The organism is Pseudonocardia sp. (genome assembly GCF_050246655.1).
In the GTDB taxonomy this organism is placed as follows: domain Bacteria; phylum Actinomycetota; class Actinomycetes; order Mycobacteriales; family Pseudonocardiaceae; genus Pseudonocardia.
The window spans coordinates 1-56739 of sequence record NZ_JBFWVQ010000021.1 but is presented as its reverse complement, the minus strand read 5'-3'; the positions used below and the strand labels follow the sequence as shown (position 1 = coordinate 56739).

The window sequence follows — 56739 nt, the reverse complement described above, 5'->3', positions numbered from 1 at the left end:
GCCCGGCCAGGCCGGAGAGCCGGAACGCGAGGTTCGTGGCGTCCCCGATCACGCTCACCGCGCCGTGCGGCAGCGTCGTCACCGCGGCCGTGCCCCGTACGACCGCCCAGCCCATCCGCAGCGGCGCGCCACCCGGCCCGCGCAGCGGCAACCCGGGCGCCACCTCGCGGACGTGGTCGTCCGCCGCGAGCGCGTAGTCGACCGCCAGCTCGTTCGCGTCCGGGATGTGCTCGAGCTCCCACACCGCGTACAGCGCATCGCCCGCGTAGTGGTTGAGCGTGCCGCGATGGCGGGTGAGCAGCTGCGTGAGGCCGCCGTAGAGATCGCGCAGGCAGGAGGCCACGGTTTCGTCGCCCGCGAACTGCGACGACGTCGAGTAGTTCGTGAGGTCGCCGACGACCATCATCATCTGGGCGAGGTTGATCCGCGCCATCGTGAGCTTGCTGTCCGTGTTGGCGGGGTCGCCGGCGCCCGCGAACCCGTCCGAGCGGAACTCGAACTCCGTGCGGCCCACCCGTACCCGGTCACCGGGGCGCAGCGCGCGCGGCGCGGACCGCGCGATCCGCAGCCCGTTGACGTGGGTGCCGTTGGTGCTGGAGTCGATGATGAACGCCCGGTCGTGGGCGTGGTCCAGGCGGATCTCGAAGTGGGTGCGCGACGCCACCGGATCGCTGATGATCAGCCGCCGCGACTCTTCGATGCCCGCGCACTCGCGGCCGACGAAGATCCGGTCCACGATCGGGGTCGCGTGTTCGGCACCGCCGCCCGGGCCGAGGACGAGCAGCGCCTGCGGGCGGCTGCGCGCCGGGTCGGGCATGGGTTGAACCCTACGCCGGGGCGGCGGGACGGCTCGTCACCCGTCCCGGCGGGGCCGCGCAGATCCGGCCGCTCACGCGGCCCCTCAGCACGTCGCGGTGAACCCGGCGGGGGTCCGTGGCGTGGAGAGGATTGCCACGCCCCCACACGATCGGAGAAACCCGTGAATCGCTTGCGAGACTGCATGATCGGCGGCGGCACGTTGCTTGCGGCTTCGGTCGTCGCGTACCTGTTCACGATGATCCTCTTCTGTGCCGCAGTGGGTGTACTGACCGGCCCCGGCGCACCGGCCGTCGTCGCGGCGTGCCTTCCTGCCCTACTGATCTCGGCCGGCGTCATCCTCGGGGCAGGAGCGGTGTGGGTCGTTGCCGTCTGCCTGGTCCAGGAGCTGCGACGTCGCCGACGAGCCGGGACTCTGGCCGTGGTCGCTGCCGCATCGGTGTCCGGGCCCGCCGATCCGGCTCGCGCGCAGGAGACACCTGTCCTCGCCGACGAGGAGAACTGCGTCTTCTGTCGCGGCAGTCGATCGGTCGTCGTCGTTCTCACGTTCCTCGTGACGGTGGGAACGGCAACTGCCGTGCATGTGACAACCCCGCTGATGATGCATTAGCACCGGTTCGGTGCGGGCGGGATCAGGGGCGTATCGGCGAGCCGCAGCCAGGTGAGGACCGCCAGCACCCGTTTGTCGCCTCCCGGCTGAGGGACTCGGCGAGGCCGAGCTTGACGACGATGCGGCTGGCGTAGACCTCGACCGTGGAGTGGCGTTCTTCGGCAAGGCGGGGGCGGTTGGGCTGAATCCGACCCCCGTCCGTCCCGGCAGCGGGCCGCCCGCGCGGCGCTGCTCGGTGCACCGTCCGCCGTGGTAGGAACGGCGCGTGACCGGCGGGACGGACGTCGATCCGGAGCTGTTGGCCACGGTGCCGCTGCTCACGGGCCTCGGCGCGGCCGACCGGGCGCGGCTGGCCGCCGACGCGGCGGTGCGCTCGTTCGCCGCGGGCGAGTGGGTCTTCCGCCGCGACGATCCCGGCGACTCGGTGTTCCTCGTGCTCTCGGGCCGCGTCGAGATCGTCGACGCCGCGGGTGCGGTCATCCGCGTGCTCGGTGCGTCGAGCGCGGTCGGTGAGCTGGCGCTGCTCACCGGGGCGCCCCGGACCGCGTCCGTGCGGGTACGCCGCGACGCCGAGCTGCTGGAGATCTCGGCCGACCGCTTCGACCAGCTCCTCGCCGACGCGCCCGAGCTGGGCGTGGTCCTCGCCCGCTACCTCGCCCGGCTCCTCCAGCAGGGGCCCGCCTCCGCCGAGCAGCCGCCGCCGCGGCCCCGTGTCGTCGCGATCGCGGGGGACGCGGCGAGGGTGCCGCTGGACCGGTTCGCGGCCGCGGTCGTCACGACCGTCGCGGGCATGGGGGAGCGGGTGGCCCGTCTCGACGCGGACCCGGCCGCGCTGGACGCCGCCGAACGCGACCACGACCTCGTCGTCCTCGTCGCGGACCTGCGCGACACCGCATGGGTCCGGTTCTGCTCCCGGCAGGCCGACCGGACGGTCACCCTGGTCGGCGCCGACGAGCGCGCCGACCGCCACTGCGACCTGGGCGGCGACCTGGGCGGTGACCCGAGTGGTGACGTCGTGGTCGTCGCCGACGGCGCGGCGCGCGGTGTCCCCGCGTGGATCGCGGGACTGCCGCTTCGGGGGCTGCACGCGTGCGACGTCCGCTCGCTGTCGGCCGCGGCGGCCGCGTTGGCCCGCCGGCTCGCCGGACGGTCGGTGGGCCTGGTGCTCTCCGGGGGTGGTGCGCCCGCGCTGGCGCATCTCGGCGTGCTCGACGCCTGCGCGGCCCGCGGCGTGGCCGTGGAACGCATCGGGGGAGTCGGGACCGGGGCGCTGATCGGGGCGCTGGCCGCCACCGGCCGCCCACCAGCGGAGGTCGCGCGGATCTGCCGCACGCTGCTCGTGGACGGGCCGGGCCCGGACCGGACGCTGCCGCTGGTGGCGCTCACCCGGGGCCGGCGGACCCGCTCCGCACTCGAACAGGTGTTCGGCACCGTGCGGATCGAGGACCTCCCGGTCGAGTTCTTCTGCGTGAGCACCGATCTCGTGCGCGGCGAGCCGGTCGTGCACCGGCGGGGCAGGCTCGCCGACGCGGTGCGGTGCAGCTCGGCGCTGCCGGGGGTCGTGCCGCCGATCCCGGCCGGGGGACGGCTGCTCGTCGACGGCGGTCTGCTGGAGGACCTGCCGGTGGCCGCGATGGCCGCCGAGGACGGGCCGGTGGTGGCCGTGGACGCCACGGCGACGCTGCGCTGGCCGCCGCACGTGCCGACGGCCGGGCCGCTCCGGCGGGTCGGTGCGGCCCTGCGGGGGTGGGTCGCCGGGGTGCGGGAGCCGCTGCCGGACGTCGCGGAGGTGCTGAGCAGGGTCGTCGCGGTCGGCGGGGGAGTGGGCCGGGCACGGGCGGACCTGGTGATCCGCCCGGAGCCGGACGGCACGGGCCCGATGGAATGGGCGCGGCTGGACGCCGTGCGGGAACGAGGGCGGATCGCGGCGGAGGCGGCGTTCGACGCGCACGGGCCGCTGGTGCGCTGACCCGGACGGCGTCAGCCGGGATCGGACCCCGGGAGGTCGCGCTGCGGCCAGCCGAGCAGGCGCGCGCCGAGGACGGCGGCGTGCACGGTGAACCGCTGGGCGGGATCGGTCGGGTCGTAGCCGGTCAGCTCGGTGATCCGGGACAGCCGGTAGCTCACCGCACGCACCGACAGCCGCAGCCGCCGCGCCGTCTCGGTGATCACGCACCCGGACGCGAAGTACGCGTCGAGCGTGGCCAGGAGCGGGACGGCCCCGCCGCGGGCCTTCGCGAGCGGCCCGGCCACGGCGTGCACGAGATCGGTGATGGCGGGCTGGTCCCGCAGCAGGACCCGGTAGATCAGCAGGTCCTCGGCCCGCACGACCGGCATGTCCAGCCGCAGGCGGGTGGCCATCCCGAGCGTCTCGCGGGCCTCCTCGTAGGAGCGGGCGATGCCGTACGCGCCCGGGTAGGGCCTGCCGACCGCGATCCGCCACGGCCCGCCGCGCCGGGCCCGGCACAGGTCGGCGTGCATCAGCTCCCCGAGCCCGGCGGGTGCGGGAGCGGTCGACCCGGCCGGGCTGACGGGGGCGACCACGACGATGCTGCCGTCCTTCGTGGCGACGAGCACGTCCCGGTCCCCGATCCCGTGCACCACCGCGCGTTCGAGGCCGCTCAGCGCGGCCTCGGCGTCGGCCAGCCTGCCCGTCGGCGCCGCCAGGGCGACCCGGTGCGGCTGGGCCATGTCCAGGCCGAACGGCTCGGCCCGCTCGACGAGCGCGCCGATGTCGCCGTCCCCGCGCAGCAGGTCCTCGATCAGCTCGCGGCGCAGGGTCTCCTCGCTGCGCATCATGTCCCGGCGGGCGGCGGTGTAGCCCTCGGCGAGGCTCGCGACCGCACGGTCGACCGCCCGCATCACCGCCTCGGCTGCGGTCGCGGTGGCGGCGCTGTCCGGGAACGTGACGACGGTCGGCAGCTCGCGCCACAGCCGCCAGGCCGCCGACAGGTACAGCTGCACGGCGTTGCCCGCCGAGACGCCGAGCTCGGCGGCCCGCCGCCCGTTCAACCCGACCGCGTCGAGCTCGCCGCGGTCCGGACGGCGCCCGGTCGTGGCCGCCTCGACCAGGACCGACAGGAACTCGCCGAGCAGCTCGACCGGGACGCCCCCGGCGCCGCGGCTCGCCTCCGCAGCCACCCGGTGCAGCCACGCGTCGCCCGCGCGCCGGCCCGGCGCCCGCGCCGCGGCCTGCGTCATCGGTGTCCTCCCCACCCGGCGTCGACTGTGTCCACTGTGTCCACTGTGTCCACTGTGTCCACCGCGTCCACGGTGTCCACTGTGTCCACGGTGTCCACTGTGTCCACGGTGTCCACAGGAACCACGCGCCGCCGCCGATGTTGCCGAGGTCCGGCAAGGGGACAGGGTCCCACCTCAGGCCCGTCCGGCGCACCGTCGATAGGGGACCGCGCGCAGCAGCGTGATCCGCATCGGCTGCCCGTCGGGCAGGAGGTACTGCACCGTGTCGCCCTGCCTGCGTCCGGGCAGCGCGCTGCCCAGCGGTGAGTCGGGGGAGCAGGTCATCAGGTCCCCCGCGTACGGACCGTCGTCGTGGTGCGCGAGCAGGAACGTCTCGGTCTCCTGGTCGTCCTCGTAGCGGACGGTGAGCACCATCCCCGGCTCGGCGACCCCGTCGTCGGGCGGCTCCTGCCCCACGATCGGGTTCTGCAGCACTTCCTGCAGCTTCCTGATCCGGTGGTCGCGATCCCGGCGATCGGCCATCAGCTGATGATCGGTGGAGCCGTCGGGCTCGGGGCCCTCCACTGCGTCACTACGCTGCCGGAGCAGCTCGCGCAGCTCGGCCCGGAGCCGCTCGTGCGCGTCGCGCGCCAGCCACACCTGGGTCTCGGTCATAGCGTCACTCCTCGCGACGATCCGGGGGGTGGTCCGCACGGGGCAGGTCCTGCCCGGGTGCAGAAGCACAGGAGCGCGGGCCGGAGGCGACGTCCGCCGGTGATCGCCGAGGCGCGACGTCGCGGCCGGTGACCGCGCGGTCGAGGTGTACCACACGTCTCGGCGACAGCCGCAGTTCTTTCCGGGGCCCGGCAACGACACCGACCGTGAGGTTGCGGGACGCAGACCGTGCCGGGCCGCGGTACCCGGGGCAGGGTGGAGGCATGCGCGACGATCACGTGCCGGCGGATCGGGTCGCGGTGGTCGGGGCCGGGATGATCGGCCTCGCCACCGCGTGGTTCCTGCAGGAGCGCGGCGTCGGCGTCGACGTGTTCGAGCGCGTCCACGTCGGGGCCGGTAGCTCGTGGGGCAACGCCGGATGGCTCACCCCGGCGCTGGTCGCGCCGCTGGCCGAGCCCGCCGTGCTCCGCTACGGCGTGCGGGCAGTGCTCGACCCCGCCTCACCGGTCTACGTCCCCTTCGGCGTGCAGCCACGCCTGTGGCGGTTCCTCGGTTCCTTCGCACGGCACTGCACCGCGCGCCGCTGGCGGCGCGGCGTGCACGCCTACCGCGACGTCAACCGGCAGGCCCTCGACGCGTTCGACCGGCTCGCCGCGGGTGGCGTCGACGCGCCGACCCGCGCCGCCGACCCGTTCCTGGCCTGCTTCGCCACGGCGGCCGCCCGCGACGGCCTGCTGGAGGAGCTGGCCGCGCTGGAGGAGCTCGGCCAGAAGGTCGGCTACGACGTCGTGCCCCCGGCCAGGGCGCGCGAGCTGGCGCCGATCCTGACCGATCACGTCGTGGCCGCGGTGCAGCTGCACGACCAGCGCTTCATCGACCCGCCCCGCTACCTCGCCGCGCTGGCCGACGCCGTCCGCGCCCGCGGTGCCCGCGTCGCCGAGCACACTCCCGTCCTGGACGTCCGCGACGACGGGCGGCACGTCGCCCTGAGCACGCGCGACGACGTCCACCGCTACGACGCCGTCGTCCTCGCCACCGGCGCCTGGCTGCCCGAGCTCGCCTCCCGGGTCGGGGTGCGGGTGCCCGTGCAGGCCGGCCGCGGCTACAGCTTCACGGTGCCCGCGGAGCAGCTGCCTGCTGCACCGATCTACCTGCCCGCGCAACGCGTCGCGTGCACGCCGCTTCGGGAGCGGCTGCGGATCGCCGGGATGATGGAGTTCCGCGGTCCCGACGAGCCGCTGGATCCGCGGCGGATCCGCGCGATCGTCGAGGCCGTGCGACCGTTCCTGCGCGGGGTGGACCTCGCAGACCGCCGCGACGAGTGGGTCGGGTCGCGCCCCTGCACCCCCGACGGGCTGCCACTGATCGGCCCGACCTCCTCACCACGGATCCACGTCGCGGGCGGGCACGGCATGTGGGGCATCGTGCTGGGTCCGCTCACCGGCCGCCTGCTGGCCGAGGCGATCGTCAGCGGTCACCCGCCGCACGAGCTGCGCCCCTTCCGCCCGGACCGGTGACGCGGGATCCACCGCGCCGGACGCGTGGGGGCCGGGCCGGGTGGTGCGACCGGGCCGTGGCACGATCAGCCGGGTGGGCGGGAGGGACGACCAGAACCTGCGCGACCTCGCGCTGCTGCGCCGCGTCCGGGACCGGATCGACCGGGAGTACGCCCAGCCGCTGGACGTCGAGGCCCTCGCGCGGGGCGTCAACATGTCGGCCGGACACCTGTCCCGCCGGTTCCGGCAGGCGTACGGCGAGTCGCCGTACAGCTATCTGATGACGCGGCGCATCGAGCGGGCGATGGCCCTGCTGCGCCGCGGCGACCTGTCCGTCACCGACGTCTGCTTCGCCGTGGGCTGCTCGTCGCTCGGCACCTTCAGCACCCGCTTCACCGAGCTCGTCGGCATGCCCCCGAGCGTCTACCGGCGCCAGGCCGGGAGCCCGACGGACGGCATGCCGCCGTGCGTGGCGAAACGCGTCACCAGACCGGTCAGGAATCGAGAAGCACCGGCCCCCGAGCCGCACCTAGCGTGAGGGCCATGACCAAGACCGACATCACCATCTACCAGACCTACCTCCCGCACGAGGACCCGGACGCCTCCCTGGCCTTCTACCGCGACGTTCTCGGCTTCGAGGTGCGCAACGACGTCGAGTACGGGGGACTGCACTGGATCACGATCGGTCCGTCCGGGCAGCCCGACACGTCGATCGTCCTGCACCCGCCGGCCGCGGACCCCGGCATCACCGAGGACGAGCGCCGCACCATCGCCGAGATGATGGCCAAGGGCACCTACGCGGGCATCAACCTGGCCACCAAGGACCTCGACGGTACGTTCGAGCGGCTGCAGGCCGCCTGCGGTGACAGCGCCGACGTCGTCCAGGAGCCGACCGACCAGCCGTGGGGGGTGCGGGACTGCGCCTTCCGCGACCCGGCGGGCAACATGATCCGCATCTTCGAGGTGCGCTGAGCACGGCGAGGTGTCGACCCTGAGCCACCCGTCGACAGACAGGGAGCCGATGAGCATGGCCACGAGCACGGACACGCAGCCGGTCGGTGGGCCGACCGGGCTGCACGCCGCCGACAGCCACGACCTGATCCGCGTGCACGGGGCCCGCGAGAACAACCTCAAGGACATCCACGTCGAGCTGCCGAAACGCCGGCTCACGGTGTTCACCGGCGTCTCCGGCTCGGGCAAGAGCTCCCTGGTCTTCTCGACGATCGCCGCCGAGTCCCAGCGGTTGATCAACGAGACCTACAGCGCGTTCGTGCAGGGCTTCATGCCCACGCAGGCCCGCCCGGACGTCGACGTCCTCGACGGGCTGACCACGGCGATCATCGTCGACCAGGAGCGGATGGGCGGCGACGTCCGCTCCACGGTCGGCACCGCCACCGACACCGGGGCGCTCCTGCGCATCCTGTTCAGCCGGCTGGGCCAGCCGTACGTGGGGCCGGCCAAGGCCTTCTCGTTCAACGTCGCCACGATCAGCGGGGCGGGCGCGGTCACCATCGAGAAGGGCGGGCGGACCACCAAGGAACGGCGCTCGTTCGAGATCATCGGCGGGGCCTGCCCGCGCTGCGAGGGCCGCGGAACGGTCTCGGACTTCGACCTGACCGCGCTCTACGACGACAGCAAGTCGATCGTCGAGGGCGCGCTCACCATCCCGAACTACAGCGTCGACGGCTGGTACGGCCGGATCTTCGCGAACAGCGGCTTCTTCCCCGGGGACAAGCCGATCCGCGACTTCACGAAACGCGAGTTGAACGCCCTGCTCCACAAGGAGCCGACGCGGATCAAGGTCGAGGGGATCAACGTCACCTTCGAGGGCCTGATCCCGCGGATCGAGAAGTCCTTCCTCGCCAAGGACCGGGAGGCGATGCAGCCGCACATCCGGGCCTTCGTGGACCGCGCGATCGTCTTCCGGACCTGCCCGGACTGCGGCGGCACCCGCCTGACCGAGCTCGCCCGTTCGTCGAAGATCGAGGGGATCAACATCGCGGACGCCTGCGCGATGCAGATCAGCGATCTCGCCGAGTGGGTGCGCGGCCTGGAACGGGCCGGCGGAGACGGAGCCCAGGGGAGCTCGACCCTCAGCGGAGTGGCGCCGCTGCTCGCGTCGCTGCGGCACACCCTGGACTCCTTCGTCGAGATCGGGCTCGGGTACCTCTCGCTGGACCGGCCGTCCGGCACGCTCTCCGGCGGCGAGGCGCAGCGCACCAAGATGATCCGCCACCTCGGGTCGTCGCTCACCGACGTCACCTACGTCTTCGACGAACCCACGATCGGGCTGCACCCCCACGACATCGCGCGGATGAACGACCTGCTCCTGCGCCTGCGGGACAAGGGCAACACCGTGCTCGTCGTCGAGCACAAGCCGGAGACGATCGCCATCGCGGACCACGTCGTCGACCTCGGCCCGGGTGCCGGCACGGCCGGTGGGCAGGTCGTCTTCGAGGGCACCGTCGAGGGGCTGCGGGCCGGCGGCACGCTCACCGGGCGGCACCTGGACGACCGGGCCTCGCTCAAGCCGTCGGTGCGCACCCCGTCGGGGGCCCTCGAGGTGCGCGGCGCGGACACGCACAACCTGCGCGACGTCGACGTCGACATCCCGCTCGGCGTGCTGGTCGTCGTCACCGGGGTGGCGGGGTCGGGCAAGAGCTCGCTGATCCACGGCTCGGTGGCGGGCCGCGAGGGCGTGGTCGTGGTCGACCAGGGCGCGATCAAGGGGTCCCGGCGCAGCAACCCGGCCACCTACACCGGGCTGCTCGAACCGATCCGCAAGGCGTTCGCGAAGGCCAACGGCGTCAAGCCCGCGCTGTTCAGCGCGAACTCCGAGGGCGCCTGCCCGAACTGCAACGGCGCGGGCGTCATCTACACCGACCTCGCGATGATGGCCGGCGTCGCCACGACGTGCGACGTGTGCGAGGGCAAGCGGTTCGACGCGTCGGTGCTGGAATACACGTTCGGCGGCCGTGACATCAGCGAGGTGCTCGCGATGCCGGTGACCGAGGCCGAGGAGTTCTTCGGCGGCGGCCCGGCACACACGCCGGCCGCGCACCGGATCCTGCAGCGGCTGGCGGACGTCGGCCTCGGTTACGTCACCTTGGGCCAGCCCCTCACGACCCTGTCCGGCGGCGAGCGCCAGCGCCTCAAGCTCGCCGTGCACATGGGTGAGAAGGGCAGCGTCTACGTCCTCGACGAGCCGACCACCGGACTGCACCTGGCCGACGTCGAGCAGTTGCTCGGCCTGCTGGACCGGCTCGTCGACTCCGGGAAGTCCGTCATCGTCATCGAGCACCACCAGGCCGTCATGGCGCACGCGGACTGGATCATCGACCTCGGGCCCGGTGCCGGGCACGACGGCGGCCGGGTCGTGTTCGAGGGCCCGCCTGCCGAGCTGATCGCCGGGCGGTCGACGCTCACCGGAGAGCACCTCGCGGACTACGTCAGCCCCGCGCGTTGACGGCCGAGCGCAGCGTCCGGGCCGGGCCGATGATGCGCAGGGCGAGCTCGGCGTCCAGGCGCGTCTCCCGGTCGTTCAGGTCCAGCCCGCCGATCTCGCTGATCCGGCGCAGCCGGTACTGCACCGACTTGAGGTGCAGCCGGATCGCGCGCGCCGTCCGGCTGGCGTTGCACCCGTTGGCGAGGTAGGCGTCCAGCGTCGCGACCAGCTGGGCGTCGTGGCGGGCGTCGTAGTCCACGAGCGGACCGAGCACCCGGCGCGCGTAGTCGTCGAGCTCCAGGGCGCCGCCCGAGCCGAGCAGGAACTGCAGCACGCCGAGATCGTCGAAGAGCACGGCCCCCCGCGCGGACCCGGCCGCCGCCGTGAGCGCGACGCGTGCCTCGCGCAGGCCCTCCGCGAGCAGGTCCGGTTCGGCCTTGCGGCTGCTCACCCCGGCCCGCAGCGACACGGTCGCGAACGGTGAGCACTCCCGCAGCGCCTGGACGAGGGCGTCGGCATCCGGGACGGCCGACGCCGGCACGATCACCGCGACCCGCTCGTCCCGTGAGGCGAGCGGGACGTCCTGGCCCGCGAGGCTGGAGAGCGCCTTCCCGATCCGGCTGGTGAGCAGGGCGCGGTGGTGGTGGTGCTGCTCCGCGGACAGGCGCATGGCCCGGGCCAGCGTGTCCAGCCCGTCCGCGGCGACGAGGACGACGCGTGCGGGGTAGTGCAGCCGCAGGCCGAGCGAGCACGCCCGCCCGGCGTCGTCGCCCGACGGCGACCGGCGGCCCTCGAGGAGATCCCACACGAACTCCGACCGCAGCCGCCCGACCGTGGCGTCGAGCAGGGTCTCGTGCATGAGGAGCACCGCACAGATCGTCGCCGCCTGCTCCAGGGTCACGATGTCGCGCGGCGCGGGCCGGCGGGGGAGGAGGACGTGGATGACGCCCCGCCGGACGCCGGCCGCCTCGACGGGAGCGCCGACCCAGCGCGGCCCGGCGGCGTGCTGGTCGCGCTCGTGCCCGTTGTCGTACTCGTGCTGCCACGGGTCGGGGGCGAGGGTGGGCTCGCCGGGCCGGGCCGGCGGGTACTGCACCGGCGCGCGATCGTTGCTCGGCGCGATGACGACGGGGCCGCCGAGGAACTCGTGCAGCGCCTCGGCCAGCGCGAGCAGGTCCAGGCCTTCCGCGGCGATCTCGGTCAGCGTCCGGTGGATCGCCAGCGCCTCGTCCGACGCCCGCAGCCGCTGCTGCAGCTGTGCACGGGCCCCCTCGACGGCCGCCGTCGCCTGCTGCTGCTGGTGGTAGCGACGGGCGTTGACGATGCCGATCGTGGCCAGTCCGGCCAGCGAGACGAGGAGGTCCTCGTCCTCCTCGGAGTAGACCGACGCCCTGCGCCGCCAGGTGGACAGGACGCCGATGATCGTGCCGTCGGTGTCGCACATCGGGATGCTGAGCCCCGACTGCGTGCCTTCCTGCATGGCGATCGCGAAGTAGTCCTTGGTGATCTCGGTGGTCGTCGCGTACTGGTCCACCCGCTGCGGACGACCGGTGTCGAGCACCTTCCCGGCGATCCCGCGTCCCTTGCGCACGCGCAGGCGTGCGGTCTCCATCGTCCGGTGTCCGACGACGGACTGCATGCGCAGCTCCGGGCCCTCCGGCCCGTCGTGGACGAGGAAGACGCCGGCGATCTCGGAGGAGCTGAGCCGCGCCGCCGCGTTGGAGATCGCCAGCAGCACGCGGTCGACGTCGAGGGTGCGGACGATCTCCGTGGACAGGCGGTGCAGGGCCTCGACCGCGTCCTTACGGCCGACCGAGGGCGTGTGGCGCAGCAGGGTGGCCAGAGCACGGGCGTGCTCGGCGGCCTCGGGACCGAACGGCTCGTCCCAGGGCTCCCGGATGAGCACGAGGTCGCGGTACTCGTCGACGCGGCCGACGGCCAGCGGGTGCCCGGCGAACGCCGCCAGACCCTCGGCGGGCCGCGAGGCGAGGCGCAGGGAGCGCCCGGCCCCGCAGACCGGGCTGGGCCGCTGGTGGACCCACTCGACGAGCTGCGCGCCGACGCAGCCCACGAACGCCAGCGTCGCCTCGAGCAGGCGGACCGCCGACCCGCTGTCCTGGGCGGCCTCGATGCCCAGCACCGTCTCGATGAGCTCGGGCCACCGGCTCCCGCCCGTCACGTCCGACATCGTGGATCTCCTCGATGGCTCGTGACCGCGGCACCACGCTGCCGTACCCCTACATGGAGCAGGCTAGCGGGATATCTCGCCCGCGGAATCTCTCATCATGGACGAAGCCCGCCGCCTCTGGCCGCTCTACCTTCATCTCACCTTGCCGCGCGCTCCGCCGGCACGGGGTGGTCCGAGCACGAGGGAGTGACGGCCGGTGTCTGCGCAGTCGACGTCCCCGCCGGTGTACGAGGGCGACCGGACGTTCATCTGGTTCACGCCCGAACGCCGCAAGCCGAGCGAGTACGAGCTCTATACCGTGGGGCAGCAGTCCGCGCCCGGGCATTGGCTCGACGTCGGCTGGCCCCTTCATTATGACAACGGTGCGCCGCCCTGGTCGGACACGTCCAGCGCCGTCCGCACGACGCTGTGGGCGCAGTACCGCGATCCGAGCCGGACGTGGCAGCGACCCTACGTCTCCACCAGCAACCAGGACGAGCAGGCGCTCGGTCGGCTGCTGCCCGTCCTGGTGAAGGTCTCGGCGTCCACGCTGAGCCCGGCCTGGTCGAAGGAGATCCTCGGGCGCACGTACGCCGCCTGGCCGTTCGTGGAGTACGGGTTGTTCCGCGCGCTGGCGTACGCCGTGCGCGAGGCCCGCGCGGACACCATCGAGTTCGCGACCGTGTTCCAGGCGGTGGACCGCCTGCGCCTGTTGCAGGACGTCGTCCTGCACCTGGACCTGCTCCAGGAGGAGGTGCCCGGGTTCACCGACGCGGACGCCCGCGAGGCCTGGATGACCGACCCGTCGCTGGTCGCGGTCCGGGAGGTCGTGGAGCACCTGGCGACGGGCACCGACTGGGTCGAGATCCTGCTGGTGACGGCGCTCGTGTTCGAGCCCGTCGTCGGGCGCCTGGCGAAGGTCGAGCTGTTCAGCCACCGCGCGCCATCCTTCGGCGACGGGGTCACCCCCGTCGTCATGGCGCAGTCGGTCGCGGACGCCGCCCGGGCCGCCGACGCGGCCCGGGCGCTGGTCGCGCTCGTGATCTCCGACCCCGAGCACGGCGCCGCGAACGCCGCGTTGATCCGCAGCTGGTTCGACGCGTGGCAGCCCCGCTGCGAGAAGGCCGCCCGCGCCCTGTCGGGAGCCTTCGCCTGCTGCGGCACCGACGAGCAGGGCACCGAGGACGCGCTCGCCCGGGTACTGGCCTTCCAGCGCGACACCGTCGCCGCGTGCGGCCTTCCGGCCTGACGACCCCAGCGAGTGGAGGAACGTGAGATGAACGCAAGCCCCACGGCGCCTGCCGAGGAATCCACCGCCACCAAGGGGCGGGTCGGAATCTCGCTGATGGCGAGCGGCGACACCGAGGCGGCGGTCGAGCACGTCCGGGAGACCCAGCCGGACGCGACCATCGACTTCCGCGACTGCTTCTACAAGGTGGAACGCGACGACCAGCTCAGCTTCACCATGGCCGACATCAGCGAGATCGCGGGCCGGGACATCGACACCGACATCTTCCTGGTCAACATGAGCACCTACTACGGCCGGATCGTGGTCGGCGACGGCCGGATCGACATCTTCTCCGACATCCGCCCCGACCGGTTCAAGGACTGATATGGCATCCACGATGGTGCAGCTGCACGAGAAGTCGAAGGCTTACGACTGGGACTTCACGTTCGCAGCTCCGAAGCCGCGCTACGAGACGAAGTACAAGCTCCCCAAGAAGGGGAAGGACCCGTTCCGGGTGCTGATCCGCGACTACATGAAGATGGAGGCGGAAAAGGATGACCGGACCCACGGATTCATCGACGGGGCGATCCGCACCCGGGAGTTCACCCATATCCAGCCGCGCTTCATGGAGGCCATGAAGCTGCTGCTGCCGCTGCTGACCAACGCCGAGTTCCAGGCCGTCGCAGCGTGCGGGATGATCATCTCGACCGTCGACAGCCAGGAGCTGCGCCAGGGCTTCACCGCGCAGATGCTCGACGAGGTCCGCCACACGCAGTTGCAGATGGCCTTGCGCAACTACTACGTGAAGCACTGGGAGGACCCCGCGGGCTGGGACCGTTCCCAGCCGAGCCTCTACAAGCACCCCGCCGGGCTGGTCTCGATCGGCGAGTTCCAGCACTTCAACACCGGCGATCCGCTGGACTGCATCATCGACCTGAACATCGTCATCGAGACCGCGTTCACGAACATCCTGCTCGTCGCGACCCCGCAGGCGGCCGTGCTCAACGGCGACAACGCGCTCGCCAGCACCCTGCTGTCCATCCAGTCCGACGAGGCCCGCCACATGGCCAACGGCTACGGCTCGGTGATGGCGCTGCTCGCCGACGAGGACAACGTCCCGCACCTCAACCAGGCGCTGGAGCGGCATTTCTGGCACTCCCACAAGGCGCTGGACACCGCCGTCGGCTGGGGCGCGGAGTACGGCTCCAAGCTGCGGCCGTGGAGCTACAAGACGCAGTGGGAGGAATGGGTCGTCGACGACTTCGTCGGCAACTACATCGACCGGCTCGGCGAGTTCGGGGTCAGGGCGCCCAGCCGCCTGGCGGCGGCCGCGGACGAGGTGACCTGGCAGCACCACACGCTGGGCCAGGTGCTCTCCGCGGTGTGGCCGCTGAACTTCTGGCGCTCCGACGCGATGGTCCCGGCGGACTTCGAGTGGTTCGAGGACCACTACCCGGGGTGGTCCGCGCTCTACCAGGGCTACTGGGAGGGCTACCGGGCCCTGGCCGACCCCGCCGGCGGGCGCCTCATCCTGCAGGAGCTCCCCGGACTCCCACCGATCTGCCAGGTCTGCCAGCTGCCGTGCACCATGCCCCGCCTCGACATCAACAGCGCGCGGATCCTGGAGCACGGCGGACGGCGGATCGCCGTCTGCAGCGAGGGCTGTGAATGGATCTTCACGACCTGGCCGGACGCCTACCGGCACCGTCGCAGCTTCTGGGAGCGCTACCACGGCTGGGACCTCGCCGACATGATCGTGGACCTCGGCCTGCTGCGCCCGGACGGGCGGACGCTGATCGGGCAGCCGCTGCTCGACCTGGAACGGATGTGGACGATCGACGACATCCGCGCGATCGGCTACGAGATCAAGGACCCCCTGCAGGCCTGAGGACCATGAACCGGATCCAGGTGGAGCCCTTCGGCCGCGGGTTCGACTGTGCCGACGACGAGACGGTGCTCGAGGGCGCGCTGCGCCACGGCGTGCTCCTGCGGTACGGGTGCAAGCACGGCGGCTGCGGGACGTGCACCGTGCGCCTCGTGGACGGCGACGTCGAGGAGCACGGGTCGTCCTTCGCGCTGAGCCCCGGGGACCGCGCCGCGGACCTCATCCTCGCGTGCGCGAGCATCCCGCTGGAGCCCTGCGTCATCGACGTGGAGCCCAGCGGGCTCACCGAGGAGGAGTACCTCTCGGGTGACCGGTCCCGCCCCCACGACACCCGGGTGGGCGCGGTGCGGCCGCTCACCGGGGACATCGCGGCGGTGTCCCTGGACGTCGTCGGCGACCCGATCGCGTTCACCGCCGGGCAGTTCGTCAACGTGGAGATTCCCGGCACGGAGCTGGTGCGCACGTTCTCCCTGGCGAACGCACCCTCGGACGGCAGGCGGATCGACCTGATCGTCAAGCTGTACCCCGACGGGGCGTTCTCCCGCTTCCTGCGGGAGGGCGCCGTGGCGGGCCTCCCGGTGCGGGTGCTCGGCCCGTACGGCCGGCTCAGGATCCACCTGTCGCACCGCGACGTGCTCATGATCGCCGGTGGCTCGGGACTCGCGCCGTTGCTCTCCATGCTCCGCGATCTCGCCGACCGCGACTTCGACCGCCCGGTGACCCTGTTCTTCGGCGCCCGGACGGCCGGCGACCTCTACCTGACCGACGAGATCCGCCGGGTCGGCTCGCGACTGCGGGCCTTCGAGTTCCGCCCGGTGCTATCGGAGTCGTGGCCCGCGGACTGGGCGGGTGAGACCGGCCTCGTCACGGACGCGCTGAGCCGGTGGCGGCCGCGACTCGCCCACGACGTGTACCTGTGCGGCCCACCGCCGATGATCGACGCGGCGGTCCCGCTGCTGACGGCTGCGGGCGTCCGGCCGCGGAACGTCTACTTCGACGCGTTCACTCCCGCGACCCCCATGACCCGGACGGCCGCCCTGGATCCGATAATCGACGTTATGACATCCAGGGCGGAGTGACGTGATCGCCGGAACCGTGACGTGAGGTGCACGGGTGCAGGTCATGTCAGGGAAACGGTGATCACGGCTCGGTTGCGGCCGGCTCAGCCGCCGCGAGTCACTCGGCGGCGATCCGCGCGATGTGCGCGCCGAGGGCGAGGTCGCCGACGGCGCCGAAGGACCGCGAGCGCACCCGGCCGTCCCGGTCGATCAGCACGGTGGTGGGCGTGCCCTGCATCCCGTAGCGGCGGAACGTGACGGGCGACAGGTCGCCGTCGGCGTGGCGGTCGATGCCGATCGGGAACCGCAGCCGGTACTCGTGGACGAACGCGCGCAGCGCCGTCGGGGTCATCGCGTCGTGGTGTTCGAAGACGGTGTGCAGTCCGACCACGGCGACGTCGGCGGCCGGGAAGGTGTCGGCGACGCGCTGGGCCTGCGGCAGGGCGTGACTGACGCAGCCGGGGCAGAGCATCTGGAACGCCTCCAGCACGACCACCCGACCCCTCAGGTCGGCGAGCGTGAGCGCCGCGGTGTTGAGCCACTCGGTGACGTCGGGCTCCGGTGCCTGCTCCGCATCCATCGCAACCCCTTCCGCTGCCCGACCCCGGGCCGCTAGCGTAGCACCTGTTTTAGGAGTCCTAATTCCAGTGAGGGAACGCGGGTGGCCGAGACCGGAGCCGACCTGGACCGCCGGCTCGCCGAGGCCACCGAGCGCCTCGGCGACGCCGCCCGGTCGATGCTGCGCCGGGCGGCCGCGGCCGAGGGGATGTCTCCGACCCAGGCGCAACTCCTGCTGCGGATCACCTCCAGCGGCACCCGCGACCGCGGCACGGGATCGCTGGCCGGCTGGCTCGCGGTCTCCGCGCCGACAGTCAGCGACGCGCTCGCCGCGCTCACGGACAAGGGCCTGGTCGAGCGGAGCGCACCGCGGGTGTGGACGGCCACCGCGCGCGGACGGGAAGCCGCCGGGCGGATCACACGCTGGCGCGATCCGGTGCTCGCGGCGCTGCACGCCCTGCCGGTAGCCGCGAAGGCGCAGAGCCTCACGGTCCTGCTCAACGTGATCGTGGAGCTGAACGCCGCCGGGATCATCAGCACCGCGCGCACGTGCCTGAGCTGCCGGTTCTACCAGCCACACCCTCCCGATGACGGATGGTGCGCGCTGCTCGAGCAGACCCTCGCCCCGGCCGCGCTGCGCGTCGACTGCGCGGAGCACGTGCCCGCCGGTGCCCAGCAACCTGCCCGGCAACCCCCGTCCGCTCATCGGTATCCGGAGACCTCCGGGTGACCGCCGCACGGTCGGCGCGGCTTTGAAGGAGTTCTCCTACCGTCGCTCCGCGGCGTCGGTGAGGTAGCGCTCGGCGTCCATGGCGGCCTGACACCCGGATCCCGCCGCGGTGATCGCCTGACGGTACGTCCGGTCGACGAGGTCGCCCGCGGCGAAGACGCCGGGAACGGTGGTTCTCGTGCTGCGGCCCTCGACCAGCACGTAGCCGTCGAGGTCGCACGCGAGGTGATCGCGCACGAGCTGTGATCGTGGCTCGTGCCCGATCGCCACGAACAGCGCGTCGACGGCGAGCGTCCGCTCCGCGCCCGTCCCCGTGTCGAGGGTGCGCACGCCGGTGACCCGGTCCGTGCCCAGCACGTCGGTCACCTGGACGTTCCAGACGAACTCGATCGACCCGTGGGCGAAGGCGCGTTCCTGCATGACCACGCTGGCGCGCAGCGCGGACCGCCGGTGCAGCACCAGCACCCTCGACGCGAAGCGCGTGAGGAACAGCGCCTCCTCCATCGCGGAGTCTCCCCCACCCACCACGGCCACGACCTTGTCCTGGAAGTAGGCGCCGTCGCAGGTGGCGCACCAGGAGACGCCCGATCCGCTGAGCCGCTGCTCGCCGGGCAGCCCCAGGCGGCGGTACGCCGATCCCATCGCCAGGATGACCGCGGCGCTCCGGTAGGACCGCCCCGTCGCGTCGACGACGGTCTTCACCGGACCCGCCAGCCGCAGGTCCACCGCGTCGTCGGGCACGACCGTGGCGCCGAAGCGCTGGGCCTGTTCGAGCATCTCCGACATCAGCTCCGGCCCCTGGATGCCGGCCTTGAACCCGGGGTAGTTCTCGACCTCAGTCGTGGTCATCAGCGCGCCGCCCCACTCGACGGAGCCGGCGACGACGGTGGTGTCCAGCTGCAGCGGTACCAGCGACGCCTCCTCAGCGAGGACGTGCGGGCGGGGAAGCTCACGCCGGCTGACCACGTCCGGCGACTTGCCGCCCAGCTCCAGGGACACCCGCTTCAGGTTCCCCGACGCCGCACGCACGACCTCCTGTCGTGCGCCCGGTGTCGGAGCCGCTGCGGCCGGCCGGCACCGGTACGGCCGTGCTGCGCGGCAGCCTCGCGCCGGACGGAGCGATCCTCAAGCAGTCGGCCGCGACGCGGGGTCGTCTTGCTCATGAAGAGGGCGCTCCCCCTGCGCATCGGCACCGGGACGGCGCGCTCGGCGTCGAACAGCGACGTCGACAGGTACCGGCCCTTCGGATCCGGGCAGTGCTCCAGCAGCCCGTCGCGGTGCGACCGCGGTGCCACCCGCAGGCACCCGTTCTCGACGGTGGCGTCGAAGACGGGCAGCCAGACCGTCACCATGTCCGTCTCGTCCGCCTCCTCGACGACGACCGAGGCGTCCTGGTGCCACGGCGTGCGGCCGACGAGGCCCTTGGCGCCGACGAACTCGGCGGGCATCGAGGACTGCGGGGGCTTGAGCCGGACGTGCTGGACGGGGTTGGAGTAGATCTCGGGCCCGATCAGCGACTCGATGGCGTCGAGCAGCGCGGGGGTGCGCAGCAGGGCGAACACCGCGCTGCTGAAGAAGCAGGGTTCGTCGGCCCGGACGTCGCCGCGCAGCGGCAGCGAGAAGTCGAAGTGCTGCGACCAGTCGCGGCGGGTCTGCTGGTACAGCCATGTCAGCGTCGCGCCGAAGGACAGGCCGGGCTCGGGCGGGTCGAGCTCGCCCGCGTCCACGAGGTCGCGGACGAGCTCGTCGAGGCGACCGGCGTAGTCGGCGACGATCGGGTCGAGATGGCGGTGCGGATCGATGATGTCCTCGACGACGACGTACCCGTCCTCGTCGAACCTCGTGCGCTGTTCGTCGGTCAGGCCGCTCATGACGCCGGTCCTGGCGGTCGACGGTTCACGATTGCGTCTCACCTCGATGTGCGTCGCAGCGGGGGCCCCCGCAGTCTCGGCCCGGTCGGTGCGATATGTCCAATATCTTGTTTGTAAGGATTCATAGTCTGGAGATATTGTCTGCGAGGTGCACCTCCGTCGGCTCCAGTACTTCGTCGCGGTCGCCGAGGAACTCAGCTTCACGCGGGCAGCGGCGCGCCTGCACATGGCCCAACCGCCGCTGAGCGTTCAGATCAAGGCGCTGGAGGCCGACCTGGGCGTCACCCTGTTCGACCGGACGAGCCGGTCGGTCACCCTCACCCCGGCCGGCCGCGCCCTGCTCACCGAGGCCCGGCGGGTGCTGCGTGAGATCGACGAGATGACCAGGATCGTGCAGGCCGCAGGCGACGGGAGCACCGGCAGGCTGGTGATCGGGTTCGTCCCGTCGGCGGCCAACCTCGCACTGCCGTACACACTGCGCCGCTACCGGCGCACCTACCCCCGGGTCGAGCTGAGCCTGCACGAACGCACCCCGGACACGATGATCCGGCAGATGCACGAGCGCCGGATCGACGTCGGCTTCCTGTACGCCCCCTTCGCCGACGACTCGCTCGCGTCGCAGTGCGCGAGCACCGAGGCGCTCGTGGCCGCGCTCCCCGAGCGCCACCCGCTCGCCGACGACCCGGTCGTCGACCTGAACGCGCTCACCCGCGAGCCGCTCATCCTGCCCGCCCAGTACGAGATCCCCGGTCTCTTCTCGCAGATCAGGCTCCTGCTCGAGCGGGCAGGGGCCACGCCCCCCGTCGTCCAGCGCGAGGTGTGGATGATCCAGACGATCATCGGCCTGGTCGCGGCCGAGATCGGGGTCGCCATCGTCCCGTCCTCGGTCGCGACCGTGCCCCGGCCGGGCGTGGTGTACCGGCAGATCGACCAGGCCTCGACGCCTGTCGAGCTCGTGATGGTGTGGCGTCGTGACAACCTCTCCCCGACGCTGCGCGGCTTCGTCGACTCGACCGCCGACGCTCCTCTGGACCTCGTCGAGATCCTCGATCCCCGGCTCGCGAGCCCGTTCGTCTGGTGAGCTCTGGTGAGCACGGCGCGGTGGCGCCGGACCGGACCGGGCTGTTCCGGAGGGACCTGCCCGACCGGGACGAGTAGCCGTGTGGACTTGGTCCATACGGGCGGAAGCCGCTGGAGTGCTCCCCTCCCTAGCGTCCCCGACGCGAAGACCGCGTCGATCCCCGGCCGGAGCCCTGACGAGGGCGCTCCACCTCCGGAGCCGACTCGCGGGCTGACGCGACCCACGTTCCCGTGAGGAGACGCCGATGCGTGTGCGTGACCAGGACATCCTGCTGCCCACCACCATGGTGGGGTCCTATCCCCGGCCGAACTGGCTCACCGGCAAGGTGTTCGGCGAGTTCGAGGAGCCCGATTTCATCAACTACCGCATCAAGGAGAACTACCTCGACGCGGTGCGGCTCTGCGTGGACGACCAGGTGCGGGCCGGCCTCGACGTGATCTGCGACGGCCAGCAGTACTTCGAGTCGGAGACCGGCCATGAGTACGGCCAGGTGTTCCACTTCTGGGGCCACCACCTGAAGGGGTTCTCCCGGCACGGGGAGCCCATCGCGATCGAGCTGTACAAGAAGTTCCACGCCCCGGCGATCATCGACGACGTCGAGTGGGTCCGCCCGGTCTACGCGCCGGTGCTCGAGGCCACCCAGTGGGCCGCGCGCGGGGCGCCCACCAAGATCGCCGTACAGGGGCCGCTGTTCCTCGCGTTCTGCTGCACCGACCGCCACTACGGTGACGAGATCAAGCCGCGGGCGATGGCGATCGCCAAGGCGTTCAACGCCGAGTTCCGGGACCTGGCCGCGCGCGGGGTGGACTGGATCCAGATCCACGAGCCGCTCACCTACTACGGCGAGGAGCCCTGGTACATCGACGTGCTCAACGCCGCCTTCGAGGGCGTGGACGCGCATCGGATCTGGCACATCTGCTACGGCAACCAGGGCGGCAACCCCGGGGTCGGAGAGCCGCGCGGGCAGGACATGTTCCCGTTCGCGTTCGAGGCCGACGTCGACGAGATCCACATCGAGACCATGCGCCGCGGGCCGGGCGACCTCGCCCATCTCAAGGACCTCCCGGAGCGCATGAGCCTGGGGGTGGGCGTGATCGACGTGAAGTGCACGGTCATCGAGACGCCGCAGGCGGTCGCCGACCGGCTGGTGGAGGCGTCCCAGTACGTGCCAGCCGACCGGATCACGGTCAGCACCGACTGCGGCCTGCTCAACCTCAAGCGCGAGCACGCGCAACGCAAGATCGAGGCGCTGGTCGAGGGCACGCGGCTGGCCCGCGAGATCCTCGCCGGCGGCTGACGACCGCTGCCCCGGCCGGTCGCGGGCGGCCCGCCGCCCCCCGCCCCGCCGCTCCCGCCGCGCGCGGTGCCCACGGTTCGCCCCCTCACGAAGAACCGCCCGGCCGAAGCAGGCCGGGCCGGACAGTCCGTCCGGCACCGGCGCACCGGTACCGTCTGCCGGGACGAAGGGGTCTTGCCGATGAGCGCGCATCCGGGCACCGCCGACCGCATCGTCGAGCCGGAGCCGATCCGCGGCGAGTCTGCTCCGCTCCCCGTGCACGGCCGCGTCGTCGACGGGATCGAGCGGCGCTGCCCCTGCGTCGCTCTCCCGCTGCGGCGCGGCCGGACGGACCGGGCCTGAGGGGCGGCGGTGGGGCGGGCGGGCGTCGGCGAGACGCACACCAACGGCAGCAGACCGGACCTGCCGGGCCCCGCTCCCCTGCCCGGCGCGGACGCCGGCTTGCGCGAGACGGTGGCCGGGCTCAACGCCGTCGTCCTGCTGGGCTCGTTCATGCACTCCGCGCCCAATGCCACGACGACGGCCGAGCTCGCGGCGGGCGGGCTCGCCGCGGTCACCCGGCTGCCGCTCGCCGCTGTCGCCTGGTACTCCGACGGCCCCGACGGACCGCTGGAGGTGACGGGCCGCTGCGCCGGCGAGCCGGGGATCCGACCGCAGGTGGTCGACGAGCTGAGCAGGCTGTGCCCTCGGCTGAACGCGCTGCGCCCCACCTGGTCCGAGGGCGCCGACGTGCCCGGTCCGCTCCGCCGGGCCGGCATCGACACGCTGTTCGCGCTGCCCCTTCGGGTGTCGACGCAGCTGCTGGGCTATCTCCTCGCCGGTGGGCAACGGCGGGCGATGCCGGGTGACCTGACGTTGGTGCAGGCCCTCGGCGCCCAGACCTCGACCGCGCTCTACGTCGCCCGCATCCGGGAGAGCGAGGAGCGCAGGGTCCATGCGCTCGGCGAGCTGGCCGGCGAGCTGGGCGCGCAGCGGGAGCTCCTCGCTCGGGCGCTCGCGCTGCAGGAGGAGCTCATCGACCTGGTGCTGCGCGGCAAGGACGCCCACACCGTCGTCGTCCATCTCGCCGACCGCATCGGGGCCCCGGTCTGGCTGCTCGACGCCGAGCGGCGGCTGCTGGCCCACGCCTACGGCGGGACCGGGATGGTCGCGGCGCCGCGGGCCTCGGAGCTGGCCCGGGTGCTCGCCGGTCACGACCCGGAGCACACGCCGCGGTCGGTCGAGCTCGGCACCACGGCCGGACTGCGCCCGTTCCTGGTCCAGAGCGTCGCCACGGACCGGGAGACGTTCGGCTACCTGATGGCCGGCTCGACCGACCTGGGCCCGGTGGACCACACGACGTTCCAGGGCGGCCGGCTGGTCCTCGCGCTGCGGCTGCTCATCGAACGCAGCGTCGCCGAGGCCGAGGAGCGGCTGGGGCGCGACCTGCTCCAGGACGTCCTGCTGGGGCGTGGCGACGGGACCGTCCCGGCCGCCCTGGCGGCCCGGCTCGGTCACCAGGGCGACGGCCCGGCCGTCGTGGTCGCGCTGCGCCCGAACGACCCCGGCGACACCGCGCGGGCCGCTCGCCGGGCGCTCGCCGTCGTGGGCGACGAGCTGCGGGCGGGCGACCGGGGGCTGGCCGGGATGATCGGGTCCGAGATCGTCGCGATCCTGCGCCCCGATGCCGTCGAGCGGTGCACGCGGCGCTTCCTCGAACGGGTGACGGCGGCGCTGCCCTCGGCCGCGCCGGCGATCGGCATCAGCGACACCCGCCCCGGGCTCGGCGACCTCGAACCCGCCTACCGGGAGGCGCTCGTCGCGGTGACCATGGCGCCGCGCTGCCCCGACCGCGTGGTGCGGTTCCTCGACCTGGGGCTGCACCGGCTGCTGTTCGACACCGCGCACGCCGACCGGGTCGACGAGCACGTCGACCGGTGGATCGGCAACCTGCTGCGCTACGACACCGAGCACGGAACGCGGCTCGTGGAGACCCTCGGCGCGTTCTTCGGCGGCGAGGGCCACCCCGCCACGGCCCGGCGCCTGGCCATCCACCCGTCGACGCTGAAGTACCGGCTCGGCCGGATCCGCGAGATCCTCGCCGTCGACCTCGGCCGGCCCGACATCCGGTTCAACGTCGAGCTGGCCCTGCGGCTGGCCGACGGGCTGCGCGCGATCGACGGTTCGCGACGGCGCGGCTGAGCCCGGGGAATCGCGCAGGCGGACGACGGCCCCGAGACGCTGCGATGTTCCGTCGAACCTGTCCGAGAGGGACACACGAATTCACTTCAACTATCTAGTCCGGACGGAGTAGGGCGGGTTGGTGGCTCGGTATCGTCAGCCCGGTCGAGAGGCTGCGCCATGACAATCCGAACCGACGATGCTCCCCCCGATCGATCGATCTCGCTCAAGTACGTGGTCCTCCGTCCGGGCGACCATGTCGGTGTGTTCTACCGTGGCGACAAGGAACGTGACGCGTTCTTGTTCCCCGTGATTGCGGATGCCATCGCGGCCAATTGCAGGGTGATCTACGTCTGCGACCGCGACGAACCGGAACTGGTCGCCGAGCAGCTGACCGCCGAGACCACCGAGGTCGACGGCGCCCTCGAACGCGGCCAGCTCCGGCTGATCGCGTCCCGGGACGCCTACCTCGCCACGGGCCACTTCGACCCCCACCGGATGGTGGCCTTCTACAAGCAGGCCGCCCAGGTGGGTCGCACCGCGAACCACCAGATCCCCTGCGTGATCGGGGAGATGAGCTGGAGTCTGCGGAGCTGCCCCGGCAGCGACCGGCTGATCGAGTACGAAGCCCTCTACGCGCGGGAGTTCGAGGACACCCCGGTGATCACGCTGTGCATGTACGACCTCGAGCAGACCCGCGGCGAGCAGATCTTCGACCTGCTGCGCCTGCATGGCAGGGTCGTGCTCAACGGCATCGAGATGCACAATCCGCGCGTCGCGACCCCGCTACTTCTCGACTGACGGTCGGCGACGACGACAACGCAGGTCCCCCGCCTCCGGAAAGGGGCGGGCGAAACGGCCACCGGCACCTCCCCGACACATCTTGCTCTCGTTTCCGCCGCCATTCACGATCGGTATCGACCCGCCCCGCCGGCCTTTCCGACCAGCGGGCGACCCTCGGTGCGCGACCACTTCTCTCGAAGGAGACATGTCATGAAGGTCCGAGGTCAGGACGTACTGCTGCCGGCGACGCTCGTCGGCGCCTATCCGCGGCCGATCTACATGGAGGGCAAGGTCTTTCCCGTCGGTGTGCACGAACCGGAGTTCGTGAGCTACCGGATGCGGGAGCTGTATCACCACGCCGTCTCGGCCGCCGTGCACGACATGCTCGACGTCGGCCTGGACATCGTTACCGACGGCGGCCAGTACTACGAGAACGAGACCGGCTACGAGTACGCCGAGCTCTTCCACGCCATGGCCCACAAGCTCGAGGGCTATGCAGGATACGGCGACCGCATCCAGGTCGGCGCGTTCGACCTGCCGATCTACAAGCCCACCGTGCTCGGTGACGTCGCGTGGCGACGGCCGGTGTACAAGCCGGTCATCGAGGCGGTCCGCGAGGTGAGCGACGCGCCGCTGAAGGTCAACGTCTCGCTCGGGCCGGCCACCCTCAGCGCATTGTCGACCGACCAGCACTACCACGATCTGAAGGCCCTCTCCCAGGATGTGGCCAAGGCGTACAACACGGAGTTCAAGGACCTCGAGCGCCGCGGGGTGGATCTGATCCAGATCACCGAGCCGCTCACGTTCTTCGAGCCCGAGGACTGGATCATCTCGGCGATCAACACGGCGTTCGACGGGGTGGACGCCTACAAGGTGGTGCACATCTGCTACGGCCACGAGGAAGGGCAGCCGGGCATTCTCGACCTGAAGGGCGACCGGCTGTTCCCGTGGGCGTTCGACCTGAACTGCAACCAGATCCACTTCCAGATGGCCAGCCACGAGTTCGCCGAGGTGGACTCGTTGCGGGGCTGGCCCGCGGACAAGGACCTCGGTGTGGGTGTGGTGGACATCGAGCTCCTGCGGGTGGAGACCCCGGAACAGATCGCCGGGTGGCTGCACCGGCTGTTCGGATCGGTGCCGCCGGAACAGGTGTCGGTGTCCACCGACTGCGGCATCGCGTCGATGCGACGCAACGTCGCGAAGGCCAAGCTCGCGGCCATCGTGAAGGGGCGCGATCTCGCCAGGGCCCAGCTCACCGGTAGCTGAGCGGCCCGAGTGGAGCGGCGGCGCGCGCCGCCGCTCCACTCGCGAGCCTTGCGACGAGCCTCGCTGTGGACGGCGGTGGCACAGCGCGGTGACACACGGGTGACACAGCGGTGGGGAGAAGGCGATGACGGGAAGGCTCACCGGCAAGGTCGCACTGATCACCGGTGCTGGCTCGGGCATCGGGCGGGTGGCGGCGGAGCTGTTCGCCGCGGAGGGTGCGGCGGTGGGCGTGCTCGACGTGCACGGCGATTCCGCCGAGCAGACCGCCGCCCACGTCGCCGCGCGGGGCGGACGCGCATCGGCGATCACGGCGGACGTCACCGCTGCCGCCGAGGTCGACGGGGCGCTCCATCGGCTCGTCGCGGAGTACGGCCGGCTCGACGTCCTGGTCAACAACGCGGCGATCGATCTGCAGGGTTCGATCACCACGGGTACCGAGGACGACTGGGACCGCTGCTTCGCCGTCAACGTGAAGGGGGTGTTCCTGTGCTCACGCGCCGCCGTGCCACATCTCACCGCCGCGGGCGGCGGGTCGATCGTCAACCATGCCTCCGTGGCCGGGCTGGTGGGCGTGCGGAACCTCGCGGCCTACTGCGCCTCCAAGGGTGCGGTCATCTCGCTGACCCGTGCGATGGCCCTGGATCTCGCGCCCGCCGGGATCCGCGTCAACGCCATCTGCCCGGGTGCGGTCCTCACCGGGATGATGGAGGACCTCATGCGGGCACGCGGCGGCGGGGACCTCGCGGCCGGCATGGCGGAGACCCTCGCGAAGTACCCGATCGGACGGCTCGGGCGTCCGGAGGACATCGCGAGCCTGGCGCTCCACCTGGCCGGTGACGCCGCGTCGTTCATGACCGGATCGATCATCACCGCCGACGGAGGAATGTCGGCCCAGTGAGATCGGCCCGGTGGGCCGTCCGCCCGGCGGCCCGGGACCAGCCGACTCCTCGCAGCGGGCAACTCGTCCGAGATTCTTGGTCCGACCTGGACGAAGGCCGGTGTGCTCGATTCTCGTAGAATTCAGTGGCATGGCTGACCACGAATCGTCGCTGAAAGGGTTCGACGGAGTACAGCCTCCGGTTCGCCTGACGGTACGTTGTCCGAAATGCGGGTACGAGCGAACGACCCTGGCATTGCACGCCGACGCCGTTCGGCGGGCCGGTGTGTGCGAGCGCTGCGGCGAATCCGTCGAGGTACTGGCGGCCGACGAGGTACACGATATCGGGTGTTCCTGCTGCGCTGCCCCGCGGCGCGGTCCGCGCAACACTTCCCGAAGGTAACGGACCCGGCTGTTCCGTCGAATGACAGCCACCCCACTCCCTGCGTAAGGAGACCGCTATGCGCGTGGGTGACCGCGATATCCTGCTCCCGACCATGACGATGGCCTATTCGAATCCGAGATGGTACGACTTCATCTCGGCCTCCTACAACGTCCCGTTCGGCGACCTGATCGAGGACCGGGTCGAGACGGAGGTCTTCAAGGACGGCATGTGGGCGGTGGTCGGCGACCTGGAACGGGCCGGCCTGGACGTCATCTCGGACAGCCGCACCTTCGCGGCAGGCAACTACTCCGACGTCGTCGTCTACTATTTCTTCCGGCTCACGGGACTGGTCCCCTACGGCCCGAACATCTCCGTCCCCCTGTACTCGACGCTGCATTCCCCGACGGTGATCGGAGACATCGCCCGAGCCGTCCCGATCATGCCGCCCATCGCGCACGCGCTCACCGAACTGACCGACGCGCCCCTGAAGATCCAGTGGTCGGCCGCCGGCACGCTCACCGGTCTGTCGGCCGACAAGCACTACGGCAGCGACCGGGACCGTGCGATGGCCATCGCCGCGGCGCTGAACGAGGACATCCTCGAGACCGAGTCGATCGAGCAGGTGAAGATCCTGCAGCTCGACGAGTGGTTCTGGCCGTACCAGTTCGAGGACTGGAGCATCGACGTCTTCAACCGCACCGTGCGGGACGTGCAGAACGCCCGGGTGATGGTCCACCTCTGCGTCGGGAACTACCGCGGCGGCCGCGGCTACCGTCCGGACAGCACCGCGGTTCCCGGTCAGGGCGCCTTCGACCTGCACGCCCGGCACGGCGAGAGCCTCGTCTACGAGTCGGTCATCCCGAAGGTCTACGAGGCCAACATCGACATCCTGAACCTCCAGGTCATCGAGGAGGCCGACTACGGGGTGCTGAAGGCGCTGCAGGCCCACCCGTTGCCGGACGGCATGGACTTCGTCGCCGGCGTCATCGATCCCAAGTCGACCTACGTGGAGACCCCGGAGGAGGTCGCCGGTCGGATCGGGCGGGTTCTGGATGTGGTCCCGGCCGAGCGGGTCGGCCTCACCACGGGCTGCGGCCTCAAGAACCTGCCGCGGCTCACGGCCTACCAGAAGATCCGCTCGCTCGCCGACGGCGCGCAGCTCGCTCGGGACCGGCTGGGCAGCCCCGCTTCGACGCTGTAGCCCGTCGGCCGGCCACGCGCCGTCACCAGCTCCGGTTGGCCAGGGGACGGGCGGGCGACGGTGGTGCTTCTGCGATCACGGTGAGGTTCGGGGGCACGCGGCAGAACCTAGACGGGGCGGCGGGCCGGGGAACACGTCCCGGTGAGCCGAAAGAGCGGTGTGCCGTTGCGCTCGCCGCGACGAGGTCCACCCCGCGGCACGACGCGTTCCGCGGTGCCGAGCGCGCCGGGCCCGGGTGGGCGTGGCGGGACCCGCGCTCCCGCGTGAGGATGGGGCCCGTGCTCGACGCGACGTTGCGCTGGCGGGGCCAGCAGGTGCGCTGGACCCGGCGCGGGACGGGCCCGCCGGTCGTGTTCTGTCACGGCACGCCCTGGTCGTCGGCGGTGTGGGCGCCGATCGCGGACGCGCTCGGTCCGGACGTCACCACCTACCTGTGGGACATGCCCGGCTACGGCAGCTCCACGATGGCCGACGGCCAGGACGTCTCGCTCGCAGCGCAGGGCGAGCTGCTCGCGGCGCTGGTGGCGCACTGGGGCCTGGACCGGCCCGACGTCGTCGCGCACGACATCGGCGGTGCGGTGGCGCTGCGGGCGCACCTGCTGCACGGTGCGGCCTACCGGTCGCTCGCGCTCGTGGACGTCGTCGCGCTCGCCCCGTGGGGTTCGGAGTTCTTCCGCCTCGTGGGACGGCACGCGGACGTGTTCGCGCAGGTCCCGCACCCGCTGCACGAGGCGCTCGTCCGGGCCTACATCGCCGGAGCGGCCCACCGGCCGCTGCCCGCGGCCGTCCACGACGCGCTCGCCGCCCCGTGGCTCGGCGAGCGCGGCCGGGCGGCGTTCTACCGCCAGATCGCGCAGGCCGACCAGCGGCACACCGACGAGATCGAGCCGCTCTACCCGTCGATCGACCTGCCGACGATCGTCGTGTGGGGTGCGCAGGACCGGTGGATCCCCGCCGACCGGGCGCAGCGTCTCGCCGGGCTCGTCCCGGGTGCGGAGCTGGTGCTCCTCCCGGACGCGGGCCACCTCGTCCAGGTCGACGCTCCCGCAGCGCTCACCGCGACGCTGCAACGCTGGCTGCTGCGGCGCCGCTGAACCCGGGGACGGTGCCGGGGCCGGGCGCACCGTCAGAAGTGCCGGGTCAGCTCCCCGAACCCGGCCAGGTGCAGCACGCCCGCGTCGTCCGGGTCGATCTCGGCGTGCTCCAGGGACCACGTCCACGCGTTCGGGATGAACACCGCCCGCCAGCCGGCCTCGCGCGCGGCGAGGATGTCCGAGCGCGGCGAGTTGCCGATCATCCACGTGCGGCCCGGGTCCAGCGCGTGCGCGGAGCCGAGCTCGCGGTAGGTGGTGGGCTCCTTCTCCGCGACGATGTGCACGCTCGTGAAATGGTGGGCGAGCCCGGACGCGTCGATCTTGCGCTGCTGCTCGGTGGGCTGCCCCTTCGTCATCAGCCGCAGGTCGTGGCGGGTGGCGAGATCGGCGAGGGTCTCGGCGACCTCCGGGATCAGCTCCACCTGGTGGTCGGCGAGCCGCGCCCCCAGCGCGGCGATGTCGCGCGCCTCCGCGTCCGATGCGGGCCGCTGCACCAGCCGCTCGAAGCACTCGTGCAGGCTGCGCAGGAAGCTCGCGCTCCCGTAGCCGTGGACGCCGATGTTGGCGCGCTCCACGTCGTTGAGGATGCGGCGGATCTCGCCGTGGTCCAGCGTGGGATGGGCGAGCCACGCCAGCCAGTCCGCGACCACCCGCTCGAAGAGCACGTTGTTCTCCCACAGGGTGTCGTCGGCGTCGAAGACGAGGGTGTGGCGCACGAGTCGATTCTCGCTCTCAGGGACCGAGGTCCCACAGCAGCCGGTAGTAGGTGGTGCGTTCCGGATCGGGGGCGACGCCGTAGGCGTCCAGCAGGGCGCCGGTCCAGCTCGGACCGTAGTTCCACTCGGTGCTCCAGGTGGCGACGGCGATGTCGGCCCATCGGTCCGCGACGCCGAGGCAGTCCAGGTCGACGTGCGCGAGCCACCGGCCGTCGTCGTGCAGGAGCGTGTTGGGGGCGCAGGCGTCGCCGTGGCAGACGACGAGCCGGTCCACCGGCGGTGGCTCGGCGATCCGGCGCAGCGCCTCGGCGGCGGTGAGCCCGGCGTGGTCGGCGTGCCAGCGCGACGGGTCCGGCACCGCCGCCGCGATCCGCTCCGCTGCCGACCAGGTGAACGGGCATTCCGCCACGGGCAGCGCGTCGTGCATCGCGCGCAGCCCGCTCCCGATCGCGGCGACGGCCGTGGCCGGCTCGGCGAGCCAGCGGTCCGCGATCGCGCTCTCCCCTGGCAGCGCCGCCGTGACCAGCCACGATCCCCTGTCGTCCGACCCGTGGTCGAGCACGCGCGGCACCGGGGTGAACGCCCACGCCCACTCCAGGCGCGCGACCTCCCCCGCGACGTCGAGACCGCGCCCGACCGCGTCGGGCGGCGTCCACTTCACGTACCGGTCCCCCACCGAGTAGGTGCGGCCGCCGATCTCGTTCACCCAGACCTCCCGGACCGGGTGGGCATCGGCGAGGGCACGCACGACCGCGGGGATCACAGGGATCACGAGGCCTCTTCTACCAGCGGGCAGCCTGCCCGCGCCCCCGAATTCCCGGTGTGGCGGACGGCGCAGCCGGCGCGCGGCGGAACCGACCTAGGCTCGGGTGGTGACCGCCGCCGACGTCGTCCTCCTGGTCGTGGCCGGCTTCGGGGCCGGGCTGAGCGGGTCGATGGCGGGCCTGGCGTCGCTGGTCTCCTACCCCGCGCTGCTCGCAGTCGGCCTGCCAGCGGTCGCCGCGAACGTCACGAACACGGTGGCGCTCACCGCGAACGCGGTGGGCGCCGCGGCGTCGTCGCGGGTGGAGCTGTCCGGGCAGAGCGCGCGCCTGCTGCGGTTCGCGCCGGTCGTGCTGGTCGGGGGTGCGACGGGGGCATGGCTGCTGCTCGTGACGCCACCGGGGGCGTTCGAGCGGATCGTGCCGGTGCTGATCGCCGCGGCGTCGCTGGTGCTGCTCCTGCAGCCCCGGCTGCGGCCCGCCGCCCATCCGGGCACGTCCCCGTCCCGGACGGGCGCGGTGTGGGTCGGCATCTGCGTGTTCGCGGTCGCGGTGTACGGCGGCTACTTCGGCGCGGCCGCGGGCGTACTCCTGCTCGCCCTGCTCATGGTCGGGCTGCCCGTCTCGCTGCTGCAGGGCAACGCGCTCAAGAACATCCTGCTCGGCGTCGCGAACGCGGTGGCAGCCATCGCGTTCGCCCTGCTCGGGCCCGTGGACTGGGTCGCGGCGGCGGCGCTCGCTGCCGGCGTGCTCGCCGGTGGGTACCTCGGCCCCGCCGTCGCCCGCCGGGTGCCCACCGCGGCCCTGCGGATCGGGATCGGGCTCGCCGGGCTGGCCCTCGCGGTGGTGCTGGCGGTCGACACGTACTGACTGCCCAGGGGCCGAGGTCGCCGGGAGCCTCAGCGGGCGGGCTGCATCCGCCGCCGCACCCCGTCGCGGGCCGTCCGGCTCACCGCCGACACCCCCGCCTCCAGGGGCCCGCGCCCGCCGGAGAGCCGCACCGCGACCCCGACCGCCACCGCCCCGGCGACGTGCGCGACGAACACGGCAGGGCGCTGCGCCCCCACCGCGGGATGCGCAGCGAGGAGCATGACGTGCAGCACGTAGAGGGTGAGCGGGATCGCGCCCACCGCAGCCGGCACCCAGGCGATCGCCGGTGCGTACCGGGCGAGCAGGAGCATCGCGCCGAGGACGGCGAGCGCGCTGCCGGTGGTGTTCGCGAGATCCAGCGGCGTCCCGGAGTGGGGGGTGTCGACGGCGAGCCACCACCACGTGTCGGTCGGCGCGACACCGTAGAGGAACGAGCCGCCCTCCCGCACCGCTCCCCCGCTGGCCGCGACCAGGACCGACGACGCCGTCATCGCGGCCGCCGCCAGCGCCGCCCCACCGCCGAGCAGCCACCAGGCCGTCGCCGGTCGCCGCAGGTCCGCCCGCCCGACGGCCATCCCGGCCAGCAGGTACGTGGTCCAGGTCAGCACCGGGTAGAAGCCGGTGAGCGCCAGGTGCGCGAAGAGCTCCCCCGGGTCGACCAACGCGGCGAGTCCGGCCTGGTCCGGGGTCGCCGTCCGTCCGGGGCGCAGGACGTGGCTCACGACGGGCGTCACCACGCACGCCACCACCGCGCCCGCCGCGAGGACCCCGACCCGCAGCGGCAGGAGCGGGATCGCGACGGCGAACAGCAACCCGTAGAACGCGAGGATCACGAGCACCGGTGGGTCGAGCTCCACCAGGAGCAGGCCGATCGCCGCGATCAGCACCGCGCGGACGGCGAGGCCCACCGCGGCCGGGAGCAGCTCACCGCCCCTCGGCGGGCGCATCCCGCCGGTCGACAGCGCGATGCCCACCCCGGCCACCACCGCGAAGAGCGCCGACGCCCGGCCGTGGGCGAGCACCTCGGTGAGCGTCGGCTCGCCGCCGTCGCGCAGCAGCAGCGTGTGCGTCGCGACCATCCCGACGAGGGCGGCACCGCGGGCCGCATCGACGCCGGCGAGGCGCCCTGCGGGTGCCCGGTCGACCCCGGCCGCCGGGTGCGCCCGGTGCGCACCGCCGGCCCGGTGCGTGCGGCCCGGGTCGGCGTTCGGATCGAGGGGGCCCCCGGTCACCGCGGCGCGGGCGCGGGGCTCTGCGGTGCGGCGCGGTCCAGCCACGCCGTCAGCGCCGCGTGCACCTCCGGCAGCGACGGCCGCTGCCGCGGGTCCGTCGCGAGTGCGGCCCGCAGGAGGGCCCCGTGTGCGGTGCGCTGCGGCAGGTGGGTGAGCGGTGCGCCGGTGGCGGCGGCCCGGAGACCGGACTGGACGTCGGTCCGGCCGCCGCGGGGCGGGTGTCCGGTCATCGCGTACGACAGCGTGGCCGCGAGCTGCCAGGCGTCCGACGCCGGCGTGGCGGAGCCGCCGCCCGCGACCTCGGGGGCGAGGAAGTCCGGGGTACCGAGGATCCAGCCCGCGAGGGTCAGCGTGGCGTCGCCGCTGGTGCGGGCGATGCCGAAGTCGATGAGATGCGCCCGCCCCGCCTCGTCCACGATGACGTTGCCCGGCTTCACGTCGCGGTGCAGCACGCCGCGGCGGTGCGCGGCACCGAGACCGTCCGCGAGCGCGGCCCAGACCCGCGCGGCGACGACGTCGTCCAGCACACCATGGTCCCGCACGTGCTGGGCGAGCGAGCTGCCCGCCACGTACTCCATGACGATGACGAGGCCGTCCATCTCGGCGAGCCCCGCGTCGCTGCGGGCGTGGACGAGGTCGAAGATCCGCACGCAGCTGGGATGGCCGGCCGCGGCGAGGGCCTTCGCCTCGCGCCGGATGCGCTCCTCGGTGTCGTCGTCCGGGGCGTGGGCGGCCTTGAGCGCGACGAGGTGGCCGCGGCGCGCGTCCTCGGCGAGCCACACCCGCCCGAACCCGCCCGCGCCGAGGCGGCGGACGAGCCGGAACCGGGGCGTGCCGTCCGCCTTCGGGCCGCCCTGCGTGACCGCGCGGGTCGGGCCCAGCGGCCTGCGCTGCTCCGAGAGCAGCAGGGTGGGGCGGCGGGGCGCACCCGCGGGGGCGCGCTCGGGCGCCAGCACGACCGGTGCGGCGGGGGTGCGGGCGGCGAACCGCTCGGCGAGCCGGTCGCTCACGCGGCGGGCTTGCGGGGAGACCCGCTCCTGCCAGCCCTTGCGGACCCCCTGCTTCAGGTCGGCGGCACGCACGGCGACGGCAGGCCGCGCCGGGGCGGGCGTCCGGACGGGGCCGGCAGTGGGTCGGGGGGCCGCGGGTTGGGCGGCAGGAGGTGGCAGCGGGACGGGATCGGGCACGCGGGGCCGGGCCGGTGCGGGCCGGGCGACGAGCGCAACGAGCACGCCGGCCAGCGCGCCCCCGCTCATCCCGAGCCACAGGTGCGCCGACGAGCCCGCCGGGGACCCGGCGGCCAGGAACGGCAGCGCGAGCAGCGGGAGCCAGAAGAGCTTCACGGCCCAGCGCGGGCCGCCGCGCAGCGCCAGCCGCGCGGCACCGCCCGCGAAGAGGGCCGTGAACAGGGGCAGCAGCGTGAACGCCAGCACCACCATGGCGAGCAGCAGCGGCCGGTCGGGGCTGAACGCGGCGCTGACGGTCGATCCGCCCAGGTAGGCGTCCTGGTCGACGCCGAAGCACTCGGCGCGGCCGAGGTCACGCAGGTCGGCCCGCGCGAGGCCGGGCACCCCGTCGCCTGCGGCGGCCGCGGCGAACACCTGCCCGGCGGCGACGAACGCGAGCCAGGGCAGCAGCGCCGCGGTGACCAGCCCGGCCACGGCCGGAGCGAGGCCGTCCCCCGCGTGGCGGCGCAGCCGCGCCCCCAGCACGGCGCCGAGGGCCGGGAGCAGCCCGACGGCCAGGCCGAGCACCGTCGTGGCCCAGGCCCAGCCACCCGGGCAGAACTCGGGTGCGACCGTCGCACGGAGCACGGCCAGCAGTTCGGCGACCAGCGCGCTGAGCGCGTCCACCGTTCCCCTTCCCGTCCCGGGCGTCCCGGCGTCTCCGGGGCCGTGGCCCCAGGGTGGCACAAGCGGGCTTGCGGTGGCGGGGCACCGTGGGTGAGGAAAGCGGTGACAGTCTCCTTACCCCCGCCTCCTTACCCCGCCTTCTCACCCCCGTCGCACCAGGGCGTCCGGGTCGGAGCGCAGTTCCGCGAGCGAGGCGTGGCCGGTCAGCGCGAGGGTGAGGTCCAGCTCGGCGAGGACGCAGCGCAGCACGTGCCGCACGCCGTGCTCCCCGGCGAGCGCGAGACCGTAGGCGTAGGGGCGGCCGAGCAGGACGGCGTCCGCCCCGAGCGCGAGCGCCACAGCGGCGTCCGCGCCGGTGCGCACGCCGGAGTCGAACAGCACCGCTGCCCGCTCCCCCACGGCCTCGACGATCCCGGGCAGGGCGTCGAGCGCCCCGATCGCCCGGTCGACCTGACGGCCGCCATGGTTGGAGACGATCACCCCGTCCATGCCGGCGTCGACGGCGCGGGCGGCGTCGGCAGGGTGTTGCACCCCCTTGAGGACGATCGGGCCCGGCCAGTGGCGGCGCAGCAGGTCCAGCCGCTCCCAGCGCAGGGCGGTGCCGGTGAACATCGACGCCCATCGCGCGACCGCCGCCGCCCGGTCCTCCTCCGGCGCCACGGCGAGGCCGGCCCGGAACGCCGGGTCGGAGAACGGGATGGCGGCCCCCGCACCGCGCAGCATCGGCCGGTCGCCGCGGTCGAGGTCGGCGGGGCGCCACCCGAGGGTCCAGGTGTCGAGGGTGACGACGAGCGTCGTGTACCCGGCGGCGCGGGCCCGCTCCAGCAGGCTGACCGTGACGCCGTCCTCGGTGGGCCAGTAGAGCTGGTACCAGCGCGGACCGTCGCCGGAGGCCTCCGCGACCTCCTCGATCGTGTGCGATGCGACCGTGGACAGCACGATCGGCACGCCGACGTCGGCGGCGGCCCGGGCGGCGGCGAGCTCGCCGTCGGGATGCAGGAGCCCGAGCATCCCGACCGGTGCCAGCAGCAGCGGGGCGGGCATCGCCGTCCCGAGCACGGTGGTGGACCAGTCCCGGATCGTGGTGTCGCGCAGCATTCGCGGCACGAACGCGTGCCGGTCGAACGCGGCCCGGTTCGCCCGAAGCGTCGCGCCGCTCCCGGCGCCGCCCGCGACGTAGCCGAACGTGCCCGCGTCGAGCTCGGCGCGGGCCGCGTCCTCCAGCGCGGACGGGTCGGTGGGCAGCGGCGGGGCGTCCCCCGCGAGGCCGCGCTGATAGATCTCGGTGGCGTAGGACGACAGCGGCGGCGTCATGGGGCGGACCCTAGCCAACCCGGCCGCCCCCGCGGCTGCGCCGGCGTCCGCGCAGCCTCGGGCGTCACCTCGCAGCCGTCCGGACGGCTGCGACGTGCACCGGCGCGCTGCGCGGTCGGCGCCGGGACTCAGCAGGCCGTCAGGTCCAGCGACGCGGCGTCCGGCCCGGCGACGTCCACCCGGACCCGCCCGCCCGGCCCGACGTCGCCCGCGAGCAGCATCCGCGACAGCCGCCGGTCCAGCTCGCGGTGGATCGTGCGCCGCAGCGGCCGGGCCCCGTGCGCGGGCTCGTGGCCGCGGGAGGCGAGCCAGGCCACCGCGGCGTCGGTGACCTCCAGTGCCACCTCCTGAGCCGCGAGCCGCGAGCGCGTCTCGGCGAGCAGCATCCCGGTGATGTCCCGCAGGTCCGCGGGGGTCAGCGCCGAGAACAGCACGATGTCGTCCACGCGGTTGATGAACTCCGGCCTCAGGTGCACGCGGGCCAGCGCGACCAGCGGTTCGCGCACCTCCGCCACCGGGCGGGCCGCGGCCGTGGCACCGAGGATCATCTCCGCACCGAGGTTGCTCGTCATGATGACGACGGCGTGGGTGAAGTCCGCGGTGCGCCCGGCGGCGTCAGTCAGCCGGCCCGCGTCGAGCACCTGCAGCAGCGCCGCCGTGACGTCGCGGTGCGCCTTCTCGATCTCGTCGAACAGCAGCACGCCGTACGGGTTGCGCCGGACGGCCTCGGTGAGCTGGCCCGGCTCGTTGTGGCCCACGTACCCGGGCGGGGCGCCGACGAGGCGGGTGAGGCTGGACGCGTCGGCGTACTCGCTCATGTCGAACCGGGCGGGTTCGGCGTCGCTCAGCACCTCGGAGAGCGCCCGGGCCAGCTCCGTCTTGCCGACGCCGGTCGGCCCGAGGAACAGGAACGACCCGACGGGCCGGTCCGGGTGCGCGAGCCCGCTGCGGCCCTGCCGGACGGCGTCCGCGACCGCCTCGACGGCACCGTCCTGCCCGACGACGCGGCGGCGGAGGTGGTCCTCCAGGTGCAGGAGGCGTTCGCGGTCCTCGGCGGTGAGCCGGGCCAGCGGGATGCCGGTGGCCCGCGCGATCGCCTCCGCGACGGCGTCCGCGGTGAGCTCGGGCAGCGTGCGGGTGCGGCGGGCGGACTCCCGCTCGGCGCGGACGCGCTCCAGCTCGCGGGTGAGCTCGTGGGCGCGCTCGTAGTCCTCGGCGTCGACGGCGACGTCGCGGGCCCGCGCGAGCCCTTCGAGCCGCTCGTCGAGGGCCTCCTCGGCGGGCGGGCCGGACACCGTGCGCAGGCGCAACCGGGAGCCGGCGCGGTCCACCAGGTCGATGGCCTTGTCCGGCAGGAACCGGTCCCGCAGGTGGCGGTGCGAGAGGGCGGCCGCGGCCTCCAGTGCGGCATCGGTGATGGTGATGCCGTGGTGGGCCTCGTAGCGGGGCCGCAGCCCGCGCAGGATCGCGACCGTCTGCTCGACGGTCGGCTCGTCCACCCGCACGGGCTCGAACCGGCGCTCGAGCGCGGCGTCGCGCTCGATGTGCCTGCGGTACTCGGCCACCGTCGTGGCCCCGACGAGCTGCAGCTCGCCGCGGGCCAGGGCGGGCTTCAGCATGGCGCCCGCGTCGAGCGGGCCGCCCTCGGCGGCACCCGCGCCGACCACGGCGTGCAGCTCGTCCACGAACAGCACCACCGACCGGCGGGCCGCCACCACCTCGTCGATCACGGCGGTGAGCCGCTGCTCGAACTCTCCGCGGTACTTCGTGCCCGCGACCATGCCGGCGAGGTCGAGCGACACCACGCGCACGTCACGCAACGTCTCCGGCACCCGGCCCTCGACGATCCGCTGCGCGATCCCCTCGACGATCGCGGTCTTGCCCACGCCGGGGTCGCCGACCAGCACGGGGTTGTTCTTCGTCCGCCGCGCGAGCACCTCCAGCACCTGGTCGATCTCCTCGTCGCGGCCGATCACCGGGTCCAGCCTGCCGTCGCGGGCGGCGTCGGTGAGGTCGCGGCCGTGGCGGTCCAGGCGCGGGGTGCGGGCCCGCGGGCGGGCCGGGCGGGGCGCGGCCCGCTCCGCCTGCGCCGGGCGCTCGTCGCGGGGGTCGTCGCGGCGGTCCTCGCGGCGGTCGTCGTCGACGAACCCCTGCTCCAGTCCCGCGAACAGCAGTCCGACGAGATCCTCCAGCGGTCCGAAGGCGCCGCCGAACGGCGATTCGTCGCGACGGTCGGGCATGAGCGCCTCCTCGGTCGGCGTTACCCCCGATGGTGCCAGTCCGGCGGCGCTCGCCGCCGCTCCCGCGACCTCCGGAGGAACCATGGGCCTGACCCGCACCGACGGACCGCTGTCCCCGCGCTCGCCGAGCCGGGTCAACTACACCCTCGACGGACCCGCGCACAAGCTGCTCGCCCACCCGTTCCCGCGCCAGGTGCGCGCCGAGTTCGCCGGCCGGACGGTGCTCGACACCCGCGCCGGCATCCTCGTCCACGAGACGGCGCTGCTGCCGCGCTTCTACGTCCCGGAGGCCGACCTGGACGCCTCCGCGTTCGCCGCGTCGGAGCACACGACGCACTGCCCGTTCAAGGGCCACGCCGGCTACCGCCACCTCACGGTTGGCGACCGCACGGTCGAGAACGCGCTGTGGGCCTACCCGGATCCGCTGCCGGAGGCGTCCTGGCTCGCCGGATACGCGTCGCTGTACTGGGAGGCGGCCGACGCGTGGTTCGACGAGGACGAGCAGGTGTTCGCCCACCTCACCGACCCCTACACCCGCGTCGACATCCGCCCCACGAGCCGCCACGTGCAGGTGTTCGCAGGTGACGTCCTCATCGCCGAGTCCGAGCACCCGACGGTGCTGGACGAGACGGGTCTGCCGTCGCGCTGGTACCTGCAGCCCGGGGACGTCCGCGTGCCGCTGGAGTCGAGCGACACGTCGTTCCGTTGCCCGTACAAGGGCAGGTCCAGCTACTTCTCGGTGCGCCTCCCCGACGGCCGGGAGATCGCCGACGCCGCCTGGAGCTACCCGGACCCGCTGCCGGAGTCCACGCGCATCGCGAAGGCCGTGTGCTTCCTGCACGACGAGCTGACGATCCTGGTGGACGGCGAGCCCATCTGAGCTCGACGGCCCGGGCCGCCCGTCGGCCCCCGAGGCGACGGCCGGGGGTACGGCCCTGCGACGCACTGCCGCCGCCCGTCGCACACACCCCCGAGTGCTCGCACACACCCCCGGGTGCTCGCACACACCCCCGGGTGCTCGCACACACCCCCGAGTGCTCGCACACACTGCCTGCGGTCTGTGCCACCACCTGCGGGTATGCGCCCAAGCCCGCACATGTGTGCCACCGTTCACGGCATCGCCGGAGAAGGGGCGGACTTGACCTCGGCGGTCGTCGTCGCACCGGCCGACGCCACCCCGATGCGGCACGGCTGCGTGCGGCCTGCCCGCTACACGTCGTCCACGAGCAGGGCCTCCAGTGCCGGCATCGCGGCCTCCAGCGCGGCCCGCTGCGGGCCGTCCAGCCGGGCGAGGCGGCGGGCGACGAGCGCGGTGCGGTGGCTGCGCACCTCGGCGAGCCGTCGCGTGCCCTCGTCGGAGATCGTGACGAGCACCCCGCGGGCGTCCTGCGGGTCCGGGGTGCGCACGACGAGCCCGTGCTCGTCGAGCGCGGCCAGAACGCGGCTCATCGTGGGAGCGGTGACGGCCTCGCGGCGGGCCAGCTCGGACAGGCGCAACGGGCCGTGCTGTTCGATCGTGACCAGCGCGGAGAGCTGCAGTGGGGGGATCGACTCGCGGCCGTCGATGCGGATGCGCCGGTTGAGCCGCCCGACGGCGAGGCGCAGGCGGGCGGCGAGGTCGGTGAGGTCGGTGAGGTCGTCGTCACCGGTGCCGGCGCCCGGGCCGCCACGCTCGGCGCGATCGGCGTTGCGCACGGTGGTCATCGCCTTATCGTGCCAGCCCGGCCGGTGCCGTTGTCCCGGACCGTCGTCAGACCTTGCGGAGCCGCACATGGGTCACTCCGTGGTCGGGTCCCTTGCGCAGCACGAGGTGGGCGCGGCCGCGGGTGGGCAGGATGTTGCGCTCCAGATTCGGGCCGTTGATCTCCGCCCAGATGCTCTCGGCCTGCGCCACCGCGTCCGCGGTGTCCAGGTCGGCGTAGCGGCGGAAGTAGGACTCGGGGTCGCGGAACGCCGTCTCGCGAAGCCGCAGGAACCGCTCGACGTACCAGCGCCGGATGTCGGCCGTCGCGGCGTCGACGTACACGGAGAAGTCGATGAAGTCGCTCACGGCCAGCGCCGAGTCGGGCGGGGCGGGCTGCAGGACGTTGAGCCCCTCCAGCAGCAGGATGTCGGGGCGGTGCAGCACCGACTGCTCGCCCGGGACGATGTCGTAGACGAGGTGGGAGTACACCGGCGCCGCCACCTTCGGGCGCCCGGCCTTGATCTCGGTGACGAACCGCAGCAGGGCGCGCCGGTCGTAGCTCTCCGGGAAGCCCTTGCGCGCCATGAGCCCGCGCCGCGCGAGCTCCGCGTTGGGGAGCAGGAAGCCGTCCGTCGTGATCAGCTCGACACGGGGGTGGTGGGGCCAGCGCGCCAGCAGCAGCCTGAGCAGCCGGGCGGTGGTGGACTTGCCCACCGACACCGAACCCGCGATGCCGATGACGAACGGCACCCGGTGGGTGTTCCCGCCGAGGAAGGTGCGGTAGGCCCGGTAGAGCCGCCCGCCCTCCTGGACGTGCAACGTGAGCAGCCGCGACAGCGGCAGGTAGACCTCGCGCACCTCGTCGAGGTCGACGGCGTCGCCGAGGCTGCGGACCGCCGACACCTCGTCGGCCGTCAGCGGGAGCGGGGTGTGCCTGCCGAGCTCCGCCCAGGAGCGGCGGTCGAAGTCGACGAACGGGGAGCTGGCCTCCCGGTGCACGCTCGCCGTCATGCCTGGCAACCTAGACGCCGGGCGGGCGACCCGGACCCGAAACCCGGGGTTCATCACTTACCTCTGGACGACGGGGCTCGGGGCGTACTCGCCACCGCGCCCCCGGGCAGCTGACGCGTGGACGGGCGGGGCCGGACCGGCCCCGGCCCGTCGTACGGATCACGTGGTGGTGCAGTACCGGGTGGCGAGGGTGCGGGCGGCGTCCAGGGCGACGGCGAGGTTGTCGGCCTCGGCCGAGGGCGGGTCGGACGGGCCGGCGACGGTGATGTCGTGCAGCACGCCGCCGGAGACGCAGTCGATGCTGGCGAACGTGCCCACGGTGGCGCGGAAGGCGCCGTCGCCGAACCCGGTCTCCTCGGCGATCTCGTGCCCGCCGGTGTAGCCCTCACGGGCGGACGCGAGCGTCGTGGCCGCGTCGTCGGCGGCGGAGACATCCAGGTCCACCGAGTAGTTCTCCGACGGGTCGGTGCCCTCCGGCGACACCCACAGGCACTCCGGGCCACCGGGCACGCTCTCGGTCACCAGGCTGCGCCCGCCGACCACCTCCTGCGCCAGCTCCTGGGTCAACAACGAGCACGCATCCATCGAGCCCGCGGCCGCGACGGCGTCGCCGCCCTGAGCGTCCGTGGGCGCGAGAAGGCTCGACGTCGCCCCCATCACGCCGCAGCCGCTGAGCGCGAGCACCGCGGCCGAGCTGAGGACGGCGGCCGCGATCCGGCCCGCGTTGCGGCGGGCCGCCGCGGTGGACATGCTGGTCATGGGGAGTCTCCTCGGGGGTTCGGGCGTCGGACCGGTCGTGCGGCCGTGGCGGAAGTATGTGATCGCGGCGGGGTCCGGCGGCATTGCCCGAGCGGTAAGAGTTTCCTTCCCCGGGCTCGGTAGCGTCGACGGGGTGATCCTCCTGGACGAGCCGGCCTGGCGGGCCCGCGAGGCGGCCCACCGCGCGCGCGTCGCCCGCTGGACGGGTCCGCACCGGGAGCGGCGACGCCGCGACGAGGCGCATCCGGTGCTGGACTTCCTGTTCACCTACTACTCGCACCGGCCCGCCCAGCTGGAGCAGTGGCACCCCGGCCCGGACGTCCGGTGCGCCGGCCTCGCGCCCCGACCGGGGTACCGCTGCGACGGCGGCGCGACCGTCCTGGACCCGGCGGCCCTGCCACCGCGGCTGCGCGCCACCGCGCGTTTCGTCCGGGAGCTGCTCGTGGCGACGGCGGGCCGCCCGCCCCGGCTGTCCTGCTTCGGGCTGCACGAGTGGGCGATGGTCTACCGCACGCCGCGCCCGCGCCACGCCGCCGTCCCGCTGCGGCTCGGCGCCGCCGGGACGGACGCGGTGGTCGAGGCGCTGCCGGTGCAGTGCACCCACCACGACGCGTTCCGCTTCTTCACCGCCGCCGCCCGACCCCGCAACGCGATCCAGCCCACTCGCGCTGAGCAGGTCGCGAACGAGCAGCCGGGCTGCCTGCACGCGACGATGGACGTGTACAAGTGGGCCTACAAGCTCGCCCCCGCCACGCCGTCGGAGCTGGTCGCAGACTGCTTCGCACTCGCGGTGGACGTCCGGGAGCTGGACATGCGGGCCAGCCCGTACGACCTCACCGCCTATGGCTACGACCCGGTGCCGATCGAGACGCCGTCCGGTCGCGCCGTCTACGCGCGGGCGCAGGCCGGATTCGCGCGGCGGGCCGCGCCCTTGCGGGAGCGGCTCGCCGCGCTGTGCGGATGGATCCTCGCCCCGGGGACGTCGGACGACTCCGCAGCGAGGTGATCACCGTTTCCGTGACCTCACCTGCACCCGTGCAGCTCATGTCACGCGGACGGCGATCACCTCACGACGAGTAGGCCTCCACCGGCGCGCAGGTGCACGCCAGGTTGCGGTCGCCGTAGCCGCCGTCGATGCGGCGCACCGGCGGCCACACCTTGCGGCCGTGCACGCCGCCCGTGATCCCCGCGGGATACGCGGCGAGCTCGCGCGGATACGGGTGGTCCCACTTCTCCGCGATGCACGCCGCCGTGTGCGGGGCGCCGCGGAGCGGGTTGTCCTCCACCGGCCACTCCCCCGCCGAGACCCGGTCGATCTCTCCGCGGATCCCGATCATCGCGTCGACGAAGCGGTCGATCTCCGCGAGGTCCTCGCTCTCCGTCGGCTCCACCATGAGCGTCCCCGCCACCGGGAAGGACATGGTCGGGGCGTGCAGGCCGTAGTCGGCGAGCCGCTTCGCGACGTCCTCGGCCGTGACGCCGCTGGCCTTGGTGATCCCGCGCAGGTCCAGGATGCACTCGTGGGCGACGCGACCGTCCTCGCCCGCGTAGAGGACCGGGTAGTGCTCGCGCAGCCGGGTGGCCACGTAGTTCGCCGCAGCGACGGCGGTGAGCGTGGCTCGTCGCAGCCCGTCCGGACCCATGAGCCGCAGGTAGGCCCACGAGATCGGCAGCACGCCGGGGCTGCCGTGCGGCGCGGCGGACACGGCGCCGACGACACCGCGGTCCGGCAGGAACGGCGCCAGGTGCTCGGCCACGGCGACCGGTCCGACCCCCGGTCCGCCGCCGCCGTGCGGGATGCAGAACGTCTTGTGCAGGTTGAGGTGGCTGACGTCGCCGCCGAACGCACCCGGCCGGGCGAGCCCCACCAGAGCGTTCAGGTTCGCCCCGTCCACGTACACCTGCCCGCCCGCTGCGTGCACGGCGTCGCACACCTCGCGCACGCCCGCCTCGTACACACCGTGCGTGGACGGGTAGGTGATCATGAGGGCGGCCAGCGTGTCGCGGTGCTCGTCGATCTTCGCGCGCAGATCGTCCAGATCGACGTCGCCGTTCGCCGAGGTCCTCACCACGACCACGCGCATCCCCGCCATCACCGCGGACGCCGCGTTGGTGCCGTGGGCGCTCGCCGGGATCAGGCAGACGGTGCGCTGCGTCTCGCCGCGCGAGCGGTGGTAGGCGGCGATCGCGAGCAGGCCCGAGAGCTCGCCCTGGCTGCCCGCGTTGGGCTGCAGCGACACGGCGGCGTACCCGGTGAGCTCGGCGAGCCAGCGCTCCAGGTCCGCGATGAGCGCGAGGGTGCCCTCGGCGTCCGCATCCGGGGCGAACGGATGCAGGTCGGCGAACTCGGGCCAGGTGATGGCCTCCATCTCCGCGGCGGCGTTGAGCTTCATCGTGCAGGAGCCCAGCGGGATCATCGTGCGGTCCAGCGCGAGGTCGGCGTCGGCGAGGCGGCGCAGCCAGCGCATGAGCGCGGTCTCCGAGCGGTGCTCGTGGAACACCGGGTGGGTGAGGTGCTCCGAGGTCCGCCGCACCGTCGCGGGCAGCGCGTCGGGGGTGTCCGGGTCCAGAGCGGCGGCATCGGCGGTCACCCCGAAGGCCGCCCAGAGCGCCTCCAGGTGCGCGACGGTCGTCAGCTCCGAGCAGGCCAGGCCGAGCGTGTCCGCGTCGATCCTGCGCACGGCGATCCCGGCGGCGTGTGCTGCGTCCGCGACCGCCTCCGCGCGCCCCGGAACCCGCGCCTGCACGGTGTCGAAGAACTCCCCGTGCACGACCTCGACCCCACCCGCACGCAGGCCCGCGGCCAGCACCGCGGCCATCCGGTGTGCGCGCTGCGCGATCCGGGCCAGCCCCTCCGGGCCGTGGTACACGGCATAGCAGGCCGCGACGACGGCGAGCAGCACCTGGGCGGTGCAGATGTTGCTCGTCGCCTTCTCCCGGCGGATGTGCTGCTCGCGGGTCTGCAGCGCCAGGCGCAAGGCCGGGTTGCCGTCCACGTCCCGCGACAGGCCGACGAGCCGCCCCGGGAGCTGGCGCGCGTACGCCTGGCGCACCGACAGGTAGCCCGCGTGCGGCCCCCCGAAGCCCAGCGGCACCCCGAACCGCTGCGTGGTGCCGACGGCGGCGTCCGCGCCCAGCTCGCCGGGCGGGGTGAGCAGGGTGAGCGCCAGGAGGTCCGCCGCCACCGCGACCAGACCGCCCCGGGAGTGCACGGCCTCGATCAGCGCGGACGGGTCCCGCACGGCCCCGGACGCCCCCGGGTAGCTGACGAGCGCCCCGAACAGCTCGCCGTCGGGCAGGCCCTCGCCCAGGTCGGCGACCACCAGCTCGATGCCCAGCGGCTCGGCCCGGGTGCGCAGGACCGCGAGCGTGCGCGGCAGGGTGTCCGCGTCCACGACGAACCGGGAGCTCGTCGACTTCCCCGCCCGGCGCAGCAGCGTCATGGCCTCGGCGGCGGCGGTGGCCTCGTCCAGGAGGGATGCGCCCGCGACGGGCAGCCCGGTGAGGTCCGCGACGGCGGTCTGGAACGTCAGCAGCGCCTCCAGCCGCCCCTGGCTCACCTCCGCCTGGTAGGGCGTGTACGCGGTGTACCAGGCGGGGTTCTCCAGGACGTGGCGGCGGATCGCCGGTGGCGTGACGGTGCCGGAGTAGCCCAGCCCGATCATCGGCACGGTGACCGTGTTGCGTGCGGCGAGGGCCCGCAGCTCCGCGAGCACCTCGCTCTCGGTGCCGGCGGGCGGCAGGTCGGGGGTGAAGGAGCGGTCCCGGATGCCGGGCGGCAGGGCCCGGTCCGCCAGCTCCTCGAAGGAGGCGACACCGATCGTGGCGAGCATCGTGTCGAGCTCGGCCGGACGCGGCCCCACGTGCCGGTCGGCGAACGGGGTACCGCGTTCGAGGTCGGCGAGGGTCGGGCGGTTGCTCACGGGCACCTCCGGGTCGGGCTGATCGGGGCAGGCTCGTACTGCTCTCCCCCTCTGTCCCTGCCCACCATCGGGCGCCTGAGAGATTCACCCGGACCGGTCGGCACCGTCCCGGGCTTTCCCCGTCGGCGGACCACCGCGGCACGGCGGTCGCTTTCCAGAGGCGTCTCCCCGCGCGGTCCTGGTGCCTGAGAGGTTCCGGGGAGGGTTGCTCCTTCGGCGCCCGGCGCTCGTCCGGGCTCTCCCACGCGGGTTCGGCGACTACCGCCCGAGCCTACCGCGGTTCCACGATGTGGTGCGCCGACCCGGCCGGCGGAGCCGCACGGCGAGGTGGCGAGGCGGCGGCTAGCTGATGGCCCGCCGCGCCCGGCGTCGGGACAGCTCGTCCTCTGGCGAGGCGTCGACGCTGCCGCCGTCCGCCCGCTCGGCCGGGAAGTCCTTGATGGAGCCGCTGATCTCGCGCATGGCGCCGCTGACGGCGATCCCGAACACGCCCTGACCGCCCTGGAGCAGGTCGACGACCTCCTCGGGCGAGGAGCACTCGTAGACGGTGGTGCCGTCGCTGAACAGCGTGACCCCGGCGAGGTCGCGGATTCCGCGGCGGCGGAGGTGCTCGACCGCGACGCGGATGTTCTGCAGCGACACCCCGGCGTCGAGCAGCCGCTTGACGATCTTGAGGACGAGGAGGTCCGTGAACGAGTAGAGCCGCTGGCTGCCCGATCCCGCCGCACCCCGGATGGACGGCGCGACGAGCCCGGTGCGGGCCCAGTAGTCGAGCTGGCGGTACGTGATGCCGACGACCTGGCAGGCCGTGGGCCCCCGGAACCCGACGAGCTGGTCGGGCAGGCCGTCGAGACCGACGCCCTCCATGGGGTCGGGGAACAGCTCACCCTGCTCGGGTGTGCCGGGCGGCACCTCGCCCATCCCACTCCCTCCGACCGGGGGCCGCGTCATCTCTTCGCGGCCCTGAATCAAACCCGCCCGACGACGGTAGGCGGGCCCGGGGAGCGGGTCAACGCGCCGCGCCGCCCGCCGCTCGTCCGCGAGCCTGCGCGGTACGGGCACGTGGCGCCGGCGCTCCGCGACCGCTAGGGCTGGGCGCCGCGGAAGTCCTCCGGCGAGATCGAGTCCAGGAACTCCCGGAACTTCTCGACCTCGTCCTCCTGCTCGTCGGGGATGACGAGCCCGGCCTCGGCGAGGACGCTCTCGTCCGCGTGGATCGGTACCCCGACCCGTAGCGCGAGAGCGACCGAGTCGCTCGGCCGTGCCGACACCTTCACCCCACCGTCGAAGATCAGTTCGGCGTAGAAGGTGCCCTCCTGCAGATCGGTGATCCGCACCTGCTCCAGCCTGCGGCCGAGCGCACCGATGACGTCCTTCAGCAGATCGTGCGTGAGCGGCCTGGCGGGCTTGACGCCCTGCTGCTCCAGCGCGATGGCCGTGGCCTCGACCGTGCCGATCCAGATCGGCAGGTAACGATCACCGGTGGTCTCCCGCAGCAGGAGGATGGGCGTGTTCGCGGGCAGTTCGACGCGGACGCCCACGACGCGCATCTCGCTCATGCGCTCCTCCTTCTCCTGCGACTCCACCGACGCTACACGGGCGACTGCGCCCGCGCCCGACTCCGGACGGGCGGCGAGCACCGTCGCGCCCGCCGCCGACTCGGGCGGTCAGCCCTGCCCGCGGACGAGGAAGACCAGGCGGAACTTGCCGATCTGGACCTCGTCCCCGTTGGCCAGAACGGCCGTGTCGACGGGCTCGCGGTTGACGTAGGTGCCGTTGAGGCTGCCCACGTCCACGACGACGAACTCGTCGCCGTCGCGGCGGAACTCCGCGTGCCGGCGGGAGACGGTGACGTCGTCGAGGAAAATGTCGCTCTCCGGGTGGCGGCCCGCACTGGTCGTCACGTGGTCGAGCAGGAACCGGGAGCCTGCGTTGGGGCCCCGCTTCACCACCAGGAGCGCGGCGCCGGCCGGCAGCGACTCGAGGCCGGATACCGGCTGGTCCTGCTGCGGCTCGACGTCGGCGAGGAAGTCCGCGCGGAAGACCGACGTGGTCTCCGGGGAACGCTCGGGCGGTACGCCGGGGCCGTCGTTCATGGTCACCTCGAGGGTCCTCCTGCGGTGTGCGCCCGACAGCTGCCACACCGCTCGTTCACGCTCGTCCGGAGCCCGTCCGGGCGCGCTGTCCGGGTGGGGGTCAAACGTACCCCCGTCTACGCCTGGGCGAGCTGCCGGTACCCGACGGCGTCGAGCAGCTCCACGGTGTCGCCGGACGGGCGCACCTCGACCATCCAGCCGTCCTCGTACGGGGCGGAGTTCACCAGGGCCGGGTCCGCCTCCAGGGCGGCGTTGACCGCGGTGACCTCGCCGCCGGCAGGCGCGAACAGTTCCGACACCGACTTCGTCGACTCGACCTCCCCCATGACCTGACCGGCCGTGAGGGTGGCCCCGACCTCCGGGAGCTGGACGTAGACGACGTCCCCGAGCTGCTCCTGGGCGTGGTCGGTGATGCCGATGCGCAGCACACCGCCGTCCAGCTCGCGCACCCACTCGTGCTCGGCGGTGTAGCGGAGATCGTCGGGGACCATGCCCGGCAGACTAGGCGGTGCGGGTGGCGGCGGTGTCGCCGGGCGGCGCCGCGGGCCGCGCGGTCGGGCGCGGGGCGGGGTGGCGCACGGCGAGGGCCACCTGCAGCAGGTAGAGCACGCCGCCGTAGAGGTAGAGCGCGGTGCCCCAGCCGAGCAGCGCGGGACCCACGGCGGCGCACAGCACGCCGAAGGCGTTGTCGAACTCCGCGGCCAGCAGCACGGGGAAGGCCCAGAACAGCAGGAAGGTGGCGGCCTTGCCGAGGTAGGTGACGACGAACGGCCCGTAGCCGCAGCGCCGCAGCAGGGGCAGGCACGCGGTGAGGATCGCGTCGCGGCCCACGAGCAGGGCCACGAGCCACCAGGGCACCACCTCGCGCACGCCGAACGCGACGAGCGCGACGAGGACGTAGAGGCGGTCCGTCCCGGCGTCGAGGAGGGCACCGAAGCGGCTGTACTGCCCGAGCAGGCGGGCGACCTTGCCGTCGAGCCAGTCCGTGATGCCACCGACGGCCAGCACGATGATGGCCCACAGGTCGGCCTGCGGGACCAGCAGCAGCCACGCGAAGATCGGCACACCGGCCAGCCGCAGCAGGCTGAGCAGGTTCGGCACCGTCCAGAGCCGGTCCGGCGCAGTGTGCGCGGCGTTCGCCACGGCGTGCGCAGCGGGGACCGGGGCGGGACGGTCGGGCGGAGGGCTCTCGCGGACGGCCGTGGGTTCGCCTCGGTGCGCGGTCAGGTCGGCGTCGGGATCTGCGGCGGGGACACCGGCGAGCGCCGCCGCGGTGCGGGCGGCTCCGGAGCTCGACCGGTCGGCCACGGTTGAAGGGTACGTCGTGCCGGGGGCGACCGGCCCGGTCACCTGATCACGCCGCGGCGCGGGCCGGGAAGGCTGCGCCGGGAGGCGGTAGCCGGTGGGCGCTGGGAGGCGGACGTCGTGTGCGGGCGGCAGGATGAGGTGATGGACGCTGCCGCGCTCAAGGCCATCCAGGCCCCGTTGAAGTCCCGTTACCGCGACGACCCCGCCGCCGCGGTCGTCACCCTCTCCGCGGACGGCGAGCTGGACGGCACCGGGGTGGCGTGCCGGGTGAAGACCGCCGCCGCGCTGGCCGAGGCGGGCCTGCATCCGGCCTCCGGCGGGGACGGCACGCAGCTGTGCTCGGGCGACATGCTGTTGGAGGCGCTGGTGGCGTGCGCGGGCGTGACGCTGCGGGCGGTGGCGACGGCCCTCGGCATCGAGGCCGGGGGCACCGTCCGCGCGGAGGGCGACCTGGACTTCCGGGGCACGCTCGGCGTGGCGAAGGACGCCCCGGTGGGGTTTCGCGCCATCCGGCTCGCGTTCGAACTGAGGACCGGCGCGTCCGAGGAGGAGGTCGCCACGCTCCTCAAGCTCACGGAGCGCTACTGCGTCGTGCTGCAGACGATCCGGTCCGCGCCGGCGACGAGCGTCGACGTCAGGGTGGCCGCGGCGGGGTGACCCGCGGGTAGGTTGACCGGCATGGCGCTCGACGGGGAGCTGTTCGCGGAGCTGGTCGGCGAGCTGGCCGGGGTCGTCGGGCCCGCACACGTGCTGTCCGGCGAGGAGGTCGCCGACTACGGCCACGACGAGGCGCTGTCGATGGCGGCCCAGGCCCCGGCGGCGGTGGTGCGGCCCGCCACCACCGCGGAGGTGGCTGCGGTGCTGCGCGTCGCGTCGGCGCGCGGGGTGCCGGTCACCGCCCGGGGCACCGGCACGGGCCTGTCCGGGGCGGCGGTCCCCGCCCCCGGCGGCCTGGTCGTGTCGTTCGAGCGGATGGCGGCGGTGCTGGAGATCGACACGGCCAACCACGTGGCCGTCGTGCAGCCCGGCGTCACGCTCGCCCAGCTGGACGAGGCCACCGCAGCGCACGGCCTCGCCTATCCCGTCTACCCCGGCGAGTACGGGGCGAGCCTCGGCGGCAACGTCGCGACGAACGCGGGCGGGATGCGCGCGGTGCGCTACGGCGTCACCCGCCACCAGGTGCTGGGCCTGGAGGCGGTGCTCGCCTCCGGCGAGGTGCTGCGCACCGGCGGCAAGCTCGTGAAGGCGAGCAGCGGCTACGACCTCACGCAGCTGATCGTCGGCTCGGAGGGCACGCTCGCGCTGGTCACGGAGGCCACGCTGCGGCTCTACCCGCGCCTGCCGCACCAGGCGACGGTGCTGGCACCGTTCCGGACGGTGGACGAGGTCGCCGCCGCCGTGCCGACCGTGGTGGCGTCCGGGATCGCGCCCCTGATCCTGGAGTACATCGACACGGTCACGATGGCGGCGATGACCCACGCCAGGGACCTGCAGCTCGGGATCCCGGACGAGATCCGCGACGGCAGCGAGGCCTACCTGCTGGTGATGCTGGAGAGCGGGAACGCGGGCCGGCTGGAGGAGGACGTCGAACGGCTCGCCAGGCACCTGGGCGAGCTCGGCGCGGTGGACGCCTACGTCCTGCCGGGCCCCGCCGCCCGCAAGCTCGTCGACGCCAGGGAGAAGGCGTTCTGGACGGCCAAGGCGATCGGCGCGCACGACATCGTCGACGTCGTGGTGCCCCGGGCGGCCATCCCGGAGTTCCTGCGCCGGGCCAGGGAGATCGCGGACAAGCACGGGTCGTTCGTCGCGGGCTGCGGCCACGCCGGGGACGGCAACGTGCACCTGTCGGTGTTCCAGGCCGATCCGCAGATCCGCGCCGCCCTGCTGCACGACCTGTTCTCCGCGGGGATCTCGCTCGGCGGGCTGATCTCCGGCGAGCACGGGATCGGGCGCGCCAAGCGCGAGCACTTCCACGAACTCACCGACCCGGCCCTGGTCGAGCTCCTGCGGCGCGTCAAGCAGGCGTTCGACCCGGCGGGGATCCTCAACCCGGGAGTGACGCTGTGACCGCCTCCACCGGCGCCGAGGCGCTGCTGCACACCCTCGTCGACGGCGGGGTCACCACCTGCTTCGCCAACCCCGGCACGTCCGAGATGCACTTCGTCGCCGCCCTGGACGCGGTGCCGCGGATGCGCGGCGTGCTCACACTGTTCGAGGGGGTCGCGACGGGCGCAGCGGACGGCTACGGCCGCATGGCGGGCCATCCGGCGGCCACGCTGCTGCACCTCGGGCCGGGGCTCGGCAACGGGCTGGCGAACCTGCACAACGCCCGCCGCGCCGGTACCCCGGTCGTGAACGTCGTGGGCGACCACGCGACGTTCCACAAGCCGCTCGACGCCCCGCTGGAGTCGGACGTGGACGCGATCGCGGGCGCCGTCTCGGGCTGGGTGCGGCGCAGCGCGACCCCGGCCGACGTCGGCCCGGACACCGCGGCGGCGATCGCCGCCGCGTGCGGGCCGCCCGGGCAGGTGGCGACGCTGCTGCTGCCCGCGGACGCGTCGTGGGGCGCCGGAGCGGCGCCCGCCGCGGTGCCCGCGGCCCCGGCCACGCAGGTCACCGCGGACGCCGACGCGCTGGAGTCCGCCGCGAAGGCGCTGCGCGGCGGCGAGCGCTGCGTCCTGCTGATCGGCGGCGACGCGCCCGCGGACGAGGCCGCCCTGGTGGCCGCGGACCGGATCGCGGCCGCCACCGGCGCCGTGCTCCTGGCCGAGACGTTCCCCGCGCGGATGGTGCGCGGCGCAGGCGTGCCGGCGGTCGGCCGCCTCGGCTACGTCCCGGACATGGCGATCCACCAGCTGCGCGGCGCCCGCCACCTCGTCCTGGTCGGCGCCCGGTCGCCGGTGACGTTCTTCGGCTACCCCGCCACGCCGAGCGATCTCGTTCCAGAGGGCTGCGCCGTGCACGCCGTCGTGCCGAAGGGGGGCGCGGCGGCCGCCGCGCTGGTCGCACTCGCCGATCTCGTGCTCACCGGCCCGGCCGCCCGGGTCGAGGCGCCACGGGCCCGGGCCCACCGCCCCGAGCCGCCCACCGGGCCGCTCACGGTCGAGACCGCGGCCGCCGTCGTGGGTGCCCTGCTCCCGGAGGGCGCGGTCGTCGTGGACGAGGCCGTCACGTCCGGGATCGGGCTGCCGGCGGCCACCGCGGGGGCGCCCCGCCACGACTGGCTCACGCTCACCGGGGGCGCCATCGGCTACGGCCTGCCCGCGGCGGCGGGGGCCGCGCTCGCCTGCCCGGACCGGCCCGTGTGGTGCCTGCAGGCCGACGGGAGCGCGATGTACACGATCTCCGCACTCTGGACCCACGCCCGCGAAGGCCTCGACGTCACGACCCTCGTCTACAGCAACGCTGCGTACGCGATCCTGCGCATGGAGTTACTCCAGGTGGGCGCTTCGCTCCAGGGGGACGGTGGCGGGCAACGGGCGCGGGCCCTGTTCGACCTGGGCACGCCGACGCTGGATTTCGTCTCGCTCGCCCGCGGAATGGGGGTGCCCGCCGAGCGGGCGCGGACGGCCGATGAGCTCGCGTCGGCGCTGCGGCGAGCGGGGTCCGAGCCGGGCCCGCACCTCGTCGAGGCCGTCGTGCCCCCGCTCGTGCCCTGACGACGTCCGCTCACCGACGCGGGACGTCCCTCCGGCGTCCGCTCCGCTCCCGGGCAGCCGTCACGACCAGCGACTTCTAGACTGGTGGTGGTGCGGGTCCGGCGCACTCGGGTATACCGGCGCGGGCGCACGACGAGCAGGGGCACGACGGGGCGGGCCGATGCAGAGCGACGACAGCACGGGCAGTGGTGTCCGTCACGCCTGCGCGGTCGCCGTCAGCGACGAGCACGTGTGGGAGCTGTCGGCCGACTTCATCGCCGAGGGTCTCGCCGCGGGCGAGCACGTCGTCTACCTCGACGACGGCACGATGTACCAGGTCCAGGCCCGGCTCGAGGACGACGGCATCTGCGCCGACGCGGCCATCGCCGCGGGTCAGCTCACGGTCACCTCGGTGGAGGCCACGCACGACCTGCTGAGCGGCCCCGTCGAGGATCTCGAGGAGGCGCTGCACGAGGCGGTCGAGGACCTCCTTGCCCGCGGGTTCGAGGTCGTGCGCATCACGGGCGACGCGAGCCACGCGGTGCGCCGGCTGGGTGGCCTGGGGCCGGTCGACTACGAGAACGCGTTCCGGCGCGTCCTGGAGCAGCGGCCGGAGCTGCGGATGCTCTGCATCTTCGACCAGCAGCGCCACTCCGCAGCGCTGCTCGCCACGCTGCGGGAGATGCATGCCCACGAGGTCACCGGACCGTCGGTGTACGACGACGGGCTGCTGCGCATCGTGCGGACGGGTCTCGGGAGTGTGCGGCTGGCGGGCGAGACGGACCACAGCAACCGCGGCATCCTGGACCGCCTGCTCGCGAGCGTCCTCGACGACACGTTGCGCTCCCCCGCCGGCGTCGTGTGCGTCACGGCCGACCTGGCCTCGGTGCGGTTCCTCGACGTCGCGGGTGCGATGGCTTTCGTCCACGCGGCCGAGCAGTTCCCGACCACGCACCGGCTGGTGCTGCGCGGGGTCCGCCCGCGCGTGCACCGGGTGCTGGAGCGCTGCGGGGCGCTCTTCACCCCGCAGCTGGAGCTGCAGCTCCGCGGCGAACCGGTGTCGCCGAGGCCGCCCCGGACCGCTCGGGATCAGCGCGGCGACCTCGGCGCAGCGCTGCGTGCGAGCGGTCCGGTGTCCGCTCCGCCGCCCCCTCGACCCGCGGACCTCTCCGCTCGGCGCTCGTGACCTGCCCTTCGGCGCCCGTCAGGCCGTCCGGCTGCGGGTGACGGCCCACCGGCCCACCTACACTCGGCGCGCTACGGCACGGGAAGCACACGGGGTCCAGCTGGTGGATGCGGTGATGACGATCTCGGGGACGCGCACGCCGGTCGCGGAGCGGCCGCGCCATTCCTGCGCCTTCCCCGTGAGTGACGAGCAGCTGTGGGAGATGACGGCCGCGTGGATCGCGGACGGGCTCTCCAGCGGCGAGCGCGTCACCTACTTCGAGGACGGCACGGCCGGCGCGGTGCTCGACCGCCTCGCCGACGACGGCGTGTGCGTCGACGACGTGCTCGACGAAGGACGCCTCGAGGTGGTCGGATCGGCCCGCACCCGCGCGATGCTGGAGGGGTCCCTGAAGGACGTGCGGGAAGTGGTGCGCGCGCGCATCGCCGCGGCGGTCGCGGCAGGTCACGCCGGGTGGCGGACGACGGGACAGCTCAGCCACGCGCTGTCGGTGGGCCGGTCGCTGCCCGATTTCGACGCGGCGCTGGACGACGCCCTGCTCGGCCAGCCCGCGCGCGCCCTGTGCCTCTACGACCGCTACCGCCACCCCGAGGACGTCGTGGTCGCGCTGCGCGCCGTGCACCCGTACGAGGTCCGCATCGGGGCGGTCTACGACGACGGGCTGCTGCGCGTCACCCGCGTCGGGCTGGGTAGGCTCCGGTTCGCCGGAGAGGCGGACCACAGCAACCACGGCACCATCGACCGCCTCCTGCACACCGCTTTCGACGAGGTACTGCGCGCCTCCGGCGGGCCCGACGAGATCGTCGCGGACCTGTCGTCCCTGCGGTTCCTCGACGTCGCGGGCGCGGCGTCGCTGGTCGGGATCGCGGACCGGCTGCCGGGCACGCACCGGCTCGTGCTGCACGGGGTGCGCCCGCCGTTGCAGCGGGTGCTGGACCGGTGCGGGGCGCCGTTCAGCCCCCGGCTGGACGTCGTGCCCCGCGAGCGGCCGAGGTCGGAGCGCCGCCGGGCCGGGACGGGCGAGGAGCGGGTGCGGGAGGGCGAGCGGGCATGAGGATCGAGTCGACCCGGGTCAGCGGCAGGCCCCGCTTCCAGCACGCCGTCGGGTTCTTCGGCGGGCAGGAGGACCTCGTCGCGCAGGTCGTCCCGATCGTCGAGGAGGCCGTGTCCCGCTCCGAGCCGATCGGTGTCGCGCTGCGCGGACCGACGCGCCAGGCGGTCCTGGACGCCGTCGGGGGTTCGGACGGCGTGATCACGTTCGGGGAGCGCGACCACGTGGACGGCGCCTCGGCGCAGACCACCGCGGCCCGCCAGGCCCGGGAGCTGCGCGCCATCGCCCGCGACTTCGGCAACGCCACCGTGGTGAGCGAGCACCGCCCGAACCTGGACGGGCGCGACGGCAGCTTCTGGACCGAGCTCGACGCGGCCATGAACGTCGCCTGTGCGGACCTGCCCGTCTCGATGACGTGCTTCTTCCCGGAGATGCCGCTGCACCCCCACGTGCTCACCGGAGCGCGGCGCAACCACCCGCTGCTGCTCGTGGACGGCGAGCTGCGCCACAACCCCGAGCACCGCCCGCCGCGCGAGGTGCTCGCCGAGTTCCCGCCGTCCGGTCCGCCGATCCTCGGACCGCCGCACGCGAAGATGGCCTACCGGGCGTGGCAGCTGCACGACGTCCGCACGGCTCTCGAGGGGATGCTGCTCGACGCCGGATACGGGCGCAGCCGCGCCGAGGACGTGGTGCTCGCCGTCAACGAGGTCGCCACGAACGCGGTCGAGCACGGCACGCTCGAGGCCGAGCTGCTGGTGTGGCTGGACGGGGACGGCCTGACGTGCGAGGTGCACGACCGGGGCACGCTCGGGGACCGGCTTCCGGGTCTGCGGGTGCCGCTTCCGGGGGAGCGCCGCGGCCGCGGCATGTGGGTGGCCCGGCAGGTGTGCGACCTGCTGCACGTCTGGACCGATCCCGACGGCACCCACGTGCGGGTCCGCGCCGCCCGGTGAGCTAACATCGGACGCGGTCACCCGGCTGGCTCAACCTGCCGGCTTCGGTGTGACGAACATGGGCCTTGGCAATGCCGGTTCACCGGAGAAGACTCCTCGGAGGACTCGGCGCCATCGGCCTGCGAACCGGGTCATCCGCCGCACCACCACCAAATGGGACTGCCATGTCTGACGATCAGCGACGATCTCGCGTGGTCCCGGCACACCTTCGTGTGTCGGTCCTCGGCTCCTTCACCCTCACCGACGACGGCACCACCGTGCCGCTCGGTGTCGATGCGCGC

At 73.5% G+C, this 56739-nt stretch carries 50 protein-coding genes, 2 pseudogenes and 2 riboswitches (1 of these 54 only partly in view); of the genes and pseudogenes, 30 read left to right on the top strand and 22 right to left on the bottom strand.

Going from position 1 to position 56739, the window contains the following annotated elements; genetic code table 11:
- On the bottom strand, window positions 1-817 hold the 5' portion of the coding sequence (locus tag AB7J25_RS10160) for an FHA domain-containing protein (RefSeq protein ID WP_428507487.1). Its footprint begins 143 nt before the window's first position; 817 of the gene's 960 nt are visible here — the first part of the coding sequence; it begins with the start codon at window positions 815-817; its stop codon lies off the left edge, out of view.
- 183 nt (window positions 818-1000) lie between these two features.
- Between AB7J25_RS10160 and AB7J25_RS10155 the strand changes: the two genes are divergently transcribed.
- Together AB7J25_RS10155 and AB7J25_RS10150 are read left to right on the top strand one after the other, a co-directional pair.
- Window positions 1001-1426, top strand: coding sequence for a hypothetical protein (locus AB7J25_RS10155; protein WP_428507486.1), 426 nt, complete (start codon window positions 1001-1003; stop codon window positions 1424-1426).
- A gap of 265 nt (window positions 1427-1691) precedes the next feature.
- Window positions 1692-3395, top strand: a complete 1704-nt coding sequence (locus tag AB7J25_RS10150) for a patatin-like phospholipase family protein (protein WP_428507484.1) — start codon at window positions 1692-1694, stop codon at window positions 3393-3395.
- A gap of 11 nt (window positions 3396-3406) precedes the next feature.
- Here the strand turns inward: AB7J25_RS10150 and AB7J25_RS10145 are convergent, their stop codons facing one another.
- Window positions 3407-4627: a PucR family transcriptional regulator gene (locus AB7J25_RS10145; protein WP_428507482.1), complete on the bottom strand. Its 1221-nt coding sequence runs from the start codon at window positions 4625-4627 to the stop codon at window positions 3407-3409.
- A 174-nt stretch (window positions 4628-4801) separates the two neighbouring features.
- Window positions 4802-5281: a GreA/GreB family elongation factor gene (locus AB7J25_RS10140; protein ID WP_428507480.1), complete on the bottom strand. Its 480-nt coding sequence runs from the start codon at window positions 5279-5281 to the stop codon at window positions 4802-4804.
- A 263-nt stretch (window positions 5282-5544) separates the two neighbouring features.
- Between AB7J25_RS10140 and AB7J25_RS10135 the strand changes: the two genes are divergently transcribed.
- The 4 genes from AB7J25_RS10135 (at window position 5545) to AB7J25_RS10120 (ending at window position 10243) form a co-directional block, all read left to right on the top strand.
- The gene (locus AB7J25_RS10135) at window positions 5545-6798 is read left to right on the top strand and encodes an NAD(P)/FAD-dependent oxidoreductase (protein WP_428507478.1); all 1254 of its coding nucleotides are present in this window, start codon (window positions 5545-5547) and stop codon (window positions 6796-6798) included.
- 73 nt (window positions 6799-6871) lie between these two features.
- On the top strand, window positions 6872-7315 hold the full coding sequence (locus AB7J25_RS10130) for a helix-turn-helix transcriptional regulator (RefSeq protein ID WP_428507476.1): 444 nt from the start codon (window positions 6872-6874) through the stop codon (window positions 7313-7315).
- A gap of 5 nt (window positions 7316-7320) precedes the next feature.
- A complete protein-coding gene (locus AB7J25_RS10125) occupies window positions 7321-7749 on the top strand; it encodes a VOC family protein (protein ID WP_428507474.1) in 429 nt (142 codons plus the stop codon).
- A gap of 49 nt (window positions 7750-7798) precedes the next feature.
- Window positions 7799-10243, top strand: coding sequence for an ATP-binding cassette domain-containing protein (locus tag AB7J25_RS10120; RefSeq protein ID WP_428507472.1), 2445 nt, complete (start codon window positions 7799-7801; stop codon window positions 10241-10243).
- Here AB7J25_RS10120 and AB7J25_RS10115 read toward each other — a convergent pair.
- On the bottom strand, window positions 10227-12410 hold the full coding sequence (locus AB7J25_RS10115) for a GAF domain-containing protein (RefSeq protein ID WP_428507470.1): 2184 nt from the start codon (window positions 12408-12410) through the stop codon (window positions 10227-10229). The two genes, AB7J25_RS10120 and AB7J25_RS10115, sit on opposite strands and share 17 nt — an antisense overlap.
- 196 nt (window positions 12411-12606) lie before the next feature.
- On the opposite strand from AB7J25_RS10115, the gene AB7J25_RS10110 reads away from it, so the two are divergent.
- From AB7J25_RS10110 to AB7J25_RS10095, 4 genes are read left to right on the top strand one after another with little or no spacing between them, the layout of a single operon-like run.
- Window positions 12607-13638, top strand: a complete 1032-nt coding sequence (locus AB7J25_RS10110; protein WP_428507468.1) for a hypothetical protein — start codon at window positions 12607-12609, stop codon at window positions 13636-13638.
- Between the two features lie 27 nt (window positions 13639-13665).
- Complete coding sequence (locus AB7J25_RS10105; protein WP_428507466.1) at window positions 13666-14001, top strand: MmoB/DmpM family protein; 336 nt, start codon at window positions 13666-13668, stop codon at window positions 13999-14001.
- Between the two features lies 1 nt (window position 14002).
- Entirely contained in the window at window positions 14003-15505 is a 1503-nt protein-coding gene (locus tag AB7J25_RS10100) for a hypothetical protein (protein ID WP_428507464.1), read from the top strand.
- 5 nt (window positions 15506-15510) lie between these two features.
- Entirely contained in the window at window positions 15511-16581 is a 1071-nt protein-coding gene (locus tag AB7J25_RS10095; protein ID WP_428507462.1) for a 2Fe-2S iron-sulfur cluster-binding protein, read from the top strand.
- Between the two features lie 97 nt (window positions 16582-16678).
- Here the strand turns inward: AB7J25_RS10095 and AB7J25_RS10090 are convergent, their stop codons facing one another.
- A complete protein-coding gene (locus AB7J25_RS10090) occupies window positions 16679-17140 on the bottom strand; it encodes a peroxiredoxin family protein (protein WP_428507460.1) in 462 nt (153 codons plus the stop codon).
- Window positions 17141-17221: 81 nt separating this feature from the next.
- Here AB7J25_RS10090 and AB7J25_RS10085 point away from each other — a divergent pair, with 81 nt between their 5' ends.
- Window positions 17222-17848, top strand: a complete 627-nt coding sequence (locus AB7J25_RS10085) for a MarR family winged helix-turn-helix transcriptional regulator (protein ID WP_428507458.1) — start codon at window positions 17222-17224, stop codon at window positions 17846-17848.
- Between the two features lie 36 nt (window positions 17849-17884).
- On the opposite strand, the gene AB7J25_RS10080 is transcribed toward AB7J25_RS10085, so the two are convergent.
- Complete coding sequence (locus AB7J25_RS10080; RefSeq protein WP_428507511.1) at window positions 17885-18841, bottom strand: NAD(P)/FAD-dependent oxidoreductase; 957 nt, start codon at window positions 18839-18841, stop codon at window positions 17885-17887.
- 47 nt (window positions 18842-18888) lie between these two features.
- On the opposite strand from AB7J25_RS10080, the pseudogene AB7J25_RS10075 reads away from it, so the two are divergent.
- Window positions 18889-18957: pseudogene (locus AB7J25_RS10075) on the top strand (hypothetical protein); the annotation flags it as partial.
- 102 nt (window positions 18958-19059) lie between these two features.
- On the opposite strand, the pseudogene AB7J25_RS10070 reads toward AB7J25_RS10075, so the two are convergent.
- Window positions 19060-19719, bottom strand: a pseudogene (locus AB7J25_RS10070) (phytanoyl-CoA dioxygenase family protein); the annotation flags it as partial.
- 148 nt (window positions 19720-19867) lie between these two features.
- On the opposite strand from AB7J25_RS10070, the gene AB7J25_RS10065 reads away from it, so the two are divergent.
- From AB7J25_RS10065 to AB7J25_RS10025, 9 genes are all read left to right on the top strand, one after another.
- Window positions 19868-20800: a LysR substrate-binding domain-containing protein gene (locus AB7J25_RS10065; protein ID WP_428507456.1), complete on the top strand. Its 933-nt coding sequence runs from the start codon at window positions 19868-19870 to the stop codon at window positions 20798-20800.
- 244 nt (window positions 20801-21044) lie between these two features.
- The gene (locus tag AB7J25_RS10060) at window positions 21045-22097 is read left to right on the top strand and encodes a hypothetical protein (protein ID WP_428507454.1); all 1053 of its coding nucleotides are present in this window, start codon (window positions 21045-21047) and stop codon (window positions 22095-22097) included.
- Window positions 22098-22277: 180 nt separating this feature from the next.
- Entirely contained in the window at window positions 22278-22439 is a 162-nt protein-coding gene (locus AB7J25_RS10055) for a hypothetical protein (protein WP_428507452.1), read from the top strand.
- Window positions 22440-22448: 9 nt separating this feature from the next.
- Window positions 22449-24278, top strand: a complete 1830-nt coding sequence (locus tag AB7J25_RS10050) for a PucR family transcriptional regulator (protein WP_428507450.1) — start codon at window positions 22449-22451, stop codon at window positions 24276-24278.
- A gap of 159 nt (window positions 24279-24437) precedes the next feature.
- Window positions 24438-25058: an MEDS domain-containing protein gene (locus tag AB7J25_RS10045; RefSeq protein ID WP_428507448.1), complete on the top strand. Its 621-nt coding sequence runs from the start codon at window positions 24438-24440 to the stop codon at window positions 25056-25058.
- A 192-nt stretch (window positions 25059-25250) separates the two neighbouring features.
- Window positions 25251-26306, top strand: coding sequence for a hypothetical protein (locus AB7J25_RS10040; RefSeq protein ID WP_428507446.1), 1056 nt, complete (start codon window positions 25251-25253; stop codon window positions 26304-26306).
- Between the two features lie 124 nt (window positions 26307-26430).
- Window positions 26431-27204: an SDR family NAD(P)-dependent oxidoreductase gene (locus tag AB7J25_RS10035; RefSeq protein ID WP_428507444.1), complete on the top strand. Its 774-nt coding sequence runs from the start codon at window positions 26431-26433 to the stop codon at window positions 27202-27204.
- A 446-nt stretch (window positions 27205-27650) separates the two neighbouring features.
- Complete coding sequence (locus tag AB7J25_RS10030) at window positions 27651-28769, top strand: 2-hydroxypropyl-CoM lyase (RefSeq protein ID WP_428507442.1); 1119 nt, start codon at window positions 27651-27653, stop codon at window positions 28767-28769.
- A 269-nt stretch (window positions 28770-29038) separates the two neighbouring features.
- Window positions 29039-29863 carry an alpha/beta fold hydrolase gene (locus AB7J25_RS10025; protein WP_428507440.1) on the top strand — a complete coding sequence of 275 codons (825 nt, stop codon included), beginning with the start codon at window positions 29039-29041 and terminating at the stop codon, window positions 29861-29863.
- Window positions 29864-29895: 32 nt separating this feature from the next.
- Here AB7J25_RS10025 and AB7J25_RS10020 read toward each other — a convergent pair whose 3' ends face one another.
- Together AB7J25_RS10020 and AB7J25_RS10015 are read right to left on the bottom strand one after the other, a co-directional pair.
- A complete protein-coding gene (locus tag AB7J25_RS10020) occupies window positions 29896-30579 on the bottom strand; it encodes an HAD family hydrolase (RefSeq protein ID WP_428507438.1) in 684 nt (227 codons plus the stop codon).
- A 16-nt stretch (window positions 30580-30595) separates the two neighbouring features.
- A complete protein-coding gene (locus AB7J25_RS10015) occupies window positions 30596-31351 on the bottom strand; it encodes a phosphotransferase (RefSeq protein WP_428507436.1) in 756 nt (251 codons plus the stop codon).
- A gap of 100 nt (window positions 31352-31451) precedes the next feature.
- On the opposite strand from AB7J25_RS10015, the gene AB7J25_RS10010 reads away from it, so the two are divergent.
- On the top strand, window positions 31452-32210 hold the full coding sequence (locus AB7J25_RS10010) for a sulfite exporter TauE/SafE family protein (RefSeq protein WP_428507434.1): 759 nt from the start codon (window positions 31452-31454) through the stop codon (window positions 32208-32210).
- Window positions 32211-32239: 29 nt separating this feature from the next.
- Here AB7J25_RS10010 and AB7J25_RS10005 read toward each other — a convergent pair whose 3' ends face one another.
- From AB7J25_RS10005 to AB7J25_RS09990, 4 genes are all read right to left on the bottom strand, one after another.
- A complete protein-coding gene (locus tag AB7J25_RS10005) occupies window positions 32240-33442 on the bottom strand; it encodes a heparan-alpha-glucosaminide N-acetyltransferase domain-containing protein (RefSeq protein WP_428507432.1) in 1203 nt (400 codons plus the stop codon).
- On the bottom strand, window positions 33439-35295 hold the full coding sequence (locus AB7J25_RS10000) for a serine/threonine-protein kinase (protein WP_428507430.1): 1857 nt from the start codon (window positions 35293-35295) through the stop codon (window positions 33439-33441). Before AB7J25_RS10000 ends, AB7J25_RS10005 begins: the two co-directional genes overlap by 4 nt.
- Window positions 35296-35436: 141 nt before the next feature.
- Window positions 35437-36609, bottom strand: coding sequence for an alpha-hydroxy-acid oxidizing protein (locus tag AB7J25_RS09995; protein ID WP_428507428.1), 1173 nt, complete (start codon window positions 36607-36609; stop codon window positions 35437-35439).
- Between the two features lie 128 nt (window positions 36610-36737).
- Window positions 36738-38849, bottom strand: a complete 2112-nt coding sequence (locus AB7J25_RS09990) for an ATP-dependent Clp protease ATP-binding subunit (protein ID WP_428507426.1) — start codon at window positions 38847-38849, stop codon at window positions 36738-36740.
- An 82-nt stretch (window positions 38850-38931) separates the two neighbouring features.
- Here AB7J25_RS09990 and AB7J25_RS09985 point away from each other — a divergent pair, with 82 nt between their 5' ends.
- Complete coding sequence (locus AB7J25_RS09985) at window positions 38932-39729, top strand: DUF427 domain-containing protein (protein WP_428507424.1); 798 nt, start codon at window positions 38932-38934, stop codon at window positions 39727-39729.
- A 329-nt stretch (window positions 39730-40058) separates the two neighbouring features.
- On the opposite strand, the gene AB7J25_RS09980 is transcribed toward AB7J25_RS09985, so the two are convergent.
- From AB7J25_RS09980 to AB7J25_RS09970, 3 genes are all read right to left on the bottom strand, one after another.
- Window positions 40059-40553 carry a MarR family winged helix-turn-helix transcriptional regulator gene (locus AB7J25_RS09980; RefSeq protein ID WP_428507422.1) on the bottom strand — a complete coding sequence of 165 codons (495 nt, stop codon included), beginning with the start codon at window positions 40551-40553 and terminating at the stop codon, window positions 40059-40061.
- 46 nt (window positions 40554-40599) lie between these two features.
- Entirely contained in the window at window positions 40600-41544 is a 945-nt protein-coding gene (gene coaA / locus AB7J25_RS09975; RefSeq protein ID WP_428507420.1) for a type I pantothenate kinase, read from the bottom strand.
- 159 nt (window positions 41545-41703) lie between these two features.
- Window positions 41704-42303 carry a hypothetical protein gene (locus tag AB7J25_RS09970; RefSeq protein WP_428507418.1) on the bottom strand — a complete coding sequence of 200 codons (600 nt, stop codon included), beginning with the start codon at window positions 42301-42303 and terminating at the stop codon, window positions 41704-41706.
- Between the two features lie 133 nt (window positions 42304-42436).
- On the opposite strand from AB7J25_RS09970, the gene AB7J25_RS09965 reads away from it, so the two are divergent.
- Complete coding sequence (locus tag AB7J25_RS09965; protein ID WP_428507416.1) at window positions 42437-43309, top strand: 3-methyladenine DNA glycosylase; 873 nt, start codon at window positions 42437-42439, stop codon at window positions 43307-43309.
- A 61-nt stretch (window positions 43310-43370) separates the two neighbouring features.
- Here the strand turns inward: AB7J25_RS09965 and gcvP are convergent, their stop codons facing one another.
- From gcvP to AB7J25_RS09935, 6 genes are all read right to left on the bottom strand, one after another.
- Window positions 43371-46226: an aminomethyl-transferring glycine dehydrogenase gene (gcvP, locus tag AB7J25_RS09960; RefSeq protein ID WP_428507414.1), complete on the bottom strand. Its 2856-nt coding sequence runs from the start codon at window positions 46224-46226 to the stop codon at window positions 43371-43373.
- A gap of 48 nt (window positions 46227-46274) precedes the next feature.
- Window positions 46275-46387: riboswitch (glycine riboswitch) on the bottom strand.
- Window positions 46388-46389: 2 nt separating this feature from the next.
- Window positions 46390-46480, bottom strand: a riboswitch (glycine riboswitch).
- Window positions 46481-46568: 88 nt separating this feature from the next.
- On the bottom strand, window positions 46569-47147 hold the full coding sequence (locus tag AB7J25_RS09955; RefSeq protein WP_428507412.1) for a MerR family transcriptional regulator: 579 nt from the start codon (window positions 47145-47147) through the stop codon (window positions 46569-46571).
- 164 nt (window positions 47148-47311) lie between these two features.
- Window positions 47312-47785, bottom strand: coding sequence for a bifunctional nuclease family protein (locus AB7J25_RS09950; protein ID WP_428507410.1), 474 nt, complete (start codon window positions 47783-47785; stop codon window positions 47312-47314).
- Between the two features lie 108 nt (window positions 47786-47893).
- Window positions 47894-48328, bottom strand: a complete 435-nt coding sequence (odhI, locus tag AB7J25_RS09945) for an oxoglutarate dehydrogenase inhibitor Odhl (RefSeq protein ID WP_428507408.1) — start codon at window positions 48326-48328, stop codon at window positions 47894-47896.
- Between the two features lie 110 nt (window positions 48329-48438).
- Entirely contained in the window at window positions 48439-48813 is a 375-nt protein-coding gene (gene gcvH, locus AB7J25_RS09940) for a glycine cleavage system protein GcvH (protein ID WP_428507406.1), read from the bottom strand.
- A gap of 10 nt (window positions 48814-48823) precedes the next feature.
- Complete coding sequence (locus AB7J25_RS09935) at window positions 48824-49630, bottom strand: CDP-alcohol phosphatidyltransferase family protein (protein WP_428507404.1); 807 nt, start codon at window positions 49628-49630, stop codon at window positions 48824-48826.
- 141 nt (window positions 49631-49771) lie between these two features.
- Between AB7J25_RS09935 and AB7J25_RS09930 the strand changes: the two genes are divergently transcribed.
- From AB7J25_RS09930 to AB7J25_RS09905, 6 genes are all read left to right on the top strand, one after another.
- On the top strand, window positions 49772-50287 hold the full coding sequence (locus tag AB7J25_RS09930) for an OsmC family protein (protein WP_428507402.1): 516 nt from the start codon (window positions 49772-49774) through the stop codon (window positions 50285-50287).
- 21 nt (window positions 50288-50308) lie between these two features.
- On the top strand, window positions 50309-51697 hold the full coding sequence (locus AB7J25_RS09925; protein ID WP_428507400.1) for an FAD-binding oxidoreductase: 1389 nt from the start codon (window positions 50309-50311) through the stop codon (window positions 51695-51697).
- On the top strand, window positions 51694-53289 hold the full coding sequence (locus AB7J25_RS09920) for an acetolactate synthase large subunit (protein ID WP_428507398.1): 1596 nt from the start codon (window positions 51694-51696) through the stop codon (window positions 53287-53289). The genes AB7J25_RS09925 and AB7J25_RS09920 overlap by 4 nt, the downstream gene beginning before the upstream one ends.
- Window positions 53290-53449: 160 nt before the next feature.
- Window positions 53450-54454 (top strand): MEDS domain-containing protein, encoded by a 1005-nt coding sequence (locus AB7J25_RS09915; RefSeq protein ID WP_428507396.1) that lies wholly within the window; start codon window positions 53450-53452, stop codon window positions 54452-54454.
- Window positions 54455-54569: 115 nt separating this feature from the next.
- Window positions 54570-55508 carry an MEDS domain-containing protein gene (locus AB7J25_RS09910; RefSeq protein ID WP_428507394.1) on the top strand — a complete coding sequence of 313 codons (939 nt, stop codon included), beginning with the start codon at window positions 54570-54572 and terminating at the stop codon, window positions 55506-55508.
- Window positions 55505-56458 (top strand): ATP-binding protein, encoded by a 954-nt coding sequence (locus AB7J25_RS09905; RefSeq protein WP_428507392.1) that lies wholly within the window; start codon window positions 55505-55507, stop codon window positions 56456-56458. The genes AB7J25_RS09910 and AB7J25_RS09905 overlap by 4 nt, the downstream gene beginning before the upstream one ends.
- The last annotated feature ends 281 nt before the right edge of the window (window positions 56459-56739 follow it).

Coding starts and splice junctions, on each gene's coding strand:
- AB7J25_RS10155 (WP_428507486.1), top strand. CDS start 1,001: ATGATCGGCGGCGGCACGTTGCTTGCGGCTTCGGTCGTCGCGTACCTG.
- AB7J25_RS10145 (WP_428507482.1), bottom strand. CDS start 4,627: ATGACGCAGGCCGCGGCGCGGGCGCCGGGCCGGCGCGCGGGCGACGCG.
- AB7J25_RS10140 (WP_428507480.1), bottom strand. CDS start 5,281: ATGACCGAGACCCAGGTGTGGCTGGCGCGCGACGCGCACGAGCGGCTC.
- AB7J25_RS10135 (WP_428507478.1), top strand. CDS start 5,545: ATGCGCGACGATCACGTGCCGGCGGATCGGGTCGCGGTGGTCGGGGCC.
- AB7J25_RS10125 (WP_428507474.1), top strand. CDS start 7,321: ATGACCAAGACCGACATCACCATCTACCAGACCTACCTCCCGCACGAG.
- AB7J25_RS10120 (WP_428507472.1), top strand. CDS start 7,799: ATGAGCATGGCCACGAGCACGGACACGCAGCCGGTCGGTGGGCCGACC.
- AB7J25_RS10115 (WP_428507470.1), bottom strand. CDS start 12,410: ATGTCGGACGTGACGGGCGGGAGCCGGTGGCCCGAGCTCATCGAGACG.
- AB7J25_RS10105 (WP_428507466.1), top strand. CDS start 13,666: ATGAACGCAAGCCCCACGGCGCCTGCCGAGGAATCCACCGCCACCAAG.
- AB7J25_RS10100 (WP_428507464.1), top strand. CDS start 14,003: ATGGCATCCACGATGGTGCAGCTGCACGAGAAGTCGAAGGCTTACGAC.
- AB7J25_RS10095 (WP_428507462.1), top strand. CDS start 15,511: ATGAACCGGATCCAGGTGGAGCCCTTCGGCCGCGGGTTCGACTGTGCC.
- AB7J25_RS10090 (WP_428507460.1), bottom strand. CDS start 17,140: ATGGATGCGGAGCAGGCACCGGAGCCCGACGTCACCGAGTGGCTCAAC.
- AB7J25_RS10060 (WP_428507454.1), top strand. CDS start 21,045: ATGCGTGTGCGTGACCAGGACATCCTGCTGCCCACCACCATGGTGGGG.
- AB7J25_RS10055 (WP_428507452.1), top strand. CDS start 22,278: ATGAGCGCGCATCCGGGCACCGCCGACCGCATCGTCGAGCCGGAGCCG.
- AB7J25_RS10045 (WP_428507448.1), top strand. CDS start 24,438: ATGACAATCCGAACCGACGATGCTCCCCCCGATCGATCGATCTCGCTC.
- AB7J25_RS10040 (WP_428507446.1), top strand. CDS start 25,251: ATGAAGGTCCGAGGTCAGGACGTACTGCTGCCGGCGACGCTCGTCGGC.
- AB7J25_RS10035 (WP_428507444.1), top strand. CDS start 26,431: ATGACGGGAAGGCTCACCGGCAAGGTCGCACTGATCACCGGTGCTGGC.
- AB7J25_RS10025 (WP_428507440.1), top strand. CDS start 29,039: ATGGGGCCCGTGCTCGACGCGACGTTGCGCTGGCGGGGCCAGCAGGTG.
- AB7J25_RS09995 (WP_428507428.1), bottom strand. CDS start 36,609: ATGACGCCGCCGCTGTCGTCCTACGCCACCGAGATCTATCAGCGCGGC.
- AB7J25_RS09990 (WP_428507426.1), bottom strand. CDS start 38,849: ATGCCCGACCGTCGCGACGAATCGCCGTTCGGCGGCGCCTTCGGACCG.
- AB7J25_RS09985 (WP_428507424.1), top strand. CDS start 38,932: ATGGGCCTGACCCGCACCGACGGACCGCTGTCCCCGCGCTCGCCGAGC.
- AB7J25_RS09980 (WP_428507422.1), bottom strand. CDS start 40,553: ATGACCACCGTGCGCAACGCCGATCGCGCCGAGCGTGGCGGCCCGGGC.
- coaA (WP_428507420.1), bottom strand. CDS start 41,544: ATGACGGCGAGCGTGCACCGGGAGGCCAGCTCCCCGTTCGTCGACTTC.
- AB7J25_RS09970 (WP_428507418.1), bottom strand. CDS start 42,303: ATGACCAGCATGTCCACCGCGGCGGCCCGCCGCAACGCGGGCCGGATC.
- AB7J25_RS09955 (WP_428507412.1), bottom strand. CDS start 47,147: ATGGGCGAGGTGCCGCCCGGCACACCCGAGCAGGGTGAGCTGTTCCCC.
- AB7J25_RS09950 (WP_428507410.1), bottom strand. CDS start 47,785: ATGAGCGAGATGCGCGTCGTGGGCGTCCGCGTCGAACTGCCCGCGAAC.
- gcvH (WP_428507406.1), bottom strand. CDS start 48,813: ATGGTCCCCGACGATCTCCGCTACACCGCCGAGCACGAGTGGGTGCGC.
- AB7J25_RS09930 (WP_428507402.1), top strand. CDS start 49,772: ATGGACGCTGCCGCGCTCAAGGCCATCCAGGCCCCGTTGAAGTCCCGT.
- AB7J25_RS09925 (WP_428507400.1), top strand. CDS start 50,309: ATGGCGCTCGACGGGGAGCTGTTCGCGGAGCTGGTCGGCGAGCTGGCC.
- AB7J25_RS09915 (WP_428507396.1), top strand. CDS start 53,450: ATGCAGAGCGACGACAGCACGGGCAGTGGTGTCCGTCACGCCTGCGCG.
- AB7J25_RS09910 (WP_428507394.1), top strand. CDS start 54,570: ATGACGATCTCGGGGACGCGCACGCCGGTCGCGGAGCGGCCGCGCCAT.
- AB7J25_RS09905 (WP_428507392.1), top strand. CDS start 55,505: ATGAGGATCGAGTCGACCCGGGTCAGCGGCAGGCCCCGCTTCCAGCAC.